Raw genomic sequence first — 57,671 nt, forward strand, 5'->3', positions numbered from 1 at the left:
TCCAGCTTCTGGACCGATATCAATAATCATATCGGCAGCTTTCATAATGTCTTCATCGTGTTCAACCACAATTACAGTATTACCAAGATCACGAAGAGAAAGCAGTACTTTGATTAATCTTTCAGAGTCTTTTGGATGCAGACCAATACTTGGCTCATCAAGAATGTACATTGATCCAACCAAACTGCTTCCAAGAGAAGTCGCAAGATTAATACGCTGAGATTCTCCTCCAGAAAGTGTAGCAGAATTTCTATTTAAAGTAAGATAATCTAAACCAACTTCCGTTAAAAAAGACAAACGATTATTGATTTCGACCATCAAACGTTTCGCAATCTGCTGTTCGTATTGGTTTAATTCGATGTTTTTGAAAAAAGTAACCAAATGTTTAATCGGTAAATCAACTAGATCAGAAACTGTTTTTCCGTTGATTTTTACATAAGATGCTTCTTCGCGCAAGCGTTTGCCTTTACAAGCATGACATTTTGTTTTGCCACGATAACGTGAAAGCATTACACGATTCTGAATCTTATAATTTTTTTCTTCTAATTCTCTAAAGAAATCATTAAGCCCTTGAAAATACTGATTTCCAGTCCAAATTAAATCTTTTTGTTCGTCAGTTAATTGGAAATAAGGTTTATGAATAGGAAAATCAAACTTGTAAGCATGTTTTATCAATTCATCTTTATACCAGCTCATGCTATCGCCACGCCACGGATAAATGGCGCTTTCGTAAATTGACAATGAAGTGTTTGGAACAACCAAATCGGCATCAATGCCAATAATATTTCCATAGCCCTCGCAAACAGGACAAGCCCCATATGGATTATTAAAACTGAATAAATGAACATTTGGCTCAAGGAAAGTTATTCCGTCAAGCTCAAAATTATTAGAGTAAGAAAATCTTTTTTCTGCATTTAATTCTTGAAGATAGCAAATTCCTTTTCCTTCAAAAAAAGCAGTTTGTACAGCATCGGCAAGACGATTGTAAAATTCTTCTTCCTCTTTTACAACAATACGGTCAATAATCAATAAAATGTCTTTATTGTCTAATTTGTGTAAATCTGAAGCAGAAAATTCATCCAAACGAACCATTTCGTTGTCAACCAGAATACGTGCAAAACCTTGCTGTAGAAGCACTTTCAGTTTGTCTTCCAATTGTCTTCCTTCTTCAAGATGAATAGGAGCAAGCAAAAGCCATCTGCTGTCTAGAGGTAGACTTTTAACATCAGAAATAACATCTGTAACGGTATTTTTTTTCACTTCCTGTCCAGAAATAGGAGAGTAGGTGCGTCCGATTCTCGCATACAAAAGCTTCATGTAGTCGTAAATTTCTGTAGAAGTTCCGACAGTCGAACGGGCATTGGTCGTATTTACTTTTTGCTCAATAGCAATCGCAGGAGCAATACCTTTAATATATTCTACTTTTGGTTTGTCTAAACGGCCCAAAAACTGACGCGCGTAAGACGATAAACTTTCTACGTAACGTCTTTGTCCTTCAGCGTATAAAGTATCAAAAGCTAAACTTGATTTTCCTGATCCTGAAAGACCTGTAATGACAACCAGTTTATTTCTAGGAATGACAACATCTACATTTTTTAAATTATGTACTTGTGCTCCTTTAATTATAATATTTGATTTTGGATCTATTTTAGAAAGGTCAATTTGCATAAAAAAGTCAATTTTTACAAAAGTAATCAATTTTGAATTGGATTTAGTTAAGGATTTAGTTCCAAATCTTAACTATTTTAAGCTAATTAAAATGCTTTTTTGACTCTGCTTGAAGGTGTAAAATGTGTTTTTATGAACCCTAATGGCCTAATTTTTATTCAAAAGAGAAAAAAATATCGTGTAATTGTCGTCTTGTTTCAAGGAAAAATTGTAATTTGAATTTATATTTAAAACAGAAGTAAATGTTATCTGATTAATTGTAAGGTATTTATGTTTAATTTTTAATGCTTTTACTGTTATTGGTTTTACGAATTTTTAGTTCTTTGTGCGTAAATTTTATGTTTATTGTACATTAATAAAAGTTTTACTAATAATTATTAATGATTTTATTTGCTTTTTAAAACTAAAATTTGTTAAATTTGGTCACAATATTAACATAATCAAAAAAAGACACGCCTATATAAAAAAACTACTTTTTAGAAAAAATACTCCAATTTTAAAAATAAAACTAAAAAAAGTAGTTATTATGGCTGATCTGCATACTCCAGACGCTCTATTAGTAAAAAATTATGTTGACGGCAGTGAAGCTGCACTTGCAACATTAATAAAAAGGCACGAATCTAAGATATATGGATTTATATATTCTAAGATTGCTGATAGAGATATTTCAAATGATATTTTTCAAGACACTTTTATTAAAGTAATCAAAACTTTAAAAAGCAATTCTTATAACGAAGAAGGTAAATTTTTGCCTTGGGTAATGCGTATTTCTCATAACCTAATTGTGGATCATTTTCGCAAAACGAAAAAAATGCCAATGTACAGAGAAACAGAAGAATTTTCTATTTTCTCTATAATGTCAGACGATGCGTTGACAATTGAAGGCAAAATGATCGTTGATCAAGTAGAAATTGATCTTAAAAAGTTAATAGGAGAACTTCCAGAAGACCAAAAAGAGGTATTGGTGATGCGTATGTACCAAGATATGAGTTTCAAAGAAATCTCAGAAGTAACAGGCGTTAGCATCAATACAGCGCTAGGAAGAATGCGTTATGCACTAATGAATTTAAGAAAAATAATTGATAAACATCAAATTATTTTAACCAACTAATACTATTTTGATAATAAGCCCGTTATATTAGTATAAAACATTCTGATAGTATGGGGAAAATTTACTCAAAAAAAGCATTAGCTTCTAAAAATCTTAAACCTAAAAAAGAAGTAGTTTCTTTTTTATTGAATTATTCTAAAGCCTTGACAGTAGTTAAGATTGACGATAAAAATTTTGAGATTATAGCTAACTAAACAGCCCACTGCTCCTGTCGGATGTTTATCAAAATAAACCAAATGGTCGTTTTGGTTTAAGAGCTCACTGTTTGTATATTTTAGTATACAAGTAGTGAGTTTTTTATTTGTTCTTTTTTCATAAATAAAAACATAAGGTTTTTACAGCATTTTTCTTCTGATTTGTTAAAATTTAATATTTTGGTCGGAATTTATGTGTTTATTTGGTTTTTAATTCTATTTTAGTTAAAAAACTAATTTTTTATTCGTTTAAAATGCTTTTATAAAGTGTTATTCGTATTAAAAGATTATTTTGATTTAATAATTAGAAAAATAATAAATTAAAAACTAAATATTTAACCCAAAATCAGATTGTTTATGAAGAAAAACTACCCTAATTTATTTTTTTAAGTTTTATGCTCATTTGATTTTTGAGACAATGTTTGGACCAGCAAATGTTGACTAAAAAATATAGTGATAAAGATATTAAACCTATTAATTATCTCTTTTACTGTGCCTCAAAAGAAACCAAGAAAATCATTTAATCACCAAAACTTAACCGAAAAATGAAAGAGAACATTAAAATGTTGTCCTGCTTATTGATGATAAGTGTTGGCGCATTTGCCCAAAAAGACAAAATTAAAGAAGCTCAATCTTTATTTGACAAAGGAAATAGCCAAGACGCTTTGGCAATTTTAACTAAAACTGAATACCTTATTCTTAATGCTCCCGATGAGGACAAATCTGATTATTACTTCTTAAAAGGGAATGTATTAAAGGATTTGGCTGTAAAAAACATAGATGCAGCAAATAATTTTACGCTGGCATCGCAATCCTACCAAGATGTATTTTTATACGAGAATGAGTCAGGAAAATTTAAATGGACCGTTAAGGCTAATATGGCTTTAAAAGACATGAAAGGAAGTCTCGTAAATGGCGCGATGGAAGATTTTAAAGCCGGAAAATTTAAAGAAAGTGCTGATAAAAGCTATAAAGTATATTTATTCGATAAAAAAGATACAATAAACTTATGCAATGCAGCTGCGTCATCTATAAACGGAAAAGATTATAGTGCTGCAGTTACGTATTACGAACTTTTGAAAAAGATTAATTTTTCTGGAAAAGGAGTTCGATATCTTGCAACAAACAAAAAAACAAAAGAAGAGGATTCTTTTATTTCTCCAAAAGCGAGAGAATCAGCTATACAGCAAGGTCTTTACGAAAAGCCAAGAACAGAATCTGTGCCTTCTAAAAAAATAGAAGTAAATAATAATCTAGCTTATGCATATCTTGAAAAAAAGGATTATCCTAAAGCAGAATCTATTTATAATTATGTTTTAGAATTAGATCCAAATTATGTAGATGCCTATGTTAATTTGGCTTATTTGAAATTACAGATGAAGAAAGATTTAACCGATGAAATTTCGTCATTAGGAACTACTCCATCTGAAATGAAGAAATACGATAAGCTGAATGCCGAAAAAGATGATATTGCTCGAAGTGCAATTCCATATCTGAAAAAAGTACTTACGCTTGAGCCAAAAAATCCAGATGCAACAAAAACATTATTAGGTGTTTATAGATCGCTTGATATGAATGCAGAATACAATGCTTTAAAAGCGGGAATGTAAATGAATTAGACAATGAGAAAATTTGATAATTAGAAAATTCCTTAATATTGCAAAAAAAAGCATTATCTAATTTTCTAATTGTTAAATTGGCACATTATAAAGGTGCAGAGGTTTTTTATCTGCGCCTTTTATTTTTTTGACGCTACTTGTGTTTTTTCCATCTCTTCAATAAGTGATTTTTTGCCAACCGTTTTTGTTATAATATCTTTCTCAAGATTCCAACCTCTAGCGGGTGAATATTCTCGGCCGTACCAAATAATTTGTAAGTGTAAATCGTTCCATAATTCTCTCGGAAATAATCTTTTAGCATCTTTTTCAGTCTGCGCCACATTTTTTCCGTTAGATAAATTCCATCTGTACATCAAACGGTGAATATGGGTGTCTACAGGAAAAGCTGGAACGCCAAAAGCTTGCGACATTACTACGCTCGCCGTTTTGTGTCCAACAGCCGGTAATGCTTCAAGAGCTTCAAAACTCTGAGGAACTTCTCCGTTGTGTTTTTCAATTAAAATTTCAGACAAACCATGAATACCTTTAGATTTCATTGGAGACAAACCGCACGGACGAATAATTTCCTTAATTTCCTCAACCGACATTTTAACCATATCATACGGATTATCAGCCTTTGCAAACAAAAGCGGTGTAATCTGGTTTACACGAACATCAGTACATTGCGCAGACAATAAAACGGCAATTAAAAGCGTATACGGATCTTTGTGATCAAGCGGAACAGGTATAGTAGGGTAGAGTTCTTTTAATTTATCAATAACAAATTGTACGCGAGCTTCTTTATTCATTTCGGTGATTTTAACGCCTGTAAAAATAAAGAATTATTAGTTATAAGTTATCTTTGTTAAATCTAAAATCCAAAATCAACAATCTAAAATAAAAAAGATATGACAACATTAAAAGCAGGAGATAAAGCGCCTAATTTTTCAGGAACAGATGAGGAAGGAAAAACACACAAACTGGCAGATTATGCTGGGAAAAAATTGGTTGTTTTCTTTTATCCAAAAGCAAGCACGCCAGGATGTACGGCTGAAGCTTGCGATTTAAGAGATAATTTTCACCGTTTTCAAGCCAATAATTATGAACTTCTTGGCGTTAGTGCCGACAGCGCGAAAGCGCAAATAAAATTCAAAGAAAAATATGAATTGCCTTTTCCTTTATTAGCTGATGAAGATAAATCAGTTATAAACGCATTTGGAGTTTGGGGACCAAAGAAATTCATGGGTAAAGAATACGACGGAATTCACAGAACAACTTTCGTAATCGACGAAAAAGGAATCATCGAAGAAGTAATTGAAAAAGTAAAAACAAAAGAACACGCAGCGCAGATTTTGAAATAGTATTCAGTCGCAGTCTCAGTTTTCAGAGCTTGTTGAGACTGTTAACTGTGACCGAAAACTGTGACTAATAAAAAAAAAGTCCCGAAAATATTTCGGGACTTTTTTTATTATGAATTTTGTTCTAATTCTTTCTGTGGATGATATCCAAAAAGGTGGTGTTCTTTTATAATTTCTGGAATTCCAGGAGGAAGCATTGGTTCCCATCCAGGTTGTCCTTGATTGATCATTTTTAAGATCTCTCTAGAGAAAACATCCAAGATATTCGGATCATAATCTTCAATATCAACCACTTTTCCGTTGAATTTAAAGAATTTGTACAATTCCTTCATTCTAGGATGAACTTTCAAGTTGTTTGAATTCATTAATGAACCATCTTCGTCTAACATCGGATATAAGAATACTTTCATATCGCGGTAGAATAATTTTCCGAAAGCTTCTAGAATTCCACCACTTAAATGACGGTAGTATTTCTCATCAAAAATATCAACAAGGTTATTTACACCCATTGCCAACCCCATACGAGCTTTGGTATAATTTGCGAAGTATTCTACAACTTTATAATATTCTTGGAAATTCGAAATCATAACCGTTTGACCAAGAGAACAAAGCAATTCGGCTCTATCCATAAAGTCACGTTCGTCAATTTCTCCATCAGAGCGTAAATTCGAAAGTGTGATTTCAAAAACGACAAGAGTATTGTTTTTTTCAACTTTATTTTCCTTAAGAAACATTTCTAATGACTTCTCATACATGTCCATATTTACCTTAGTAACAGGACGGAAACTTCCTCTTAAAGCTAAAAGGTTCTTTTTGTATAAAATAGCTGCTGGTAGAATGTTTTTCCCTTCAGGGTTAAACATTACGGCATCAGTCATTCCGTTTTTAACCAATTGCAAACTCATCAAACGATTGTCTACATCGGCAAAACGAGGTCCAGAAAAGTTAATGGTATCAATCTCTAATTGATCTTTGTCTAAGTGATCGTATAAATAACGAAGTAATCTTTTTGGATCGTTGTATTTGTAAAAAGCACCGTAAATTAAGTTAACTCCTAAAATACCAAGTGTTTCTTGTTGTAATCTTGCATCGGTTTCTTTAAAACGAATATGTAGAATAATTTCGTTATAAGCTTCGTCTGGTTCAATTTGGTATCTAATTCCAACCCAGCCATGACCTTTAAATTGTTTAGCAAAATCTATTGTGGCAACAGTATTTGCGTAACTGAAGAAAAGTTTTGTAGGGTGTTTTTCACGACTTAAACGCTCCTCGATGATTTGCCCTTCATGAGTAAGCATTTTTTTCAATCGTTCTTCAGTAACATATCTTCCGTCACTTTCCGTTCCATAAATGGCATCACTAAAATCTTTATCATAGGCAGACATCGCTTTTGCAATAGTTCCCGACGAACCTCCAGATCTGAAAAAGTGTCTAACTGTCTCTTGTCCAGCACCAATCTCAGCAAATGTTCCGTAAATATTTTCGTTTAAATTAATGCGTAACGCTTTGTCTTTTATAGAAGGAATCTGTTCGATGACCTTGTCACCTTTGAGTTTTATTTCTGTACCCATTTTATTTTAAATAGATTTGTTACAAAGTTAGTAAATTAGGCTTCTAATGAAAGAGAAATAATCCTATTTTTGTAAAAAAATTAAGTTCAATTGAAGGTTTATTTTTTAGGTACAGGTACTTCTCAAGGCATTCCAATTATCGGAATCGATCATCCCGTTTGCAAAAGCACTGATGCTAAGGATAAAAGGCTTCGTGTATCCATCTGGATAACATGGGGCGAGCATTCGTATGTAGTAGATTGCGGTCCCGATTTTAGACAGCAAATGCTTTCTTGCGGATGCAGAAAACTGGATGCAATTCTCTTTACGCACGAACATGCAGATCATACTGCTGGTTTGGATGATATACGACCGTTTAATTTTAGACAGGGCGAAATTCCAATTTACGGACATAAACGTGTTTTAGACAATTTAAGACGTCGTTTTGATTATGTTTTTGAAACAGTAAATAAATACCCAGGAGCTCCAAGCGTAAAAACAATCGAAGTAGAGAATAATGCTCCTTTTGCTGTTGGAGATAAAATGGCCATTCCAATTAATGCTATGCATGGTGATCTACAGGTTTTTGGTTATCGAATAGATGATTTTGCTTATCTAACAGATGTGAAAACAATTGAACAAGAAGAAGTTGAAAAACTTAAAGGAATAAAAGTTTTGGTTGTCAATGCTTTGCGTGTTGAACCTCACAATACTCATTTTAATCTGCAAGAAGCGCTTGATTTTATTAATCTTGTTAAGCCTGAAAGAGCTTATTTAACACATATTAGCCACGTTTTAGGTTTTCATGAAGAAGTGCAGCAGCAACTTCCTGAAAATGTTTTCTTGGCATACGATAATTTAGAAATTACAATTTAATTATACAACACAATGAAAAAATCCTTAATGCTTTATCTTTTTATTCTTGCCATTTTAATGAATGTGTTTACGTACGCATTTTACAGCGGTGAAGTGAAATTTGGCCAGCAGAGATACGATAAAACAACTAAGAAATTAAGAGACAGCATTAGTCTTATGAAAAATAAATTGGCAGAAGCTGATTATTTTTCTTTAGAACATAACGAAAATGCTCAGAATTACTTTGATAACAGTGCTTCTGGAGGAAAAGTAATTTTGTTCGAAAAACTAATTCCAGTTGTAACGGAGAAATTGTTAGACCTTAATGCTAATCCAAAAGGGAATCCGTATACAGGGCAAGACCAGATTGGACCCAACAAGTTTATCATCAATAAAGTTAAAATTTTAAACCACAGATGGATTATTGCAGATTATAGCAATGGAGAACTTTGGGGAGAAGTCTTGTTAAAATACTTTGTAGATAACGACGATAATATTACATTTGAAGTAAATCAAACTTGGTTATATCAAAAATAGGATTTTGTAATCCTATTTTTTTTGCTGTAAAATTTTAGGATTATGAAAAAAGTGATTTTGATTGCAATGATTGTAAGCACTATAGTATCATGTGCAAAGAAATCTTCGGTAGAAAAAGCTAATTCACAAGAACCGAAAAAAGATGGTGTCGAAGTATCTTTAAAAGACACTGTAAAAGAAGTTAAAGTAGGAGCAGATGCTGATTCACATGGCTGTAAAGCTTCGGCAGGTTATACTTGGTCAGAACTTAAAAAAGAATGTATTCGAGTTTTTGAAGGAACAAAACTGTCGCATTACGATGATGGAAAAACCTATACGACTGCATCTTACGTAATTTTTGACGGAAACAAAGCAGAGCTTTTCTTAGATACTCAAAAAGAATCTATCATTTTAGAAAGAAAATCTGAAGGTGATTCTTGGGTTAACGGTGATTGGCAGTTAATTCCGTGGAAAGGATATGTTTTGAAGAAAGGAAAAGATATTCTTTATACGGGACAATAATTAGTATTCAGTCGCAGTCGCAGTTTTCAATCTGTATTTGAAACTGAAAACAGCGACTGCGATTGAAAACTTAAAGGTTCTCTTTAATAAACTCAGAAGTTACTACTTGAGCAAATTCTTCGTTTAAACTTGCTAGAGCAGTTTGATGTATTATTTCAGCAGAGAAATTTTCTCCGTTTAAGCCTTTTTTATTGAAAGTTGCAGTTGCATCAGAAACTAGGGAAACATTATAACCAAAATTTCCTGCCATTCTTGTTGTGGTAGAAACGCAATGATCTGTCGTTAAACCAACAATTACAACATTCTTGATTTTAGCATTGTCTATTAGCTCTTTTAAGTTTGTTCCGATAAAAGCACTATTGACATTCTTTTTAATTATGTTTTCACCATCAAGAGGTTTTACGACATCCTGAAATTCATTTCCTGGATTTGTTTCGTTTAAAATCGAATTCGGATTTGAAGAACAATGCTGAATATGAAAAATAGGTAAATTTTTAGTTCTCCAAATTTCTAAAAGTTCTCCAGATTTTTGTTCTGCATCAATATTATTTCGATCTCCGCCCCAATAAGCAACATCATGAAAACCTTTTTGGATATCAATTAAAATTAAAGCGGGATTATCAAGTTTTGATGTGCTCATTTTATAAAAGATTTAGTGTAAACTGCGACCGAAAACTGCGACTGCGACTGAAAACTAGCTCAAAAGCCAATTTTTAAAATCAAAGAAATTTTGAGGAGCAACTCCATGTCCAACAGGATATTCTTTGTAAACTACAGGAATATTTAATTTCTCTAAAATTGCAGGAGTTTTTCTTGCCCATTCAATCGGAATAACTTGATCCACAGTTCCGTGTGAAGCGAATATTTTTAAGTTTTTGAAATCGTTGTTTTCAAATCCTTCTTTGATAATTTCCTCATTGAAATAACCGCTCATAGCAACTACTCTTTGAATTTTTTCTGGATAAGAAAGTGCTGTAGCATAACTTAAAATCGATCCTTGGCTGAATCCGATTAAAGTAATGTTATTAGCATCAATTGGATAATTTGAAACTAATTCATCAATAAATGAAGCGATTCTGTCTCTTGAAGTTTTAGCTTGTTCATTATCCGAAAATTTATTTTGATCTGCATCAAAGTTGATCGCGTACCAAGCGTAAGCACCGTATTGTAAATCGTAAGGAGCTCTTGCAGAAATGATATAATAATTATCTGGAAGTTCAGAAGCAAAAGAGAATAAATCTTCTTCATTACTTCCGTATCCGTGCAATAAAAGCAATAATGGATTTTTATCTAAAATTACTTTTGGTTCTCTTATTTTATATTCTAAAGATAGATTCATTTTTAATTGCAAATTGTGAGTTGTGAATTTTAGTCGCAGTCGCAGTCTCGGTTTTCAGATTTCAACTTTGACAGTAATTTAGTTTCAAGTTTCAGGTTCCAAGTTTGGAATTCTAAAATTTACCCAATCTTTTTAAACCATTTTTGAAACAATTCCCCAACTAAAGGAATTGGTCTCATTTGTCCTTGAATAGCATTAAAAATACCAAAAGTCCATAGAATTGAAATACAAATCCACATTGGGAAAGTGATGAAAAAACTATCGAAATTACTGATGATTGCTCCAAAGGAGATAAAAGTTAAAGACAAACCTAAAGCTTGACGGATATGAAAAGAGGCAAAACTGTTTTTGTTTTCAGAATTCATGCTCATGGCGATCAAAACGCCAATGATTAGAATGTAACTCGTAATTGCAATTGATTTTCCTTCTTCGACTGAATTATTATTCATTGTATTATTTTGTAACTAGTTGATTTTGATTTAAAATTCCGTAAACAGAACCTTTAAGTTCAGTTCCTAAGAAAGCAGAATTTTTAGATTTTGAAAGAATGTTTTCTTTCGTAAAAGTTGATTTTCCTTCCGTTGAAAATAAAGTGATATTCGCTTTTGCGCCTTCTTCAATTGTGTTGTTTTCTAATCCGAAAACACTTCTTGCAGCAGTTAATTTTGCTACAATTGTTTCTACAGGTAAAACCGTTAATAAAGCTCCGAAAGCACTTTCTAGACCGATAGTTCCGTTTTTAGCCGTATCAAATTCCATTTTTTTGAATTCGATATCAATTGGATTATGGTCAGAAGTAATCATGTCGATAGTTCCGTCGGCGATTCCATTCAATAAAGCTTGTCTGTCAACTTCTGTTCTTAATGGCGGTGTAACTTTAAAACGAGTGTCAAATCCGTCTAGTTTTTCATCCGTTAAAACTAAATGATGTACAGATGCACTACAAGTTACGTGCAAACCTTTCGCTTTAGCTTCTCTAATTAATTCAACCGATTTTGCTGTAGAAATAGTCGGAATGTGAAGTTTTCCACCTGTATATTCTAATAAAAATAAGTTTCTTGAAATTTGAAGTTCTTCAGCAAGATTCGGAATTCCTTTTAATCCTAATCTTGTTGAAACAATTCCTTCATTAGCAACGCCATTTCCTTTAATGTTTGGATCTTGCGAATAAGCAATTACCAATCCGTCAAAATCTTGAACGTATTGTAAAGCGATTTTCAAAATATTGGCGTTGTCAATACTTTTGTTGTAATCTCCAAAAGCAATCGCTCCAGAATTTTTCATATCAAAAAGTTCTGCCATATCTTTTCCTTCACTAGCTTTTGTCAAAGCGCCGATTGGGAAAATTTCTGTAGCAAAACCATTTGCTTTATTTTTTACAAAATTTACCTGAGATTGATTGTCAATAATTGGTAGAGAATTTGGTTGTAATGCAATTGCTGTAAAACCGCTTTTTGCTGCAACATTCAATCCGTTTGCGATAGTTTCTCTGTCTTCGTAACCTGGTTCTCCAAGAGAAACGCTGCTGTCAAACCAACCTTGAGAAACATGAAGATCGTCAAATCTCACAACCGTTTCGTTATTATCGTGAGGAAGAGAAACTCCTATTTTTTCTATTACACCATCTGCAATTAAAAGATCAACGGTCTGATTGTGAAACGGACTTTTTGAGTCGATAATTTTGGCGCTTTTGATGATTAGTTTCATATGTAGATTATTTTTTATCGTAAAAAGATATTTGCAAAATGTGAGATGTTTTAGAAATCACCATAGCTCTATTTTACAAATTTTATAATTGCCATTTCTAATGCTAAAAATAACAGTGCAAAGATAACAAACCATTTCCAAATTTGGCTGTCTGTTCGTTCTGTTTGTAACGTATTGAAAATGGTCGAAATTGTATCAGCGGTTTTAAAATCGGAAACAACATTTGTGTTTACCTGACTCAAATCGCTTTCGGTTCTTTTGTAATTAAAACTAATATTTTCAACCCATTCTTTTTTATCAAAAACACTATAATTTCCAGCAGTTTCAGGAAAATCATTGAATGTTAATTTGACTTTATTGTTTAAAATTTGTTGAATCGGAATAAACGAATCTTCGGTTCCTTTTACTTCTAAAATAGCATCTTTAGTCAATAAAACATCAACAAAATAAGGTTGATTGTTTCCAATTGTCAAAGCATTTACGCCAGTTTTCTGATTGTTCTGAGCAATTTTGTAAAATAAAGGAACAATTAAAGGCGATTGCTGGAAATTTGAATTAGCATTATTTATTGGTGTTGTAAAAACCGTTATTCCTGAAACTGGATTTTGAATAGAAGTCACAAAAGCCGTTTGATCTTCAAAAGAAAGAACTGAAGGATACGGACTCGAAACAGCAAATGAACTGTTTACTTTTGGATATTGGAAATTCGTTATTTTGTTTTCGAAAACGCCTGAAAATAAAGGATGATCGAAATTAATTTTAGTGATTAATTTACTATTGGTTTGTAGATTCCCGAATTGAATTTTTCCGAAATTCCCCAACAATGCATTTAAACTCGAAAGAGAAGTTTTCTCAGAAGGAATCACAACCAAATTTCCACCTTTAGAAACAAAAGCTTTCAAAGTCGTTTGCAATGCCTGCGGAATATCAATTAATTCGTTTAAAATAATTGTATTCTGTTTTTCTAAACTATTGTAATCTAAAGAACCAATTGGATAATTATTGTAATTGAATTCTGCTGAAGTATAAATTCTCGACAAGAAATTGCTTTTTTCAGGTTCGCCAATGCTAATTACGTTTGTCTTTTTGTTTTTAGAAATGCTGAAAAACAATTTGTTGTCGTAAGTCAGACCGTTGTCTTCAATTGCCGCATATCCATGAAACGCTTCTTTTGGAATCGTGAAATTGATTTTCTTTTTCTTTGCATCAAAATTGACAATCGTTTTGGCAATCAGTTTGTTTTGATTGTAAAGTGCAGTTGAAACAGGCTTAAAATCTTCGCCATACGCTGACAAATTAATTCCGATTTCGTAGAAGTTTTCTAAAGTTTGATTGATATAAACGCTATCAATCGAAACATTATTTTTCTGCTCTGCTTCTGGAACTATGAAGTATGGCTTTTCTTCAAAATTTATAGTCGCGATGTCTTTTTCTTTTAAACCAACCGCATCTGTAATAATTACAATATCTTTTTTGTGAGCCGATTTGTGTGCTTTTATTTTTGCTGTAATGGCAGAAAGATCAAATGAAGAAGCGCTGTATTTTAAGTTTTGTAAAGCGCTTTTAGAAGATTTAATATCAGTATTCCAGAAATTTTCAGTGTTCGTTAAAAGTGAAAATTGAGTGTTTTCTGGAGTGTTTTCAAGCAATTCCTGAACGGCTCTTTTTAATAATTCACCCTTTTTGCCTTTTGCCTGCATACTAAATGAATTGTCTAACACAATATACATTTCGTTTGATGCGTTTTTGCTATCAGCAGCTTCAAAAAAAGGTTGCGCAAACGCGATAATCGCACAAGTAAGCAATAATAAACGTGTCGCTAATAAAAGACGTTTTTTGATTTTAGAACTCTTACGAGTCTGAACAGCAAGCTCTTTTAAGAATCGAACATTGGTAAAATAGGAAGTTTTAAATCGTCTTAATTGGAATAAGTGAACCAAAATTGGAACGATCAATAAAAACAGAAAGTATAGAATTTCGGGATGTTTAAAATGCATTCTGGCTTCGATTTACTTCACTACGTTTTGTTTTTCGCGAAGATGCTGGTCAAAAATACAAATTAAAAACGTATTAAACGATATAAGTTTAAGAGAGTAAAATCAAAAGTCTAAAGTGATGGCTTATATAACTTACATGAACTTATCAAAGGTGAAAAAAATGTAACTTTTGTAATTTCTTGTAATGAAGAAGCTGTTTCAAATAGATATATTGTTTATTTTAGCTAATACAAAAAAACAAATTATGAGAAAAATATATCTAGTCTTGTTTTCTGCTTTATCGATAACTGCGGTTAAAGCTCAGAATAAATTCAATCTATTAGTTGGAACTTATACTAATACGTGCCAAAGCAATGGTATTTATGTGTATGAATTCGACGCTTCTACAGGCGAGTATAAACTAAAGAGTTCTTCTGAGAGTGTTGTAAGCCCAAGTTATTTGTCGGTTTCTGCAGATAATAAGTTTATTTATGCAGTAAACGAAAACGGAACGCAGAGTACTGTAAGTTCATTTTCGTATGATTCGCAATCTGGAAAAATCAATCTTTTAAATAAAAATGATGCTTTAGGAGCAGATCCGTGCCATTTGATAAATGATGATAAAAATGTAATTGCAGCTAATTATTCTGGCGGAAGCATCGCGGTTTTTAAGAAAAATACAGACGGAAGCATCACAGAAGTACAGCAGTTAATTCAGCACGAAGGGAAAGGGCCAAATGCAGCGCGTCAGGAAAAAGCGCACGTGCACATGGTTGTTTTTTCTCCAGATAAAAAGTTTGTGCTTTCGAACGATTTAGGTTTGGATAAAGTTTTTATTTACAAGTACAATCCAGTAGCTAAAAATGATATTTTGACGCTAAAAGGAAGTATTGACGTAAAACGAGGAAGTGGTCCAAGACATTTGACTTTTAGTAAAGATGGCAAATTTGTGTATTTGGTTCAAGAGTTGGACGGTACTTTGACGACTTTAAGCTGGGATAAAACAGGAAGCTTAAAAGTAGTTGCTGAAACAAGTATTCTTCCAAAAGATTTTAAAGGAGGAACAGGAGCAGCGGCAATCAAACTTTCGCCTGACGGAAACTTTTTATACGTTACCGATCGTGTAGATGCCAATGCAATTTCAGTTTATAAAATTCTTAAAACTGGTGCTTTAGAATTAGTTGAACAACAAAGCACTTTAGGAAAAGGCCCAAGAGATTTTGCGATTGACCCAACAGGAAATTACGTTTTAGTAGGTCATCAATATACTAACGATATAGTTATCTTTAAAAGAGATATCGCAACAGGAAAACTGACAGATACAGGAAGAAGAATACAAATGTGTTCGCCAGTAGGACTTTCGTTTACGAAAATTTAGTAAAAAGATGCTAAGGTTCTAAGTTGCTAAGATACTAAGTTAAAAAAAGTACTGAGATTCTAAGTTACTAAGCATTAAGCTTGGAAAATAAAAAGGGTAAAGATCAAAAATCTTTACCCTTTTTATTTTTTGTCTTATGTGAAAAAACTTAGAACCTTAGCATCTAAAAAAAAATCACTTGTTATTTTTTTTCTTTTTCTCGTTTCTTGTCTTCAACATATTTCTGTTGACAGAACCGTGAGTTTTCTTTTTGGTTTTTGAAGGACCACCAAGATTAACTTTTTTGTTCTTTTTAGATTTTTCATGAAAAGCGCCATCACCTTCTAGTTTTACTTTTTTCATTAAAAACTTTCTTGGCAACTTGTCTTTTTCAGCTTCAATTAACTTTTCTGAGATTTCAACTTCTTCAGGGAAATCAGCAATTTCAAGCTCTTGTTCCATTAAAAGTTCGGTTGCAATTTTGAATTCTTCCTCTCTTGGAGTAACAAAACTAATTGCTGTTCCCGTTGCGTCTGCACGACCTGTACGACCAATTCTGTGCATGTACAATTCTGGTTCTTCTGGAAGTTCAAAGTTGATTACGTGCGTAATATTCGAAATATCCAAACCTCTCGCCATAACGTCTGTCGTGATTAAACCGCGAAGATTTCCTTCTTGGAATTCAGCCATTGTGCTCAAACGGTAGTTTTGAGATTTGTTCGAGTGAATAACACCAAATTGTCCTTCAAAAAGCTCATCAATACGATTGAAAAGCATATCTGAAATCTTTTTGTTATTTACGAAAACCAAAATACGACTCATGCTTTCGTCGTTTTCCAATAAATGTTTTAAAAGATTTACTTTAGTATTGAAATTCGGAACGTTATAAGTAAGCTGTGTAATTTTTTCTAGTGGAGTTCCCGATGGAGCCAATGTAACTTCTTCAGGGAATTCAAAATAATCATTTAAAAGATCATCAACTTCATCTGTCATCGTTGCAGAGAACAGAATGTTTTGACGCTTAGTTTTCATCATTGCAAAAAGTGCAGTCAATTGAGGTCTGAAACCTAAATTCAGCATTTCGTCAAATTCGTCGATTACTAATTTTTGTGTTTCGTCAAAACGAACAACTGCGTCAAGCGCTAAATCCATTGTACGACCTGGCGTTCCAACTAAAATGTCAACACCTTCGTAAACGGCTTTTTTCTGTGTATTGATGTTTACACCACCATAAATACCTAAAGTTTTAACCGACATGTATGTAGTCAATTTTTCAACTTCTTCAACTACCTGAACCACTAATTCACGAGTTGGAACTAGGATTACGATTTTTGGCGTATTGGTGTGAGTAAATTTATAAAGTTTTAAAAGAGGCAGTAAATAAGCAAATGTTTTACCAGTTCCAGTTTGTGCAATTCCCATCATATCACGTCCAGACATGATTACAGAAAAAGATTTTTCTTGAATAGGAGTAGGCGTAACAAATCCTAATTCGTCAACTGCTTTTTGTAATGATTTTGGAAGATTAAATTTTTCGAAAGTGCTCATTTGCTTTAAATTTTGTGCAAATGTACATTAAATTCATGGTTAGAGCACTAATTTTTTCGAATCATCTAATAATTTTGAGATATAATTAATTGATTTTCAGTTTTTGTAGAGCTTCAGAATCTTGTTATTTGTGTTTTAAAAGTGTTTTGTAAAACGAAAAGCTATTTGGAAATTTTGAATATTTTTGAAGAGTAAAGAACAGATCATAAATAAGATGGGAACATTTTCACAAACGAGTATTAAGTGTAATGATATAGAAACTATAGTAAGTGAGTTAAAGAAATATTTGCCAATTGGTAGAGAGATATGGCTTGATACTGAAAAATGGTGGTTTTATAACGTACCGCACGAAGATAATTCTTTTGAAGGTGAAAATCTAACATTAATAGTTTCAAAAAACTTAAGTGTAGATTGGGTTGAAGTTGAGTTTGATTTTCAGGGTGGTTTATATTTTTTTGATGAGGTACTAAAACGAATTTCAAAAAATCTGAAAACTGAGGTTTTGTTAGTTTATTATCAGTCCACTGTTGGTGAAGGAAGATTGTCGAAATTTAAAAATGGACAACTAGAATTGTCTTACTACGAAAAATATTTTTATGAAGAAGTCATTGAAAATAATGTACTTATAAGGAAGTCTAATTATGTAGCCGACAATTTTGGAGTCTCTACTTCGACCATCGAAGAACTTATAAATTCGAAATTAGGAGACGAAACCCTATTGATTGATTACGATTTTATAAATAAATATTTAGAATCAGAAGGCTGGAAATGTGATTTAGGAACAGATTTTTTTGCGGAATGGAGCTATCTGCATTTAGAGCAATTGAAAAAATGATGGTCGTTTTAAAAAATTAAAACCCTTCAAAAACACCTAGCCCAAACAAAGCAAAATCATATTTTACAGGATCTAAAGCGTCCATTTTTCTTAATTTGGTATCTAATTCTAATAAAGCTTTGGCGTCATTTTGCTTTCGCGAAAGGATTCCAAGTTTGCGGGCTACATTTCCGGAATGAACGTCGAGCGGGCAAGATAAAACCGATGGTGAAATGCTTTTCCAGATTCCTAAATCGACTCCTTTTGCGTCTTGGCGCACCATCCAACGCAGGTACATGTTGATTCTTTTTGCTGCTGAATTATTTAACGGATCTGAAATGTGTTTTTGAGTTCGCGCCAAATGATCTGTTTCAAAGAATATCTTTTTGAATTCGCTAATGCTTTTCTGCAAACTGTCTTTTTCTTGATTTTTAGCAAAAACAGCTTCTAATCCGTTGTGGTTTTTGTAGATGTTGTTTAAGCCTTTTATGAAACCAGCAAAATCATGCCCGTTGAAAGTTCTGTGGACGAATGTTTCCAATTTTGCTAAATCTTCTTCAGAATGTGACATAACGAAATCGTAAGGCGTATTGCCCATTAATTCCATCATTTTATGCGAATTCTTGATAATCATTTTACGGTTTCCCCAAGCAATAGAAGCGCTTAAGAAACCAGCAATTTCAATATCTTCCTTTTGAGTAAAAAGATGCGGAATCTGTACAGGATCACTTTCTATAAAATCCTGATTGTTATATTGAATGACTTTTTCGTCTAGAAATTCTTTGAGTTCTTTTTGGTTCATTTTAAATGAAATCTTCTTATGAATTTGAGTGCCCTAGCCCTGATGGGAGCGGCATCCTTTTGTGGCGGGGTTCGCCACAAAAGATATAGAGGACAGCAGGAAATAGCTCCTGATTATCCTAATTGCTGATTTGCCCGTCGACCATCACTAATTTTCTGTCAGCCATGTTTGCCAGTTCTTCGTTGTGCGTTACGATGACAAAAGTTTGTCCGAACTCGTCTCGAAGTTGGAAAAATAATTGATGTAGGTTTTCAGCAGAATGTGTGTCTAAGTTTCCAGAAGGTTCATCGGCAAAAATGACATCTGGTTTATTGATTAAGGCTCTCGCAACGGCAACGCGCTGCTGTTCTCCGCCCGAAAGTTCGCTTGGTTTATGATTGATTCTGTGCGAAAGTCCAAGATAGCTTAAAAGTTTTTTTGCTTCTTCTTCTGTTTCAGCGGTTTTTTTGCCTGCAATATGTGCTGGAATACAAACGTTTTCTAGCGCTGTAAATTCGGGTAAAAGTTGGTGGAATTGAAAAATGAATCCCAAATTTAAGTTTCTAAAATCGGATAAAATTTTGTCTTGTTTGCTTTTCTTTTTGAAATAACGATTATAGTAAAAAAGTAAGAGAACAGTAGGTAAAAGTATTACCGACCATGTGCCGTAGCCGAAAATGTCGTTTTCTATTTTGCTTCTAAAAAACAAAACAAACACTGCCAATAAAATGAAATAAATAACTCCCAGCCAAGTAATAATTTTGAATGCTTTTTCTTGGTTTGAGCTGTCGTTTTTGATGTTTTGCAACTCCAAAACGTTTTTGCCATTTATGGTCAGAGATGAATCTGGATTATGATCAGGCTTGTCTAAAGTTCCTAAAATTTGTAGTAAAGTTGTTTTTCCAGCACCCGAAGCACCTACGATAGAAACAATTTCACCTTTTTTAATATGTAGATTGACTCCTTTTAAAACTTCAAGTTTGTCGTAGAATTTATGTATGTTTTTTGCGTGTATCATGTAATGAAACTGTTTTTACAAAGAAACGAAGATTATGTTCAAAATCAAATCACAATGTTTAAATTCCAAAAAATGAAATTCCAAATTCCAAATCGGTACGCAAATTGATATGGGAATATTGGAAATTAAATTTAGAAAAGAAATAATATAGTTTCGTGAATTATTTTTAATTTCGATTAACTTAAAAATGAATGTGTTATGCAAGATTTAGAAGTTGCTGAAGATAACAGAATGTCAAAATTAATTATCGGATTAGTTTTGGATGGAATAGGTATGATTTCGTTTTCGATACCTTTTCTTGGTGAATTTTCAGATGTGGTCTGGGCACCTATTGCGGCTATAATTATGGCAAGAATGTATAAAGGAAGAGTAGGGAAGGTTGCAGGTGTTCTGACTTTTCTGGAGGAAATACTGCCTTTTACAGATGTGATTCCGTCTTTTACCCTGACTTGGATTTACACTTATTTCTTTACGCGACAACCTAAAGAGTTTACTGAAAAATAAAGTAAAGGCAGCTAGAATTTAGCTGCCTTTTTATTTGAATCTTATTGTATGATTACTTTTTTAAGGTATAATATTTTTTTAGTGTCTGAATCTGTGACTTTTAAAATAAAAACACCTTTTTCAGTTATCGAGATATTTTCCTGTGTTTGTCCGCTGATTGTTCGTTTTTGAATTTCTCTTCCGAAAATATTATAAATTCTAAGTTCGGCTTTGTCTACATCAACATCTAGTAAAATTGAGAAGTTTCCAGTATTTGGTACAGGCCAAACTTTAAAATTATCAATTAAATCTTTGATCACCTCATTTATAGGCGAAGTGGAATAGCCGCTTAGGATATTTACTTTTCGAGTCATTGTTCCTCCTTCAGCATCTGTAACTGTAAATTTGAAAGAACATAAACCTTTTGCGTTTGGCTTGAATTCTACCGTGTTTCCAGATAATGTTGCGTTTCCATTTGTCACTTGAGATAATGAATAGGATACTCCGTTTGTAAAGCCTCTTGATAATTTTTGAATATCAATATAGATTTTGTTTCCTAGCACAGCATCATAATGAGGTTCAGACATCCATTGCAGATATTTGTCTAGATTGGTATAACCGTCTAAATCTGGATCGGCATTGGCATCTGAAAAATCTCCAACGGCAGAATTTAAATTAGTTCCGATAATAGTTTCCCACCAGTTTGGCAGCCCATCCTGATCGCTATCCCAATTTTGAGGTCTAACAACGCTTGGGTAACTTTCAAAACCTCCAACATCAGCTTCATTATCTGGGAATCCAGGTTTTCCTGTTACGCTTCCAACTGCAGAATAAGTGCCGTTTAAAGTTTCTGAAATAATGCGCTGATCGTGATCGTCAAATTCAGGTTGTGTGCACCCAACATCAGAAAGAACAATTTTATAAGCGTTTTTTGCAGATTGCGTGGTTACATAAGAAGGGAAAAATGGAGTGTCTACGAAGTTGTTGTAAGAAACAGTATTGCCAGAAGCTTTTCTTCCTAAAGTTTGATTGTTTTCGTCGAAATAGCCAGGCATTACATTTCCGTTAAAATAACATTGCTGCATTCCAGTTCCAACTCCTTCATTTTGCTGATTGAAAGCAACAAATATTTTCGATCCAGCACCTGGTTTGTAATAATTGTTTACGAAATTGACTTCTTTCGTTCCTCCGTCGGTAGTTCTTCCTCCCCAGTTGTAAACGACATTGTTGGTAATATCCATTTTTCCTGTGTAAGCGCCACTGCCATCCAATCCGCCGCCAAGACTCCAGTTTCGGCCGTAACAATGCGCTAATAAGTTGTGATGAAAACTTCCGATATCGCCGCCAATTGTAGCTGCATAACCATGTTCTGTTCCTGCTGGATAATTCTGGTGATTTGCTGCATTTAAAGCCTCAGAAATAAGTGTTCTCTGAAGTGTGATATTTTTTCCAGATCTTGAACTGAAAGATTCGTCAATAGTCCAACTGATAGAGCAGTGGTCAATAATACTGTTGTCAGCGCCAGTTAATCCCATTCCGTCATAAGTTGGTCCTGCGCCAATTCTGACTCTTAGATTTTGTACAATGGCATCGTTTCCAGTTACACCAAAAGGAGCAGAACGAATAACGATTCCTTTTCCAGGAGCGGTTTGTCCAGCAACTGTCACATAAGGCTGGCTTAAAACCAAACGAGATTGCAGTTGGATAACCCCAGAAGTATTGAAAACAATTGTTCTTGGGCCAATATCGTTTGTCACAGCTTCACGGAAACTTCCTGGACCGCTGTCGTTTAGATTGGTAACGGCAACTACTTTTCCGCCACGTCCTCCGCGCGCAAAACGTCCGTATCCTTCAGCATCTGGAAAAGCAAGCTGTGCGGGACGAAAACGCCAAACGTTTCCTTTTTCAACTCCGTTTGCTAAAACTTCGTCAACACGCCAATAGTATGTTTCTCCTGTGTATAATCCGCTTACTTGATAAGATGTATTTGCCAAAGCTTGATTTCCTTTAAATTCGGGAGAAGATGTTGCAGCGTTGTTAACCGCTGCTTGGTCTGTTCCAAAATAGATGTTGTGCGAAACAGCATTTGCCGCAGCGGTCCATTGCAGTAATTTTCCGCTCGAAGTTAATTCTACATGTTCGTCATTTTGCTTCGGATTTGGATTTGTTGCCTGATAGAAAATATTAGGCGTATTTAATTCAAAACCATTAAGAATAAAATTTTTGATGTTTTCTGTTTCTGAAGTTTCTGCAGCCATTAGAATCACAACATCGGTTCCTGCTGTAGCTTGAAATCTTAAATAAGTAGATTTTGCATCGGCAGTTTTTGTTGCTCTTACAGTTGGAATTAAATTATCAACGACTAAATTCCCATCGACAGAAATATCTACAGGGCTAAAAGTATTCGTCGTCGGGCTGTCTACGTTATTAAAGAAAGCTAATAATGTGTGTTCGCCTGTTGCTAGACCGCTTATTTTAAGTTCGATTTGGGCGCCTAGATTTGCAGTCGTGCCTTTTACGGTAAGTCCGTCACAGACCAATCTAGCGTAGAAAGGAGCTTGAATTCCTGCTTTGTACCAATTGGTTCCTAAGGCATCGCCATTGTTTCCAACGCGGGTCATGGTAAATGTAACGCCGTTTTCGGTGTAAGTGCTGGTGTTACCAGAAGCGATTACCCAAGCGGTGTAATCGGGGTCGTTTACTTCTGCTTTGGGTCTTGCAGCTTGATCAAAGTCAATTTTTACAATTGGATTTTGGGCAAAAATCTTGTTTGCGGGCGCAATGAGACAAATCATCGCCGCCATCACGGAGGATTTAAAGTAATTTTTCAGCATGTCAAATTGTGGTTTGGTTAGTAAGTAATGATTTTGTTTAAAATAATAATCGTCTGATTATCAGTTTTTAGGCTATTGTAAAGTTTGTTATTACTTAAAATAAAACTATCCTGCACCATCCTGTTCTGTATGTGTATTGATAAAAAATTGGCATAAAAAAAATGTATAACGTTTTTTTTATGCCAATTTTTTAAATAAGTAATGTCTTATAAATTCTGGGATTGATTAAAATGTAATTCAAGAATAGTAGAATAATCAAAAAATAAAAATTAAATGCAAAAATTAGGATTAAGAGTAAATCTTAACCAGAACGGTTTTAATTAAATGAGAATAAGAGAGAAGTTATTCTTTAAATAAAAATCCAAGTCCCATATTTTTAAGCATTTTCTTTTCGAAGTTCCAAAAGAATTTAAATTGCCCAAAAATAGTTCCGATAGCAACTAGTAAAACCTGATAAATAGGGAAGATAATGATAAGGCGAATGAGGGTAAACCAACCTCCGAAATCTTCTTTAGTAATGCCCAGCCAAACGCAGAATGGTTTAGACAGCCACGCAGATGCCGATCCTGTGATGGCAAAAACGATAAGTATAATTATGGCTTGTAAATTTGAGGTGATTCCCCAGCGTTTTTTTAATCTGTTCATTGCTATTTGTAATGATTACAAATATAGTATATTATCTTGAGGGAACATAGCCCCAAAGCTTTTGTTTGTAAGTATTTTGAAAATAAATCATGTAATTGTAAATTAAGTAATTTACTTCGTAGCCATAATGAATGTCTGGACGATAGTCAATCGACATTTCGTACAAATTGGGACTGTAACGCTGTGGCTGTAAAACACGACTATTCCATTCTGTTACATACAAATTGTTTTTGTTTTCAAGATATTGCAATGAATAATAGTTTCTAGGATAAGCTCGAGAAGCAAGCCAGGTAGAGAATCCGTTATCGATAATAATGACTTCGTATTCTAATGAATCGTTTGCAATTCTAACAGTATCGTTTGCCTTTTTATTTGATGCAGTATCGGTGCTAGCGACATTCTGTGAGGCTGAAGAACACGCGATAATGGTAAACAAAACTATCAATATGGAAATGCAATTTTTCATAAATTAAATTTACGAATAAATGACGAGAAGAGGATGGAGTTTAACATGATTCTAACGTGTTAAGGTTTAAAGGCGCAGAGGTTCAAAGGTTCAGAGGTTGGTATTGTGTTATAAAAAGAAAGCTATTTACCAATTAATTAGTAAACAGCTTTGAATATTTTTTGTCTTGCTCCTTTGAGCCTCTGTACCTCTGTACCTTTGTTGCTTAAAAATTACTTGCTTCCAAAAAGTTTCCCAATAAACCCAGCGATTCCTCCTTTGCTTTTGGTAACTACTAATACATCTGCAACATCAACTTTTCCGTCGTTGTTTTGGTCAAGTCCGAATTGCATTCCGTATTTAGAGATGGTGTCCATTATTCCAGAAGCTTGTCCGCTGTTTCCAGAAATGGAATTTATAATATCTGAAATTTGAAAACTGCTGTCGTTTGGATCTTTTGCTTTATTAACTAAAGAACCTAAAATCTGCGGAATCAAATTCGAAGCAACTCCATTTGAATCAGCGCTGCTTAATCCGAATTTTTCACCAAGATTTCCGCTTAATTGCTGTTGAATTTGCTGAACAACAGGATTTGAGCTATCAATAGCTGTACTTCCATTAAATAATCCGGCAATTTGATCGGTTCCGCCTTCGGAAACAATCTTCTTTAATCCTTCAAAAATAGAATTGCTTGTTTCGCTTATTACGGCTTCGTTATGTTCGTTTGGGACAGCGTTATTGTTTACAACAGCATCGCCTCCATATTGTTGTACTAGTTGGGTTAATTGTTCAAACATGATCTTTAGGGTTTAGATTATTCAATCAAATTTAAACAAAAAAAGAAAGGGATTTATTAATCTGTGTTAATAAATCCCTTCTAAGTAATTTAATTATAGTTAATTAGCTTAATAAAGTAATGATTTGTGATGCTAATTCAGTACCAATTCTGTCTTGTGCTTCTCCAGTTGCAGCTCCGATGTGCGGAGTCAAAGAGATTTTAGAATGCATTAAGATTGCCATTTCTGGTTTTGGTTCGCTTTCGAAAACGTCTAAACCTGCAAAAGCAACTTTTCCTGAGTCTAAAGCTTTTACTAAAGCTACTTCATCAATAACACCACCACGAGCACAGTTAACGATTCCAACACCGTCTTTCATGATTTCAAGTTCTTTTTCTCCGATGATGTAACCATCCTGAGCAGGAACGTGTAATGTGATGAAATCAGCTTCTTTAAATAAAGATTCTAAAGACTGAGAAACGATTGTAGTTGTGATTGATTGTCCGTCGAAAAATTCAACTTTCACATCAACTTGAGGGATAAAGCTATCAGCAGCGATAACTTTCATTCCTAAACCAAGAGCCATTTTTGCAGTAGCTTGTCCGATACGACCAATACCAACAATACCTAAAGTTTTACCTCTTAATTCTGTTCCGTTAGCGTAAGCTTTTTTCAAACCGTCAAAGTTTGAATCTCCTTCAAGAGGCATATTTCTGTTAGAATCATGTAAAAAACGCACACCAGAAAATAAGTGTCCGAATACTAATTCAGCAACAGATTCTGAAGATGAAGCAGGAGTGTTAATTACATGGATTCCTTTGCTTTTAGCATAATCCACATCAATGTTATCCATACCAACACCACCACGACCGATGATTTTGATGCCAGGACAAGAATCGATAATATCTTTACGAACTTTAGTTGCACTACGAACTAAAATTACGTCAACATTGTTTTCATTAATATAGTTAGCTACTTGTTCTTGAGCTACTTTTGTAGTGATAACTTCAAAACCACCTTTTTCTAAAGCTAGAATTCCACTTTTAGAAATTCCATCATTTGCTAATACTTTCATTGTGTGTATTTTGTTTTATTTGGTTAATCGTTAAATCGTTTATTTGTTTAATCGATAAACCAACTATTTGATTTTTCTTTTTTGTAAACTGTGACTGCGACTGAAAACTAAACTTTACTTTCTAAAGCTTTCATTACATCAACTAAAACCTGAACGCTTTCAATTGGCATAGCGTTGTAGATTGAAGCTCTGTAACCACCTACAGAACGGTGTCCTGGCAATCCAGAAATGTTTGCAGCTTTCCATAAAGCGTCAAAAGTTTCTGTGTGCTCTGGGTTGTTCAATAAGAAAGTTACGTTCATGTTAGAACGGTCTTCTACTGCAGCAGCACCTTTAAATAATGGGTTTCTGTCGATTTCAGCGTAAAGTAATTCCGCTTTAGCGTTGTTTAATTTTTCAACAGCAGCGATTCCGCCTTTTTCTTTAATCCATTGTAAAGTTAAAAGAGAAACGTAAACAGCAAATACAGGTGGAGTATTGTACATACTTTCTCCTTTGATGTGTTTAGCGTAATCTAGCATACTTGGAATTGTTTTTCCGTTTTTGCCTAAGATTTCTTCTTTTACTACCACTAAAGTAGTTCCAGCAGGTCCCATATTTTTTTGAGCTCCAGCATAGATTAAGTCGAATTTAGAAAAATCTAATTCACGAGAAAAAATATCAGAACTCATATCGCATACGACAGGAACATTTGTTGATGGGAATTCTTTCATTTGAGTTCCGAAAATAGTATTGTTACTTGTGCAGTGGAAATAATCAGCATCAGCTGGAATTTCGTAACCTTTTGGAACATAAGTATAATTTTCTTCTTTTGAAGATGCTACGACAACAGTTTCACCGAAAAGTTTAGCTTCTTTGATTGCCGCAGTTGCCCACGTTCCTGAATCTAAATAAGCTGCTTTTCCGTTTTCTTTCATTAAGTTGTATGGAGCCATCAAGAATGCTGTACTGGCACCGCCTTGTAAAAATAAAGCCTGATAACCTTTTCCTTGAAGTCCTAATAATTCTAAAGCAAGGGAACGAGCTTCCTCCATAACTGCAACGAAATCTTTGCTTCGGTGCGAGATTTCAAGGATAGATAACCCTGAATCATTAAAATTTAAAATTGCTTTTGATGCCTTCTCAAAAACTTCCTGAGGTAAAATACTTGGTCCTGCGCTGTAGTTGTGTTTTTTCATGGTTGTTGTTAATAGTCGAAAATTTTAAAGACGCAAATTTCGGTAATAAGAGCCGAAAAAGAGTTAAAATATTCGAAATAATTAAACAAATTATTACTTTGTTGTTAACAAAAACGTTATAGTATCGACATTATCTGCATAATCCCACAATTGAGGTTTTTGGGTTTCGCCAAATGCTATACTATTTGTAGTTAAATTAGTGCTAACAATACATTGAATTTGATCTGTGTCCTCCTGAAGACGTTTTTTAAGTTCTTCAAGATTTTCGTAGTATTCATAAAAAACACTCGAAATAGGAGAGGCGTAGCTCGAATCTTCTTTTAAAGTCAAAAATCCGTTATCTAATAATTTGAAATTGCTCATCAAAAATACAGCCTTGTTATAATCGTAATTATTAGCATATTTTTCGTAATGAATAACGTCTTGGTATTTAAATATAGCTTGGAAAAATGGTTCAAATGAATAATCTTTAGGAATAAAAAGTTTAGAAACATTTCGGCATCCTAAACCAAAATATCTGAAAATATCTTCTCCTAAAGCTTCCAATTCTTCGTTGGTTTCTTTTCCAGTTAAAACCGCTGCTGAATTTCTATTTTTACGAATAATTGATGGTTTGTCTTTGAAATAATATTCAAAATAACGGGAAGTATTATTGCTTCCAGTGGCAATTACTGCATCGAAGTTTTCTAATTTTCCTTCCACGAAAGTGATGCTATCTTTCAAATTTTCATCAACAGCAATTAAATATTTAGCCAAAAATGGCAATAAATGTTGATCGTTTGAAGAAGTTTTGATTAAAGCTTTATTTCCTGTAATTAAAACTGATAAAAAATCATGAAAACCTACCAACGGAATATTTCCAGCTAAAATCAAAGCAACGTTTTTTGGATTTTCGTTATTCTGATCCATTTTGTAAGCTGAAAGCCATTTGTCAATATTTTCTGCCGTTAAAGCTTCTGCCCATGATTGGATGGAGAAATAAACCTGCTCGGGAGTATACCATCCGTTATGGGATTGCGATAGGCGAATCAGATTCTCGAAATCTTCAAAAAAGATATCATTATATAAAACGTCAGATTTTTGCACAGAAGCGCCTTCAGAAAACTGACTTAAAAATTTTCCTAATTCAACAAAAACACTTTTTTTTGTTTCTAATGTCATAATGTTTGCTTATGAATTGTTTTGATTGTAATTTTGCACAAAAATAAGCATAATTAAGTCGAAAGTCAAAAGTCATAAAGTCAAAAGCGATGCTTGTCTTTATTTTGACTTTAGAACTTTAAGATTTTTAACTTTAAGACTAATAAACGATGGCAATAATTATAACTGACGAATGCATCAATTGTGGGGCTTGCGAACCAGAGTGCCCAAATACAGCAATATATGAAGGAGCAGATGATTGGAGATATAAAGACGGAACAAGTCTTTCTGGAAAAATTGTATTACCTGACGGAACTGAAGTAGACGCTGAAGACGCGCAAACTCCAATTTCTGACGAAATCTACTATATAGTACCAGGAAAATGTACAGAATGTAAAGGTTTCCATGATGAGCCGCAGTGTGCTGCTGTTTGTCCGGTTGACTGTTGTGTACCTGATGACAATCATGTTGAAGACGAAGAAACTTTGTTAGAAAGACAAGCGTTTTTACATGCTGAATAATTTTCTGAACATCTAAAAAAATGAATCCTGAGTTAAAAAACTCAGGATTTTTTTTTACCCTGATATCAGGTAATTTTAAAAGTTAGTTTGTTGGTGCTTAATGTTTTATTTTTTGACTGTTGCGTAATTGTTAAAAAAATAATACTTTAGTTAAAAAAATAACAACGCATATGAAGAAACTCCTACTTTTATTTGTCGTATTTTTTAATTTGAATGTTTTTGCACAAAGCGATGAGTATTCTGTTTATGTAAAAGACATTGAAACGTTGCAACCAATAGAAAATGCTACTGTACAAGTCCTAAAAACAAAACAGGTTTTAATGACTAATGAAGAGGGTAAAGTAACTTTTGTTTTGAGCGGAGGCTCAAATGTTGAAGTTTCTGAGATGAATTATGAAAATCTGACTCTTCGCTGGGCAGCTTTAAAAGAAAACGGATTTGTGGTTTACCTTAAAAATAAAAAGGAAAACTTAGATGAAGTTGTCGTTTCAAATGAGAATCCGCAAAAAATGCTTCAGAAAGTAGTTGCAAATTCGAAACAGAAAATTGGTGTTGCACATAGACTAAAGGTATATGTTCGTGAATTTTTCATGTTAGACAATCAATATTCTTATTATAACGACGGATTAGTCAACTTTCAATTCAATAAAAACAATACAACTACGTTATTAGTAGAACAGAATCGTTCTTATGGCTTAATAGAGACAGATGTAAGTACTGATTTGAAAGGTTATAATTTGAATGATATCATGGAGAATTATTCGAATTTTAAATACTTAGATCCGTTGCTAAGTCCTAATGCGAAAAAGGAATATGATTTTACAACTAAAGGTCATGCAAAAAATGCTGCTTATTATATAATGTCGGCTGTTCCTTTAGACAAAGCAAAAGAAGCAATTGATAATTTTGAAATCATTTACGATCCTGAGAAAAAAATTATTGTAGAATTTACAATTACGGTTACGCCAGCCACTCTTGATAAAGTGGAAGAAAAAACAAAAGAAGGCGATAAAAACATGACAAAATCGTTTGTAAAAGTAAATTACAGATGGGACGGAACCGACTATTATTTGTTGAGTTCAAATGAAGAAATTGCTTACGATGTCGTTTCAAAAGAAAAAACTAAAAATGTTCAAGTAAGAAATAGTTTTGTTACAACGGGTTTCAATAAACAGAATTTCACTTATAATGAAAGTGATGTTTTTAAGGAGAAATCGCTTTTTAATAAGAAAAACAAAATCCTGACCAATTATTGGGATATTTCAGGATTTACAGCAACCGATGAAGAAAAAGCTATCATCGCATCATTAGAGTTTAAATTGTAATTAATAAATAGAAAGAAAAATCCTGAACGCAAGTTCAGGATTTTTTTGTTCTTATATGTTTGTCAGGCTGAGCGTCCCGTCCTGACGTTTCGGGATTGGTAGAAGCCTCTTGTGATCATAATTAAAAATTGAATCCAAGTCTTGCGTAGTAGTAAGCACCGCTGAAGCCCATTTGTACGGCATCCCAATAACCTCCAGCTTCTGTGTTTCCTTGTTCGTCTTGTTTAGTCGGATATACATTAAACAAGTTATTGCTTCCGATAGTCAGTTTTAAACTTTTAGTAAATTGATAGCCAAGAGTTAAATCGGTCACCACTCTCGGGTTGTAAACATCATCTTCATCTGCATAATCGACCAAAACAACTTTGCTAAAACGAGTAAAAGCCAAACCAGCGTCAAATTTCTTTTTGGCATAATTAAGGTTTAAGCCAAATTTGTTGTCTGGAGCAGAAGCCAGTAAAAAGGCTTTTTCACGTTTTCCGAAGAAAGTAGCTTCATCGAGTGTACCGCTTTTAACTTTATCAATTTTCATATCATTGATGTTTCCAACCAAAGTTGCGCTAAGGTTTCCAAAATCAAATCCTTTTTTCCAAGATAAAACCACATCAAGACCATGCGTGCTTGTGTCTACACCATTGGCAAAAAATTGCGCTTCTGAAACGCCAAGATTTAAAGCACTTGCATCAAAATATCCTGTAAGAACAATACGGTCTTTTACTTGAATGTAATAACCATCAATTGTTGCAGTGAAATCTCCATAAGTTGCAGTAAAACCTAGAGAAGCATTGACTGCTTTTTCTTCATTTAATTTGCTGATTCCAAAAGCTCTAGTAACTTCGCTATCATTTGGCGCCAATAAAACTTCGGTTGCACCGCTTGCATTAAAGTTCGTAAAACGTAAATTGTAATAAACCTGAGCTAAAGAAGGAGCACGGAAACCTGTGCTTACAGAACCTCTTAAATTGAAATGATTGCCAAGTTTTAATCTTGAAGCTAATTTTCCATTTAAAGTGCTTCCAAAATCGCTGTAATTCTCAAAACGTAAAGCTCCACTAACCATCAAGGCTTCTGTAATATCCAATTCGCCATCGGCATATAAAGAGAAATTTGTACGGCTTTTGTTTACTTCATTTGCAGGGCTATAACCTGGGAAACCTTGAGAACTTCCCGGTCTTGGTATTGTCGGAGAAGAATCAGGATCAGTAGGATCGTAATCAGGATTAGGAATTGTTGGCGGACTTTGAGTTGTTGGATCAGTTATAGGCTGGCCGTTAGTATCATAAGTTGCATAAGAACCTTCTTCTCCTGCAAATATTTCAAATTTTTCAACTCTAAATTCAGTTCCAAAAGCAATATTAAAGCCTTTAAGAACAGTGTCGTAGTTTTTAGAAATATCAAAATTTGTGGTGTTTTGAAGCAAACTATGCCCTCCAGCATCAAATTCATGCGGAGATTTTTCTTCAAGAGAAGCATTTATCGTTCCTTTAATATCGTATTGGAATTTATTTTTTCCGAAAGTATTGCTCAAATCAAATTTCCATCCTCCAGAAGATTCTGTTTTAATTCCAGCAGCAACAGAATTATCATTGATTTTTGATGTGATTCTTGGCGTGTAACCTCCAGGATAAACTGATTCTACAACTCTTTCGCCATCATTTCTTGTAAATGCGTAAGCATCTGTATCTCTAAAATTACTTCCTCCAAAAGCATAAAACTCCGTTTTATCTGCAATAGGAATAGAAAAATTAGCAAATAAATTAACACCATGCATGCTCGCGTCTCCAAAACCTTTTCTGAAATCGTAAGCAGGTCTCAGCGTTTTATTTTTGTTTATAAATTCACCTGTAAAGTTTGCATAACCGCCTTTAGTTCCTAAAGCAACTCCATAATTGGCTGCAACTCTCACAGAACCTCCATCAAAATCTTGATCTTTTCCGTATGAATTTCCATTTCCATCTTGATCTAATCTGTATCCTTTTGTGTTAGGAGTTCCAGGAAGAAAATCGCCTTTCGCATGCGTGTCAAAAACACCGTAAGTTACAGATCCTGTTAATTCATTTACATTGTCATTTGTTATAATATTGATAACTCCTGCAATGGCATCAGAACCGTATTGTGCTGAAGCACCGTCGCGCAAAATTTCAATTCTTTTAATAGAAGCGGCAGGAATTGCATTCAAATCTGTTCCTGTATTTCCGCGTCCTCTTGTTCCGAATAAGTTAATTAAAGACGATTGATGTCTTCTTTTTCCATTAATTAAAACCAAAGTCTGGTCAGGCCCCATACCTCTTAACGAAGCTGGATCTACGTGATCGGCACCGTCAGACCCCGATTGTTTATTCGCATTGAAAGAAGGAGCAACATATTGAAGCAATTGATTGATTTCAATTTTACCACTCTGAGTTGTAACATCTTTAACGCTAATAACATCAATTGGAACAGCAGAATTTACCACAGTCCTCTTGGTGCTTCTAGATCCTGTAACCACAACGTCATTTAAAACTTGACCGTCACTATTTTCACCTAAAATAATATTTATTTTGTCGCCAGAAGCTGCTTTTTCAACTGTTGAGAATCCAACATAACTAAAGATTAAAGTTGCACCTTCTTTTACTTTTATTTTATAACTACCCTCAAAATCGGTAGAAACGCCATTTGTTGTCCCTTTCTCGACAATATTGACACCAGGAAGCGGTGCTCCGGCTTTGTCTTTAACGATCCCCGAGACTTCTTTTTGCGCGAAGAGAAACCCTGCATTCAGCAGAAATATTAATAATGCAATCTTTTTCATGGTAATTGGTTTTTTGGTTTGTTTTTTTGTTGATTAGTTTTATAAAATTAACTTTTTTTAACAAAAAATTAATGAAATGTTTAAAAATTTTTAAGATTAGCTCTAAAATTATATTATTGAACATTTTTACTTCGCGCAAGAGCTATTAAATCTTATATTTGCAAAATTTTAAAGCCGAAAAATATCATTTTGGCAGAAAAGAATAAAAGAGCATTTAAATCACAAAATATTAAAACACAATGTTTAATGTTTTAGACCTAATATAAAAAGGTCGTATAAATAATATAGAAACAAACAGATGAAAGCAGGAATTGTAGGATTACCAAATGTTGGAAAATCAACATTATTTAATTGTTTATCTAATGCAAAAGCGCAAAGTGCGAACTTTCCGTTTTGTACAATCGAACCTAATATTGGTGTTGTAAACGTTCCAGATCCAAGAATCAACAAATTGGAAGAATTGGTAAAACCAGAACGCGTTCAAATGGCAACTGTTGATATTGTAGATATTGCAGGTTTAGTAAAAGGAGCAAGTAAAGGTGAAGGTCTTGGAAACCAGTTTTTAGGAAACATTAGAGAATGTAATGCTATCATTCACGTTTTACGTTGTTTTGACAATGATAATATTGTACACGTTGACGGAAACGTAAATCCAATTCGCGATAAAGAAACTATCGATATCGAATTACAATTAAAAGATTTAGAAACTGTTGAAAAACGTTTAGAAAAAGTAAAACGTGCTGCAAAAACAGGAAATAAAGAAGCTCAAACAGAAGAAGCTTTATTAAATAGAATTAGAGAAGCTTTATTACAAGCGAAATCTGCAAGAACAATTGTTCCTCAAAGTAATGACGAAGAAGTTTTGATGGAAGGTTTCCAATTAATTACTGCAAAACCAGTTTTATACGTTTGTAACGTAGACGAAAGTTCAGCAGTAAACGGAAATAAGTATGTAGATCAAGTTCGTGAATTAGTAAAAGACGAAGAAGCTGAAGTTATTATCCTTTCAGTAGGAGCAGAAGCTGATATTACAGAATTAGAAAGTTACGAAGAGCGTCAGGTTTTCCTTGAAGATATGGGATTAACAGAGCCAGGAGCATCAGTTTTAATTCGTGCAGCTTACAAATTATTAAAACAACAAACTTACTTCACAGCTGGTGTAAAAGAAGTTCGTGCTTGGACAATCAATATTGGAGCAACTGCACCACAAGCAGCAGGAGTTATCCATACTGACTTTGAAAAAGGTTTCATCCGTGCAGAAGTTATTTCATACGAAGATTACGTTCAATACGGTTCTGAAGCAAAAGCAAAAGAAGCTGGAAAATTCAAAGTTGAAGGAAAAGAATACGTAGTAAAAGATGGTGATGTAATGCACTTCCGTTTTAACGTTTAATCTTTTTTTTGAAGAAAGAAACAAGAAGAAAGATATATAGAAAAAAACTGCTGGAGAGATTCAGCAGTTTTTTTGTTTTTAGAAAATAGAGAAAAGAAGAAAGAAAATAGATAAAAGCCATCGCTTGTCAGGCGGAGTGAAGTCGAAGCCCCGCAAAGATTGTCGATTCTGTTTGTGGAGTTTCTAGCGTGTCCTTCGACTTCGCTCAGGAAGACAAAAAATGAGAAGAAAAATCCCTTTAAATCCGCGCTTTCGCGAAAGCGAATCAGTAAAATCCGTGTGCTATTTTTAAGAAGCAAAATTTTTGGCTCAGTAATTGGTTACAGAAAAATTAACCAATTATTAATCTAAAACCAATCAATCAAAATGCTAAAAAAATCTTTCAAATTTTTGGGCTGGACACTTTTCGGAATTTTCGCTTCCCTTGCTCTTTACATTTCATCTGTTTTAATTATTTCAAAAATTACTGTGAATTCAGATATAGCGAAAGTCGAAGAACAAAATGCTATTCCTATTTACATTCTTTCTAACGGAGTCCATACCGATATTGTAGTTCCAGTTAAAAACGAAATTAAAGATTGGAGGAATGAAATTCAATTCAGTCAAACACAATCAAAAGATTCGTTAATGAATTATATAGGATTCGGTTGGGGAGATAAAGGATTTTATCTTGAAACTCCAGAATGGTCAGATTTAAAAGCAAGTACAGCTTTCAAAGCCGCATTTGGAATCAGTTCTTCAGCTGTTCATGCTACATTTTTCAAGCAATTAAGAGAAGGTGATGATTGCAAACGCATTTTAATTACAAAAGAAAATTATCAAAAACTGGTAACTTATATTTCAGAAAGTTTTAGTGATCCACTTCATCCGCAATGGATTGAAGGTCACAGCTACGGAAAAAAAGATGCTTTTTATGAAGCAAAAGGAAGCTACAGCCTTTTCTATACATGCAATACTTGGGCAAACAATGCATTAAAAGCGGCCAATCAAAAAGCAAGTTTGTGGACCGTTTATGATAAAGGGATTTTCTGCCATTATAAATAAACATGGTAAAAATGTAAAATCTGCCTAAAATCAAAGAAATAACGAAATTTCATTAATGCTTAAATTTGAGTAAATATCAAAAAATCAGCAAATGAAAAATCACAATATCTTTTCTAGAACTTGGTATTTATTAAAAACGACATTTTTAGAATTCAATGACGATAATGCCATAAAGCTCAGTGCGGCGTTATCTTACTATACCATTTTTGCTTTGCCTCCTTTGTTGATTATTATAATTACTATTTGTGGCTTCTTTTTTGGGGAAGAGGCAGTCACAGGTCAATTATACGGTCAAATAAATAGGTTGGTTGGAAATAATGCTGCGGTACAAATACAGGAGGCAATCAAAAATGTTCAATTATCAGACAGTAATGTATTTGTAACCGTTTTTGGGGTTGTGATGCTCTTGATCGGGGCTTCGGGAGTTTTTGCAGAAATTCAGAGTTCTATAAACTACATTTGGGGACTTCGTGCAAAACCCAATAAAGGACTCCGAAAATTTATCCAAAACAGAATCATGTCTTTTTCTATGATTGTTTCAGTTGGATTCCTGATGTTGGTCAGTTTAATGGTCAACGCTACATTAGATCTTCTCAATACCCGTTTAAAATTGTATTTTCCAGACACAACAGTTTACGTTTTTTATGTGGTTAATTTATTGATTGTTTTTGTCAGTATCACATTGCTTTTTGCTATTATATTCCGAACTTTACCAGATGGAATTATCAGATGGAAAGATGCTTTTATTGGAGCTTCGAGTACTGCAATTTTATTCATGATAGGTAAATTTGCAATTGGAGTTTATCTAGGAAATTCAACAGTTGCGAGTGTTTACGGTGCGGCGGGTTCTGTAATTATAATTTTGGTTTGGGTTTATTACTCGGCTATTATTTTATATTTTGGAGCAGAATTTACCAAAGTTTACGCTAAGGCTTTTGGGGGAAGTATTTCGCCAAATGATTATTCTGTAGAAATTCAAAAAGAGGTTTTTGAAATAGAACCGGAATAAAAAATAAACCAAATAGATGCTATCTTTTTTATTTAATTGAAAATGCATTGTAATTTTATGGCTTAATTTTTGAAAGCAAAAAAATATATAAATACCACGATATGAAAATTATAGCCTTTGGAGGAAGTAACAGCAAGCACTCAATCAACAAACATTTAGCGACTTACGCATCTAGTTTGTTTGAAAATGCCGATGTTGAGGTTTTAGATCTTAACGATTTTGCAATGCCAGTTTTTAGTGTCGATTTAGAGAAAGAAGTTGGCCAGCATGAAGTGGCTCAAGCCTTTTTAAATAAATTGAAAGAAGCTGATATTTTAGTAGTTTCAATGGCAGAAAATAACGGAAACTATTCTGTTGCTTTCAAAAATGTTTTCGATTGGAGTTCTCGTATCGAAAAAGATGTTTTTCAGAACAAACCAATGTTGTTATTAGCAACTTCTCCTGGGGGAAGAGGCGGTGCTTCAGTTTTAGGAATTGCTCAAAATCTTTTCCCGCGTTATGGAGCCGATATTAAAGGTGCTTTTTCTCTTCCTGCTTTCAATGCAAACTTTGATTTGCAAGAAAATAAAATCTCAAATCCAGAATTAGATCAAGAATTAAAAGATATTATCAAATCAAGTTTTTAAATACATGCCAATAAAAAAGATTGCTTTTCTAATTCTTTTTTTGAACGCTTTTTTCCTGAATTTTACCTTTGCACAAAAGATAAATGAAGTGGATAAGATTGTCGCAAAATACCCGAAAAGCTTTAATACCACCGAGCAATTAGCAGAAAGAATTGAAAAAGATTTTGATTCTGAAGCAGAACGAGCGAGAGCAATTTACAGCTGGATTGCTTTCAATATAAAATACGATTACAATGCATTTCTGAATCCGCCGAAAGTGCAGGGTTTCAGCTATTCTTCTGAAGCTGAAAAACAACGAAAAATTAAACAGCTGAATGATAATCTTATTCAAAAAGCTTTTAAATCTCAAAAAGCAGTTTGTGAAGGTTTTACAGCTTTGTATCAGAATTTGGCGGAACAAGTTGGTTTGAAATGCGAAATAGTAAAAGGAGATTCTAAAACAAGGCCAGCTGATATTGGAAGAAAAAATACTTCTTCAAACCACGCTTGGAATATGGTTTTGATTAACAAAAAGTGGCGTCTTATTGATGTGACTTGGGGGCAAGGCTATTATGACAGCAGCAAAGGAAGAATGGTCAATGATTTTAATCCAATTTATTTTGATACCGATCCTGATTATTTCTTTGCAAAGCATTATCCAGATTCTGGATCATTTTTAGGTGATCGATTAAGCAAAGAAGATTTCTTAAACGGTCCTTTGATTTATAATAAAACCATCGAAAACGATTATAAAATCAAAACTCCAAATTCAGGAATAGTCGAAGTGAAAAGTGGAGATAAAATTACTGTAGAAATTAAAAATGTTTCCAAATCCAATCAGGTTTTTTATTTAAATAAAAAGAATCAGCCTGTTAAAGTTCTTAATCCGAAAGAGAAAAGAGGAGGATTAGAATTTCAAATTCTTATTGACGGCAATATCGGAAATTACATTACCATTTTTGTTGATGGAGATAGTACTGTTTCTTTTAAAGTTGTCTAAAAAAATAAGAGTTCTTTCATCTATTATGTTTTCTGAAATTGCCGTATCTTAGCGGTAAATGAAAAGAATTTGATGCTATGGAAACTACTTTTTTGAAATCAATTTTAGATAATGATTTCTACAAATTTACAATGCAGCATGCTGTAATAAAGCTTTTTCCAAAAGCAAAAGTCCGTTACGGATTTATAAATCGTGGAAAACATATTTTTCCGCCAGGTTTTGCAGATTTGCTTCGTCATTCTGTAGATGCCATGGCGGATTTGCGTTTAACGAAAGACGAAAAAAGTTATCTAGCACATTATTGCCCTTATCTTGACCCAACTTATTTAGATTTTCTGCAAGGATATAGTTTTGATCCGTCTGAAGTTCAGATTAGTCAAGAAGGTTCAGAAATTTCGGTTACAGTTGAAGGATTTTGGTACAGAACTATTTTGTGGGAAGTGCCTTTGATGGCTTTGATTTCGGAACTATTTTATAAAGCGAGCCATTTAATTCGTTTAAATGATGAAGCCATAAAAAAGATTACTCAGGAAAAAATTGAAAATTACAATAAGCTAGGAGTTTCAGTTCTTGAATTTGGTACGAGACGTCGCCATTCGCATGAAGTTCATAATCTAGTCAACGAAACCTTAAGAACTTACGGCGGTCAAAGTTTCATCGGAACAAGCAATGTGCATTTTGCAATGATCAACAATAAACGTCCGTTAGGAACGCATGCACACGAATGGTTTATGTTTCATGCTGCGCAGTATGGTTTTAAAATGGCTAATTCGATAAGTCTTGAACATTGGACACAAGTATATAGCGGAGATCTCGGAATTGCATTAACAGACACTTATACAACCGATATATTTTTCAATCAATTTGATAAAAAATATTCAAAACTTTTTGATGGAGTTCGACATGATAGTGGTGACCCGATAGAATTTGCTCAAAAAGTAATTTCGCATTACATCAAAATGGGAATCGATCCTAAATCTAAAGCCATTGTTTTTTCTGATTCCTTAAATTTTGAAAAGGTAAAAAGAATAGTCGATTTCTGTCATGACAAAATAAAAATGTCTTTCGGAATTGGAACAAACTTCACAAACGACGTTGGACTTCCGGCAATGAATATGGTTATAAAATTAACCGATACAAAACCTGATAATACACATTGGCAAGGAGTTGTGAAATTGTCTGACGAAAAAAACAAAAATACGGGAACCCCCGAAATGATTGCCTTGGCGAAAGAAGTACTCGGAATTAAATAGTATTTTTTTGCTAAAAAAGCAGTTTTTTATAATTTAGTATCCGTTTAGTTTAAAATCAGTATAAAATAGATTTTAAAACTGTTATTATTCATAACAAAAAAGTAATACGCTTTTATTTTTTACCGATAAATGGTACATTAGCCAAAAATCCTAAATTCATTTATGCTAGAGCAAAATCAATACAACGAAGATAATATTCGTTCACTCGATTGGAAGGAACATATTCGTATGCGTCCGGGTATGTACATCGGGAAATTAGGGGACGGATCATCACCGGATGATGGTATTTACATTTTATTAAAAGAGGTTTTAGACAACTGTATCGATGAGTTCGTTATGGGTGCCGGAAAAACTATTGAAGTTTCTATTAAAGACAGGACGGTTTCGGTTCGTGATTACGGGCGTGGAATTCCGTTGGGTAAAGTAGTCGATGTAGTTTCGAAAATGAATACTGGAGGAAAGTACGATTCTAAAGCTTTCCAGAAATCAGTTGGTTTGAACGGGGTCGGAACAAAGGCGGTAAATGCGTTGTCTAATTATTTCCGTGTAGAATCTGTTCGTGATGATAAACAAAAAGGAGCGGAATTTTCTGCTGGAAACCTTGTTCTTGAAGAAGATGTTATCGATACAACAAAACGTAAAGGAACAAAAGTAGTTTTTACGCCAGACGAAACGATTTTCAAAAACTATAAATTCCGTTTAGAATATGTGATTAAAATGGTCAAAAACTATTGTTATTTGAACAATGGTTTGACGATTATTTTTAACGGAGAAAAATATTATTCAGAGAATGGACTTCGTGATTTATTAGAAGAAACCATTAACGAAGAAGACTTAGAATATCCAATTATTCACCTGAAAGATCATGATATTGAAGTTGCACTTACACACAGTAAAACCCAATATAGTGAAGAATATCACTCTTTTGTAAACGGTCAGAATACAACTCAAGGAGGAACGCACTTAGCGGCTTACCGTGAGGCAGTTGTAAAAACAATTCGTGAATTTTACAATAAGAATTTCGAAGCTTCAGACGTTCGTAAATCGATTGTAAGTGCGATTAGTATTAAAGTAATGGAACCAGTTTTCGAGTCTCAGACTAAAACAAAATTAGGTTCTACAGATATGGGTTCTGATGACGGAACTCCAGCAGTTTCTGTTCGTACTTTCGTTAATGATTTCATCAAAACGAAACTGGACAATTACCTGCATAAAAATCCAACAACTGCCGAAGCTTTATTGCGTAAAATTCTTCAGGCAGAACGTGAGCGTAAAGAATTATCTGGAATTAGAAAACTGGCGACAGATCGTGCTAAAAAGGCCAATCTTCACAATAAAAAATTAAGAGATTGTCGTGCGCACCTTCCAGATACTAAAAACCCAAGAAACCTAGAAAGTACGCTTTTTATTACCGAGGGAGATTCGGCTTCTGGATCGATTACAAAATCTCGTGATGTGAATACACAAGCGGTTTTCAGTTTGCGTGGTAAGCCTTTGAATTCATACGGGATGAGTAAAAAAATCGTGTATGAAAACGAAGAATTTAACTTATTGCAAGCGGCATTAGATATCGAAGACGGATTAGAAAAATTACGTTACAACAACATCGTAATCGCAACCGATGCCGATGTCGACGGAATGCACATTCGTTTGCTTTTGATTACGTTTTTTTTACAATTCTTTCCAGAATTAATCAAAGAAGGGCATTTGTATATTTTACAGACACCACTTTTCAGGGTTCGTAACAAGAAAGAAACGATTTATTGTTATTCTGAAGAAGAAAGAAAAGACGCGATTGAAAAACTGAAACCAAAACCAGAGATCACGCGATTTAAAGGTTTGGGAGAGATTTCGCCAGATGAGTTCAAAAACTTTATTGGAGATACAATTCGACTAGATCCAATTATGATGGATAAAAATACTTCTATCGAACAGTTATTGTCTTTCTATATGGGGAAAAACACGCCTGATAGACAAGAGTTTATTATCAAGAATTTGAAGGTTGAGATTGATGAGCTTGAGGAAGCTTAAAATTAAAGAAGAAGAATTTTTAGTATTTATACTGAACAAAATATATGAAAGACGAAGAAGACGATAACATAATTCCAAGCGACGACGAGAATAATCAGGATGAAAACCAGATTGATGACAATCAAAATGGTGATGACGATGAGATTATCGACGTAGATGCTAAACATTTTGAAGGACAGCATTTTTACGAAAATCAGGAAGAAGAAGGCGAAGACGTTATTACGAAAGTAACCGGAATGTACAAAGACTGGTTCTTGGATTACGCTTCGTACGTAATTCTGGAGCGTGCAGTTCCTGCTATCGAAGACGGATTCAAGCCTGTTCAGCGTCGTATTATGCACTCTTTAAAAGAGTTGGATGATGGTCGTTATAATAAAGTTGCCAATGTAGTAGGGCACACCATGCAGTATCACCCTCACGGAGATGCGAGTATTGGTGATGCAATGGTGCAAATTGGTCAAAAAGATTTATTGATTGACTGCCAAGGAAACTGGGGAAATATCTTAACTGGCGACGGTGCGGCAGCTTCCCGTTATATTGAGGCACGTTTATCTAAATTTGCTTTGGAGGTTTTGTATTCTCCAAAAATTACCGATTGGGGTGTTTCGTACGATGGACGTCGTGCAGAACCAAACAATCTTCCAGTTAAATTCCCATTGCTTTTAGCACAAGGAGCAGAAGGTATTGCAGTTGGTTTATCAACGAAAGTTTTGCCTCATAACTTCAACGAATTAATAGACGCTTCGATTAAAATCTTAAAGGGAAAACCATTTACGCTTTATCCTGATTTTATGACGCAAGGTATTGCCGACGTTTCGAATTACAACGACGGAATGCGTGGCGGTCGTGTGCGTGTGCGTGCTAAGATTTCGCAATTAGACAAAAATACTTTGGTGATTACGCAGATTCCGTTTTCGACCAATACATCGAGTTTGATTGATAGTATTTTGAAAGCCAATGAAAAAGGTAAAATCAAAATCAAGAAAATTGAAGACAATACCGCGGCTGATGTTGAGATTTTAATTCACCTTTTCCCAGGAGTTTCGCCAGATAAAACAATCGATGCTTTATTTGCTTTTACTGCTTGCGAAACATCTGTAGCGCCTTTAGGATGCGTTATCGAAGATAACAAGCCTTTGTTTATTGGTGTTTCTCAAATGTTGAAAATTTCGACAGAAAGAACAGTTGATTTACTTCGTCAGGAATTAGAAATTCAGTTAGAAGAATTAAAGAATAAATGGCATTTTTCTACTTTAGAAAAAATCTTCATCCGTGAAGAAATGTACATTGACTTCAAATTATATGGAGACAGAGAATCATTATACAAATACTTGTATGATAGATTCGAGCCTTTCAAAAAGTCATTCGTTAGAGAAATCAACGATGAAGATTTGCAGCGTTTGACTCAAATTCCGATGATTCGTATTACTCGTTTTGATTCTGATAAAGCAGACGAGTTGATTTCGAAATTAGAGGAAGAAATGAAAGAGGTAGAATACAATTTGGAACATCTTACCGATTTTGCTATTGCCTATTTTACAAAATTAAAAGAGAAATACGGAAAAGGCCGTCAACGTCAGACAGAACTTCGTGTTTTTGATAATGTTGAGGCAACAAAAGTAGTTTTAAGAAATACAAAACTATATGTAAACCGTGAAGAAGGTTTTGTTGGGACAAGTTTAAAGAAAGATGAATATGTAGGCGATTGTTCTGATATTGATGATGTTATCGTGTTTTTGCGTGATGGAACTTTGATGATTACAAAAGTAGATTCAAAAACTTTTATCGGAAAAGATATTATACATGCGGCCGTTTTTGATAAAAATGATAAGCGAACTATTTATAACATGATGTATCGTGATGGTAAATCGGGCCCATCATACATAAAACGTTTTAATGTTACCGGAGTAACACGTGATAAAGCTTACGATTTAACAAATGGAACAAATGGTTCTCAGGTAGTTTATTTTTCACATAATCCAAACGGAGAAGCTGAAGTTGTGACTATTTTACTGCGTCAGGTTGGAACGATTAAAAAACTGAAATTCGATATTGATTTTGCTAATTTAGCAATTAAAGGACGTGGTTCTAAAGGAAACTTGGTAACCAAATATCCAATCAAGAAAATCGAATTAAAAGAAAAAGGAATCTCGACTTTACTTCCAAGAAAAGTTTGGTTTGATGATACTGTAAAACGTTTAAATGTTGATGCAAGAGGAGAACTTTTGGGTGAATTTAAACCAACAGATAAAATCTTAGTAATAAGTCAGTCAGGTAAATTAAAGGTAATTATTCCAGAATTATCGACTCACTTTGAAGAAGATATGATTGTTTTGGAGAAGTGGAAACCTAAAAAACCAATTTCTGCAATTTATTATGATGGAGAAAAAGAACGTTATTTCTTAAAACGTTTCCTTGTAGAAAACGAAGGCAAAGAAGAAAGTTTCATTACAGATCACCCAAATTCGCAGTTAGAGATTGTATCTACAGATTATCGTCCTGTAGCGCAATTGATTTTTGCAAAAGTAAAAGGAGTTCAAAAAGACGATCTTCATATCGATGTGGAAGACTTTATAGCCGTAAAAGGTTTTAAAGCTTTAGGAAATCAATTGACGACAGATAAATTAAGACAAGTTAATTTATTAGAACCGCTTCCATATGAAGAACCAGTTGAAGAAGTTCCTGAAAGACCAGAAATTTCAGAAGACGATCCGGTTGAAACAGAATTAGACGACGATGGCCAAATAGGTTTAGTTTTAGAATAAAAATAAAAAACGCTAAGAAATTAATCTTAGCGTTTTTTTTTATGATTGATGTTTTAATTAATTTTCAACTGAAACAACTTCTTCTTTAATCCATTTGACTTCGTTGTTCTCAATAATTACCGTAACGATATCGCCATCTTTAACTTCTCCAGAAATTAATTTCTTTGCCAAAGGTCTTCTTAAATGACTTCTAATAATGCTTTTAATTGGTCTTGCACCATATTTAGCATTAAATCCGTTTTCGGCAAGGTAAGTTTTAGTCTCAATCGGAATTTCTACTTCTATATTGATGTTTTTCAATAAGTCTGTAAATTCTTTTTTAAGATGAATTTCGAATATTTTAAGGGCATTTTGGATATTAAGTGGAGCAAAAGGTACTATTTCGGTTAACCTTCCTAAAAACTCAGGTCTGAAATAATTTGCCATAATTTCCATTAAAGAAGTGGAACTCGGAATTTGACCGCTGTTAAAGGTTTCCACAATATGATCTGCACCAATATTTGATGTAAAAAGTATAATTGCATTCGAAAAATCACCTTCTTTTCCTAAACGATCGTGAAGTTTACCTTCGTCCATAACTTGCAAGAAAACATCAAAAACGGATGGGTGCGCTTTTTCAATTTCATCAAATAAAACAATAGAGTAGGGCTTTTGCCTTATTTTATTGACTAACAAACCGCCTTCTTCGTAGCCCACATATCCTGGAGGCGCACCATAAAGTAAAGCTGCAGAATGTTCTTCTTTAAATTCAGACATATCAAATCTGATGATTGCATTTTCATCTTGAAAAAGAAATTCTGCCAAACTTTTGGCTAATTCTGTTTTTCCAGTTCCAGTTGGACCAAGGAAGAAAAATGACGCAATTGGCTGACCTGCTTTGCTTAAACCTGATCGTGATTCTAAAATAGAACCTGCAACCGTTGCAATACAATGATCTTGTCCGATAACTCTTTTACCTAAAACATCTTCAATTGTATTAAGTTTGTTTTTTTCTTCTTCATTTAACTTACCTGCTGGAATTCCCGTTTTTTGAGCAATTATAAGAGATAAATCAAATGCTTCAATATGAACACGTTTGTCCAAAGCTCTTTTTTCGATTATTTCTAAAAGATTTTCAATATGATTAATGATAGAGTCAGAAGATTCAAATGTTTTTTGATTGTTATCTTCGTCAGCAATCATTAAAAAAGTGGTTTTGTTTGCTAAATCAGTTAAAAACCAATTGCATTCTTTGATTAATTGTTCTTCTGATAAACCTGCTTCGTTTTGTTTTAATACTTCAAGTTTATTAATAAGCGCAGGTTTTTCTTTTAAAAAAGTTTCACCAGAAGTTTTTAGAACAGACATCGTATGATCTATCAGATTGATAGCAGATTCTGGCAGACTTTTTTCTTTTAAATATCTTTTAGATAAACGAATAGATTCAGAAATCGTTTCATCATCAATTTGTATTTTATGATGTTCTTGATATGTTTTTATTGATTCGCGGATCATTCGAAACAACGTTTCATCATCAGATTCTTCTAGTTTCACAATTTCGAACATGCCAGAAAGTCCTTGCTCTTTTTCAATCCTTTTTGAATATTCGTCAATTGTTGAAGTTGCAATAATGTTTAAACCTTTTGCTAGTTCACCTTTTAAAACATTTGAAACTCCAGAATCGCCACCATTTTTATCTAAAAGCGTATGTATTTCTTCGATAATCAAAATAGCTTTTGGGAACTGTTTTAACTCCTGAATACAGTTTTTTAAGCGATCTTCAATTTCTCCTTTATACGAAGCGCCAGCAATTAAAGAAGATAAATCAAGCTCAAATAATTGCACTTTGTTTAATACATCTGGAATTTTATTACTAATGACATTTTCAACCAGAGCATCAATTAAAATAGTTTTTCCAATACCGCGATCACCAATTAGCAATACATTAGGTTTAGAGAAACGGCATAAAATTTCCTTTATGGTATTCAATTCCGCTTCACGACCTATCGCTGGGATTCTTTTTTTATTCTTTTCAAGATTTTTATGAATGCAGTATTTGCCTAAAAAGCCTTTTTTTACTTCTTGCTTAACCGCGCCATCATTTTGAGGTATAACAACTTGATCTTCCAGTAATTCATTTCTGGAAATAGGGTAAGATTTCATTTGGTCGAAATTGAAACCTACTCCTGGCGAACTAATGGCAATTATAACCGCATAAAGGCTAATTTCATCCTCATTTAATGCTATTCGAACAGATTCAGCTTCTTTTATAATTTCGTCGATGAGATCGCTTGGTTCAGCATCAAGGACATTGTTGGTTTTTGGTTCTTCTTCAATTCGCACTTCTGCCCATTCATCAAGATAATATACATCTTTCCCCATAGCTTCAAGTCGTTTCAAAAGAGACAAATCTCTGTTCAAAATCGCTTTTAGCAAATGAGGCGCTGAGTAATATTTGTTTGAATTGGTTTTAGCAATTTTCTTAGCAATTTCTAATGCGCTTAACAGTTCTATACTGAAAATATTTTTTTCTTCTTCCATACCCAATTTAATCTTTAGACCATATCAGATACTTTTTTACTTTATAGCTGATATTTAATCCTTTAATGCAGTTAGTTTGTTTGTCTTTGTTTAAGCGTATTGATTCAATTTTAATTTTCTTTCCTTTTACAGAGGCGCATAGTTGAGAAAAAGTCACTAAATCTTCATCGTTTTTTACGACAGGAATATCAAGATCATCACACATAAACTCGGCAAAATCATCTTTTACCTTACTACCTTCTGCAACTTTTTTAAATAAAATTTCAAACTGATCTTCAGACATTTTAGGTGCTTTTTTGATAGTTGCGATGCTGTCTTTTGTCGTTTTTGTTTTAGGAGCAACTGGCACATACTGAAGCATTTCTTCCAAAGGATCTTTTTTTACAGGACCGCGCGGAAGAGCAAAAGCTTCTGCTTTCTTTTCAAACTCGTAAGAGCTGACATCCAACGGATTAGTTTTCTTAATAACTCTTGGATGTACATAAATAATCTTTTTTGCTACGCGACTGAAATCCCCATTTATAACCAGTGTAATGGTCTTTTCACCTGGAGTGATAAAGTTGTAAACAGGGTTTGAAGAAGTCTCATCTATGCCCTTATTTTCTCCAAATGCCCATTCCCAAGTCTTGGCATCTTCTGAGATTGATTTAAAATATGCGGGCTGTCCAACAGTTATGGTTTTAGGTACAATAATTTTTGGCGTGCCTCTTTTATCAGCAGCATATTTATCCTTTATGACGATTTCTTTAGTATGCGTGCAACCTCCGTTTATTGTTAATGTAACATAGTATTTGCCAGGTTTTTTATAAATATGAAAAGTGTGTTTTCTGACATCTTTTTCTGATCCGTCTCCAAAGTCCCAAACCCATGATTTAGCATTAGGAGTTTTATCATAAAACTCTATAGATTCTTCGGATTGCGAATAATCTGAAAAGATATAAAATTTTGCATCTTCACAATCCACATGATTAAAAAATTGAACTATAAAAGCAATGATTCCAGCTAATAACAGAATGGCGAAAAAAAACACAATCCTGATATCGATATTTTTTTGATTCATTTTTAAAATTTGAATATTTTACTATGTAAGATAATTTTAACAAAAAACGGAAGCAAATGTAGTTTTAATTATTTTAAAAAACTTATATTTTATACTATAAATTTTACAAAAAAGTTTTGTATTCTTACAAAATATTTTGTTAGGTTTGTACGCACCTCGTTTGGAAATGTAAATAAATTCATAATAAACGAGTTATGCTCAAAAATGAGAATTTTCTCAAGCTTAAAAAAAGAAAAATGAGGAGAAAGTTTGTTTTTTGATGTTGCTAAAATTTAAAAAAAAGACCCATTTTGGGAAAAAATTAATTTTTTATTATTTAAAAAGAGTACTAATTGTTATTTTTTATGAGGCAGATTGTTATAATGATTCTTATGATGCATTTATTTACAGAATGCCATGCTCAAAAATATATTTCTCAGATTCCTTTCAAATACGATTATTCTTTGGATTTGTTAAAGAAGCAGTCTCAGATGAAAGAAACAGGTTTAAAGAACAAAACTGTTGTCAATGATAATTCAGAGAATTTAAGCGACGAAGTACTTGCTCTCAAAGAAAAATATTCTATTATTCTGGCTGTAATGCCAAATAAAATAACCAACTACAAATTATATTCATACATAGATCCGTGGCTTAACACACCGTATAAAGAGAAAAGTTTCTCCAAAAAAGGAATTGATTGTTCATATTTCTTGCAGTCTCTATACAGTGATGTTTATAAAGTTACCCTTCCTAAAGATCCTGCTGGAATGTGGAAATCTAAATCAATCCAGATTTTTACAGGAAGAAGTTTTCTTGCAGAAGGCGATCTGGTTTTCTTTAGATACGACAAAGATCATCCAATATCTGATGTTGGCTTGTATCTGCATAATGACCGAATTCTGGCTTGCACAGATAAAGGTTTGGCAATATATAATTTCAATGATGAATACTTTCAGTTACGATATATAGGCGCAGGACGAATCAACGAAGATGGAAAGAAAAAGTAAAAAAAGTCTTGAGGATCTTGCATACGAAATAGAAAGTATTTCCTATGATATAAGAGCAGAAGTTATTGCTAATGAACTTCTTGAAAATAAAGCTGTGGCGCAAGATGAAATCACGATTTCTAACCATGGGCAGTTTTCACGAGCGTACAGAAGCGATATTCTTGGAGCTGGAATTCAAGATGATAATTACGACAAGCAGGAATATCTTAATATAAGACTTTCGAGAGATAGTATGTATGATGCTCTTCCTGAGGGTTTTGTTCATAGTTTGACTGAAAATAACGCTGATAAATCTGTAAAACAGATGATTAGGGAGCATAAACACCAGAAAAAGCAAGAAGCGGAAGCACGTGTGTTTTTTACTCCTTTTGAAAATGAGATTTTTCATTATCGTACAAAGATTGAAAGCGTTGAAAGAAATTTTTTATATCAGCTGAACGGAACTAAGCCATTAGATTTTTTCTATGATTTTTGGGGACTATCACACATTTACCCAGAAATTTTAGTTTCAAAGTTTATTCAGCTTTTGCCATACGCTTATAAAATAGTGGGAGATATAGATCTAGCTTGTCATTGTTTGTCGAGTATTATTGAAGAAAAAGTTACTTATACAATAACAACTTCAAAGGAATACAGTGAAGAGACAGAACAGATTAAGTTAGGTGAAAACAGATTAGGAGTTGATTTTATTACTGGAAAAAATTACATGGATTATTCTATGAATTTGACCATAAAAATAGGGCCAATAGTTAATAAACCCTATCAGCATTATCTTAAAAACGGTGACATAAAAATATTTATAGATTGTTTTTGCGAACATTTTTTTCCAATGGAAGTAGAAGTAAAAACAGTTTTATTGATTAATGAAGAAACGGAAGAGTTTAATTTTAGTAAAGAACCTGTGTTAGGGTACACAACACGAATTTAGTAATGGTAAAAAAGCATTTATTAGCCCTTATTGACATTAGGCTTATCGTATTTTTAGTAGTGATTATAGCAGTAAGTTTTATACTTACAATGGTATTCAGAGATAAAATAAAAGAATTTGCTGTACAGTATAAAAGAAAATTTTACATCTATGTTTTTTCATTTGTATTGATATATGCCCTTGTTGGTTTTTTAGGGTATAACAAATTATTTACAGAGTTATCAGACGAATTTCGATTCTATCAAATAGCCTCGCTTTTATTTGGAATCCTTAATGTTTACCTCTATAGATGGTACTTTAACGAATTCAATAAAAAAGGATCTGTTGGCATAGAATTGTTGTTTTCTTTATTGGTAACACTTTATTCAAGTGTACTCTTTGTAATTATTTACACAGCATTAAACGGAATCGCATTAACTTTTTTAATGTGCTCTCATTTCTTGGTATTTATTGTGCCACCAGGAGTTTATGCAGTATTTAATTATATGATGCAAATTCCTCCTAAAGAGTATGTTACTTGGAAAATACCAGAAAGAAAAAATCCTTTTCCTGAAATAGAAAACGTTCAAATGAAGGATTTATTGTTGATAACATTATTAATTCAGAAAAAAGAAAGTGACACAAAATATACCTCGATAAGATCAAAAGGTCCAGTTAGAATTGATTTTGGCGCTCTTTTTTATCATACTGTTAAAGGATACAACGAACATAATGCTGACAGTAAAATTGATTTAAAGCATAATGGAGAAAACTGTAATTGGGTATTCTTTTTACAGCCTAAATGGTACCAGACTGCAAAATATGTAGACGCAAAATATACTTTAGGGATGAATGGTATTACTGAAAACTCAGTAATTATCTGTAAAAGACAAAAGGTAAGAGAAGTTGCTCAAACCAAAAAAGAAGAGAAAGATCAAGGTTTTATGTTTGAACCTAAGGTTGAAAAGAAAGAAAAAGAGGTTGAAGCTTAATGTTGCTGAGATAATATGTATTACGAAGACAAACCTGAAGAATCGCCATACAATAAGTTCCGTACTTATAAGATCCAAAAAGGAGACACACTTATAAGTGTAGCTCAAGATCTTGGCGTAGAGGCTGACGAGCTTAGATGGTATCATAATATGTATTGTGAGATTCCAGATTTAATAGAAGCAGATTTCAAAAGCTATTCTAAGTTTTTGATTCTGGCACCAGAAAAATATATTGAAGAACGAAAAGAAAAAGAAGAGAAAAAGGCTCAAAAAGTAAGCTTAGCGAGTAATCATATATTGCCTTTTGTTGCAGACAGAATTAATAAAGATTATAAAGTTCAATATGCAACTGTCTTTGGAGATCAAGTTGATACTTTAGAAATGGAAGCTAGCGTAAAATGGCTAGCAACGGATAAAAATAGTTTTCATCTGTTTGAGATAAATAGAGATGCTATTAAGGTAAACAATGAAGTGCCAGATACTATGATGGATGAATTGGCTGCAAAAACTGCGGAAGTGCTGTATCCATTAAAAATTGTGGTTGATGACACGGGAAAATGGATTGCTGTTTACAATTTTGATGAAATTGAAAATCGTTGGAAAGATACTAAGGAGGCGATTCTAGATTATTATGAAGGAGAGGTTGTCGAAAATTATATTGAGCATACAGATTATGCATTAGAAAGTTCAGATTCATTATTTAAGCTTTTGGCTTCAGATTATTTTTTAAGAACTTTTTTTAACGGAATTCATGTTGGTTATACAGCCAATTTTTCATTCAAGAATGAGGTTTTCTTTCCATTAGAAAAAGATGAAGAATCCAAGTTTGAAGTGGAGCAGAAGATTAATCCTCTTTTGGATGAATCTAATCTTATAAAGGTGGAGCAAATAGGTCATTTTGTAGATGACGGAACTGAAGCAAGTTTTGGATTTGATCCTTGGGAAGGAAATTATAAAGCTTCTTATTTTTTAGATGAAGATACTTATTGTATTGAAAAAGTGAATTTAGAATGCAATATAGAGTATGATGAAGCAATAAAAGTGATTATACAAATTGAATCTATTAAAAAAGAAGAGAACTAGATTTCAAAAATAGAACGGAGTAGTAAAGAGATTGTAGTATTCAAAAATGATAAGGCAATGAGTGAGAAACATATAGTAGTTCAAGGAGCTACGCTAAAATGTAAATTTAGTGTAGAACCTAAAACAGATGTATTAAAAGTAAAATCGCAGGAGAAGCATTATGCTAATGATAAAGATGCTGAAAAAAAACTCATTGCTACCGACAAAGAAATTGGACAGACATTAGAAAAAAACACATTTGGCAAATGTAAAATGCAACCTAACGGAAGTGGTGATTATTTGCCATGTCAGGCTACAATTACAAAGTGGAGCGCCTTTTATGAAAAAGTAACATTAAGTAATCAAGGGAAGATTTTAGTAGAAGATAGTAAAGGAACCTGTCCTATTGGAGGTCCAGATTGTATAGAAGTGGATAAACATGGCCAGAAAGCAGAACCAGGAAAACAAAATGCCAAGAACGCCAAACCGCAAGTAAGCAATCAGTTGAATCCTTTGGTAGATATGGGGCAATTTCAAGCAAGTTTGGATGATAACGATGTTATTTGATAATTAATATATAGAATATGTCAAATTTTAAAATAATTGGAACACCAAATCCAGAGATAGGAAAAGAAGTAATTTATAAAATAGGTACTTCAAATTTACCAGTAGGTGTATTGCCTGGGCAAACAAATCCTTTTGGAAGCAACCCTTTTATGGAAGAGGTTAAATGGTCTATATATATATTAGAATCTGGAAAATGGATTCTAAAAGAAAAAAATAACAAAACAGGACCTACAGCCAACTATACTTTTACCGAAATAAGTTTAAAAAGAAGAGGAATTCGTATAGTTGCTCGTCTAGGTGAAGAAAAAGCGACACTAGATATTAAACCTCATGATACTATTGAGCGTAAAATAGTAAAAGTAGAACTGTGTGATGCATTAGGAAATTTACAGACTAAACCTTTTGGTTACAGCCAAACGGTATTAGCAAAAGTGCATTGTTTAAATCTTGACAATTGTACTGTGCATGTTACTTTATGGGAAGATGATGCTCCAGGTAAAGGACATAATGAAATAAATAAAAGCAATAAAGCAATAACAAAAACAGAACGAGTATCTAATGGTATTGCTGAAGTTAAGTTTAGACTTGCACCAGATTTTGCAAAAATAGCAGATGCAAAACTTGCTGCAGGAGATAAAAGTGAAGGTAAAACACATGAATATTATGTTACTGCAGAGGTTTTTAGACAGGAAACCAAAAGCAGTAACAACATTAATGTAATTAATCCTAACGATAATAAAACGGCAGCTAACAAAGCTTTACCAGCGCCAGTTTCTCAGCAGAAACCAGCACCAAAATCTACTGCACCTGCTGCTAAAAAAGGACCATCCAAAAAAGAAGAAAAGAAAGTAAATGAAACTTCAAGTGGTTCATTATTTGATTGGGGGGAATCTCTGCTTAAAGCCGTGCCTGATATATTGCCAAGCCCAAGTGAAATGCTAAATAGTGTTGTGAAACTTTTTACACCTGATGGAAAAGATGATGAAAAAGAAACTTGTAGTTGTAAAGAGTATGATTTGATTTGGGGAAGTAAAGTTAGTTGTGATTTCAGACATAAAGTAGTTGAAATTGCAAAAAACCTTGGTTTACCTCAAGAAAAATACGAAGGAGCAAATTGGTTAATGGCTGTAATGGCACTCGAAACCATTAATAAATTTAGTGCTAAAATAGGCACTTTTAAAGGTAGTCAACATGAGAGTCACAAATACAAATATGTTGGTTTAATTCAATTTGGTAAAGCAGCAGCTAGTAGTGTTGGGACAACAAGAACTCATTTAATGTCTCTTTCTCCAGAAAAACAATTGTTTTATGTTCAAAAGTATTTCGAACAAAAACAGTTCAAGAATTTGTTAAAGAGCAAGGTGGCACTTTATTTAGCAGTTAATTATCCTGAAGCAACAAAACATGCCTCTGAAAAACAATATGTTGTTTATGATAGTTCCACAAGCGCCTATGATAATAATCCTTTATTTAAAAGAGAAAAAGACGAATTTTGGATTGATAGAAATGGTAAACGTTGTTATTATGAAGGAAGAGAAGGAGCTTCTCATATTTGGGAATTTGATGAAGCAATAACTGAAGTTTATAATGAAGGTAAAAAATACAAAGAAAAAGAATTTAATTGTAATGGAACAAAATCTCAAAAAGAGAATAACAATAAAAGCAAGATTGTATTTTTTGATTCTGGATTGACAGAGGAAAGAAAAAAAGTTGTCAGCGAATTTACTATAAAATTGTTAGAAAAAGCAGCAACCAATTCTTCAAATGATGAAGTAATCATCACTAGTACAATAAGGTCAACTAGAAAACAAGCTGAAATTATGTATGAAAATGAAAACAATGGAAAACATATTAGATATGCAAGTGCGGGGAGAGAAGTTGTTAAAGTATTTAATGATGGAAAAAAAGATGATAAATCGAAAGAATCTATTATTACCCTTATGGACGATAAGATAAAAGAACTTGCGAAAAACGATTCTAGAGTATCGAGACATTGCGTACCAATTGAAGTTTATAATAAAAATAATATTATCGATATATCTTTTACCAGAGGAGTTAAAAATCCAAGAGATTTAATTAGAGAATTGATTAAAGATGATGCGGTAACGAAAATTATTCATCCTTTAAATAATGTTACAGCAAACCCTAAAATAAGTTATGATTCAAATGAGCCCGCTATTCACGTAGAAATTAAAATAACATAAAATCAAAAATGAAAACGAAATACATTGTAATGTTGTTGGTTACTATTTCATTACTAACATCATGTAAAGATAGTCACAGCGCAGATACTATAATATCCACAGATAATAATGTGGCAAGTGAACAAGATTCCAAGAACAGCGACATTAATGCTTACATTGAAAATGTTGATGGTTTTGAGTATACCAAATTAGGATTGAATTGTAAAAATAACAATCTTAAAAAAGTTGAAGATTTAATCTCTAATGGGGCAGATATTCGTATAGCAAAAAAAAATGATATATATGAATATGATGCTTTGTATGTAGCAATTGAAAATAAGAATTTAAAAATTGTCAAATTATTATTAAATAAAAAATCTGAGATTAATCAAGTTTATGACGAGGAAGGTTTAACTCCCTTAGTTTTAGCTTGTAAATTAAATGATATTGAAACTGTCAAAGAGTTATTAAGAAACGGTGCTGATGTTAATGGGGTAAAACTTGCAGAAACAGATTATTCATTGACACCTCTTCTCGTTGCTACAGAAAATGGAAATTTAAATTTAGTTAAATTATTGTTGGATGGTGGAGCTGATAAAAATTTGACAGATCGAAGGGGTAATTCCTTAAAAGATGTTGCTTCTAAAAAAGGTGAAGAATGGAAAAAAATATTTGAAAGTGATGATGTTTCTCTAGACAAGTCTTTCATAGGAAGCTACCATTTTGAAGCAGTTAACAGGGATAATGCAAAAACTAGCTTCGATATTAACATTAAATCAATTGATAATATAGCAATAAATATCAATGATGATGGTAGTAAGGAAAACTACTTAAATGTGAGAGGGGAAAAAATAAGTGATAATAAAATTAAGGTAGTATACAATAAGACATATGAAGATGAAATGGGTATAATATTTTTAGAAAAGAGAGGCGATTATTTTTATATTTCTGGAAACCCTATATATTTTATTAATCCTGGAAATAAGGAATACGAGATTAAAAAAAATAAATAATAAAAATCAAATTATAAAAGGTTCCTTGACATATTGAAAAGAAAAGCCCCAGCTAGCAAGAGTTTTTTGCTTTTGTTAGCTGAGGGAATTAAAACAAAAATTATGATTCGAAACATTAATGGTTTTTTGCTTTTATTTTTAGTTAGTTTTTTTATTAGTTGTAAAAAAAACGAAACTTTAAACGAAACTTCTGAAAAGAAAAAAAGTACAGTAGAAAATATTGGTAGTAAAGAAAATTCACAATACAAAACTTGGTTTTTTTCTTCTCAAAATAATAATAGTACATATAAAGATATTCGAATTTCTATTAGTAAGGATTCTATTAAAGTTAGTAATGGGGATAAACTAATTTGTAGTGGAGAAATATTACAAAGAAAAAGCACATTTGCCGAATATTTTAAAAGTGTAAAAAATGGTGATCTGAATAAAGAGCAGCTTGCAAAAGATTATAATTTTAATTTCAGAAATGATATAATTGAGATAGCTAATATTTACGGTGATCTTGCAGATAAAGGATGCCTATTCCCATTTAATAATATGTTTATTGTGGATAATCATTTGTTTTTTTATGATAAAGGCTATTACTGTTTCACTCCAAATGAAGATCGTAAGAATGTGTCTGAAACAATTAATATTGATATTAAAACAACGAATATACAATTGCCTTATAATGAGAAAATTGACATTAAAAAAGTATCATATAAGGAAATGGAAATAAGTAAAGTTAGAGGGCTTGAGGATTTTTCTTGTGATGGTAAAACATTGAGATTTATTGTTTTGCCTCAATTTAAAAGTGTTAATCTTATAATGGTTCCTCTCGATTGTGGAGATAATTCATACAGATTTTTCTTATTGACGATAAAAGATAATAGTGTTGTTTCAAACTTATATGTTGAAGGTGAATTATATGATCCTGAAAATCCTGAAAATGTAGAATTGACCAATTTTAGTATTGACAGAAATTATATCATTCAAGTGAAAACAATAGAGCAGGTAAAAGGAAAAGTTAAATCAGAGACGGTGATTGATTACAAAATAAATGAATTAGGAAAAATATTAAAAAATTAAATTATAAATGTTTTAAGCTCCTTGACATATTGAAAAGAAAAGCCCCAGCTAGCAAGAGTTTTTTGCTTTTGTTAGCTGAGGGAATTTTAAAATAAAAAATCATGAAAATTTTACAAATGCTATTTGTAACTGTTTTTTATTGTAAAGCTTTAGTGTATACAATTCTCAAGCAAAAGAAATGAAATTAGAAGTTAATGAATCAATAAAAAAATGAAAATAAATAAAAATCTGGTATTGGGTGCCTTAGCGATCTTAATTATAGGATGCAGAGAGAATACTTCAAAACAAGATTCTAGGAATTTGAAGAATACTCTTAAGGTTGACAACTCTAAAATTCCATCTGCCACAGAGGAAACAAAGAATACCATGAATAAGTCTTTTGTTATAAGTTGTGGATCAGGATGTGCGATGACTTATACAGCAGAAAGTATTCAGTCAGATGCTCCTACAATAAAAGTCAAGTTCAAGGTTGAGATGTATTTAAATGAAAAAGTATCTGACACATATTATGAAGTTTATATTTTTAAATATGATACTTCAAATAATATAATAAAAATACAACCTGAAGGCAAAAATGAAAATGTTTTAGAGAATCTTTTGCCCGATGCACAAGAATCTTTTAAAAAATTCAGTATTGATTTAATTAAGGATAAACATTTAGAGATAAAGTCTTCCGATACATGTATTGAAGAAAGTAAAATAAAATTACGATATGATTCTGTAAGAATAAGTAAAAAGGTAAAGGAAATTGATTCTTGGAATTTTAGTCCGACCCCAACGGAAAAACTGAAAATAGTTTTATATGATCCAATTATTTCTAATGAAGAAGAGGGTTATTTTAATTATGGTTTTTTAGTCATAGCTGGAGGACAATATAAAGTTGAGACACAAAATATAGTAAGACTATCTAAAAAGAACTCTCCATATTCTGCATTTGAAAAGATAGTCTTTAAAAATAATTTTTTTACAATAGAGCAACACGGGAACAATAGCGATTATTCTACGTATGAATATTTAACCTTTAAATATGAAAATAAAGTATTTTATCTTCATCAATATAGTATTGAGTATACAAGTAAAAATAATCC

At 33.1% G+C, this 57,671-nt stretch carries 49 protein-coding genes and 2 pseudogenes (2 of these 51 cut by a window edge); 29 read left to right on the forward strand and 22 right to left on the reverse strand.

Features of this window, described 5'->3' with window-relative positions; translation table 11 throughout:
• Positions 1 to 1,668: the 5' portion of an excinuclease ABC subunit UvrA gene (gene uvrA, locus ACE01P_RS07720; RefSeq protein ID WP_379695920.1), read on the reverse strand. It extends 1,128 nt beyond the left edge of the window; only the first 1,668 of its 2,796 coding nucleotides appear in the window; the start codon lies at positions 1,666 to 1,668; its stop codon lies off the left edge, out of view.
• Positions 1,669 to 2,194: 526 nt separating this feature from the next.
• Between uvrA and ACE01P_RS07725 the strand changes: the two genes are divergently transcribed.
• The 3 genes from ACE01P_RS07725 (at position 2,195) to ACE01P_RS07735 (ending at position 4,583) form a co-directional block, all read left to right on the forward strand.
• Complete coding sequence (locus tag ACE01P_RS07725) at positions 2,195 to 2,779, forward strand: RNA polymerase sigma factor (RefSeq protein ID WP_379695922.1); 585 nt, start codon at positions 2,195 to 2,197, stop codon at positions 2,777 to 2,779.
• 50 nt (positions 2,780 to 2,829) lie between these two features.
• Positions 2,830 to 2,973, forward strand: coding sequence for a hypothetical protein (locus tag ACE01P_RS07730; RefSeq protein WP_008462533.1), 144 nt, complete (start codon positions 2,830 to 2,832; stop codon positions 2,971 to 2,973).
• Between the two features lie 545 nt (positions 2,974 to 3,518).
• A complete protein-coding gene (locus tag ACE01P_RS07735) occupies positions 3,519 to 4,583 on the forward strand; it encodes a tetratricopeptide repeat protein (RefSeq protein WP_379695924.1) in 1,065 nt (354 codons plus the stop codon).
• 128 nt (positions 4,584 to 4,711) lie between these two features.
• On the opposite strand, the gene nth is transcribed toward ACE01P_RS07735, so the two are convergent.
• Positions 4,712 to 5,380, reverse strand: coding sequence for an endonuclease III domain-containing protein (gene nth / locus ACE01P_RS07740; protein WP_379695926.1), 669 nt, complete (start codon positions 5,378 to 5,380; stop codon positions 4,712 to 4,714).
• A 99-nt stretch (positions 5,381 to 5,479) separates the two neighbouring features.
• Here nth and bcp point away from each other — a divergent pair, with 99 nt between their 5' ends.
• Positions 5,480 to 5,932, forward strand: a complete 453-nt coding sequence (gene bcp / locus ACE01P_RS07745) for a thioredoxin-dependent thiol peroxidase (RefSeq protein WP_379695928.1) — start codon at positions 5,480 to 5,482, stop codon at positions 5,930 to 5,932.
• A 107-nt stretch (positions 5,933 to 6,039) separates the two neighbouring features.
• Here bcp and ACE01P_RS07750 read toward each other — a convergent pair whose 3' ends face one another.
• Positions 6,040 to 7,500, reverse strand: a complete 1,461-nt coding sequence (locus ACE01P_RS07750) for a TonB-dependent receptor (RefSeq protein WP_379695930.1) — start codon at positions 7,498 to 7,500, stop codon at positions 6,040 to 6,042.
• A 90-nt stretch (positions 7,501 to 7,590) separates the two neighbouring features.
• Between ACE01P_RS07750 and ACE01P_RS07755 the strand changes: the two genes are divergently transcribed.
• The 3 genes from ACE01P_RS07755 to ACE01P_RS07765 are packed head-to-tail and all read left to right on the forward strand — an operon-like array spanning position 7,591 to position 9,372.
• Positions 7,591 to 8,355, forward strand: coding sequence for an MBL fold metallo-hydrolase (locus ACE01P_RS07755; RefSeq protein ID WP_379695932.1), 765 nt, complete (start codon positions 7,591 to 7,593; stop codon positions 8,353 to 8,355).
• Between the two features lie 12 nt (positions 8,356 to 8,367).
• The gene (locus ACE01P_RS07760; RefSeq protein WP_379695934.1) at positions 8,368 to 8,871 is read left to right on the forward strand and encodes a hypothetical protein; all 504 of its coding nucleotides are present in this window, start codon (positions 8,368 to 8,370) and stop codon (positions 8,869 to 8,871) included.
• A gap of 42 nt (positions 8,872 to 8,913) precedes the next feature.
• The gene (locus ACE01P_RS07765) at positions 8,914 to 9,372 is read left to right on the forward strand and encodes a hypothetical protein (RefSeq protein WP_379695936.1); all 459 of its coding nucleotides are present in this window, start codon (positions 8,914 to 8,916) and stop codon (positions 9,370 to 9,372) included.
• Between the two features lie 70 nt (positions 9,373 to 9,442).
• Here the strand turns inward: ACE01P_RS07765 and ACE01P_RS07770 are convergent, their stop codons facing one another.
• From ACE01P_RS07770 to ACE01P_RS07790, 5 genes are all read right to left on the reverse strand, one after another.
• Entirely contained in the window at positions 9,443 to 10,012 is a 570-nt protein-coding gene (locus ACE01P_RS07770; RefSeq protein WP_379695938.1) for a cysteine hydrolase family protein, read from the reverse strand.
• A 54-nt stretch (positions 10,013 to 10,066) separates the two neighbouring features.
• On the reverse strand, positions 10,067 to 10,711 hold the full coding sequence (locus ACE01P_RS07775) for an alpha/beta hydrolase (protein ID WP_379695940.1): 645 nt from the start codon (positions 10,709 to 10,711) through the stop codon (positions 10,067 to 10,069).
• A gap of 119 nt (positions 10,712 to 10,830) precedes the next feature.
• Complete coding sequence (locus ACE01P_RS07780) at positions 10,831 to 11,160, reverse strand: hypothetical protein (RefSeq protein WP_379695942.1); 330 nt, start codon at positions 11,158 to 11,160, stop codon at positions 10,831 to 10,833.
• A 4-nt stretch (positions 11,161 to 11,164) separates the two neighbouring features.
• A complete protein-coding gene (locus ACE01P_RS07785; RefSeq protein WP_379695944.1) occupies positions 11,165 to 12,418 on the reverse strand; it encodes a dihydroorotase family protein in 1,254 nt (417 codons plus the stop codon).
• Positions 12,419 to 12,486: 68 nt separating this feature from the next.
• On the reverse strand, positions 12,487 to 14,415 hold the full coding sequence (locus ACE01P_RS07790) for a BatA domain-containing protein (RefSeq protein WP_379695946.1): 1,929 nt from the start codon (positions 14,413 to 14,415) through the stop codon (positions 12,487 to 12,489).
• Between the two features lie 244 nt (positions 14,416 to 14,659).
• Between ACE01P_RS07790 and ACE01P_RS07795 the strand changes: the two genes are divergently transcribed.
• Positions 14,660 to 15,772 carry a lactonase family protein gene (locus ACE01P_RS07795; protein WP_379695948.1) on the forward strand — a complete coding sequence of 371 codons (1,113 nt, stop codon included), beginning with the start codon at positions 14,660 to 14,662 and terminating at the stop codon, positions 15,770 to 15,772.
• Between the two features lie 174 nt (positions 15,773 to 15,946).
• Here ACE01P_RS07795 and ACE01P_RS07800 read toward each other — a convergent pair whose 3' ends face one another.
• Entirely contained in the window at positions 15,947 to 17,299 is a 1,353-nt protein-coding gene (locus ACE01P_RS07800; protein WP_379695950.1) for a DEAD/DEAH box helicase, read from the reverse strand.
• Positions 17,300 to 17,513: 214 nt separating this feature from the next.
• Between ACE01P_RS07800 and ACE01P_RS07805 the strand changes: the two genes are divergently transcribed.
• The gene (locus tag ACE01P_RS07805) at positions 17,514 to 18,134 is read left to right on the forward strand and encodes a hypothetical protein (RefSeq protein WP_379695952.1); all 621 of its coding nucleotides are present in this window, start codon (positions 17,514 to 17,516) and stop codon (positions 18,132 to 18,134) included.
• Positions 18,135 to 18,150: 16 nt separating this feature from the next.
• Here the strand turns inward: ACE01P_RS07805 and ACE01P_RS07810 are convergent, their stop codons facing one another.
• The 3 genes and pseudogenes from ACE01P_RS07810 to ACE01P_RS07820 all read right to left on the reverse strand — a co-directional run.
• Positions 18,151 to 18,915: a TIGR02757 family protein gene (locus ACE01P_RS07810; protein ID WP_379695954.1), complete on the reverse strand. Its 765-nt coding sequence runs from the start codon at positions 18,913 to 18,915 to the stop codon at positions 18,151 to 18,153.
• 118 nt (positions 18,916 to 19,033) lie between these two features.
• A pseudogene (locus tag ACE01P_RS07815) lies at positions 19,034 to 19,483 on the reverse strand (ABC transporter ATP-binding protein); the annotation flags it as partial.
• Between the two features lie 216 nt (positions 19,484 to 19,699).
• Positions 19,700 to 19,912, reverse strand: a pseudogene (locus tag ACE01P_RS07820) (ATP-binding cassette domain-containing protein); the annotation flags it as partial.
• Between the two features lie 198 nt (positions 19,913 to 20,110).
• Here ACE01P_RS07820 and ACE01P_RS07825 point away from each other — a divergent pair.
• Positions 20,111 to 20,416 carry a hypothetical protein gene (locus tag ACE01P_RS07825; protein ID WP_379695956.1) on the forward strand — a complete coding sequence of 102 codons (306 nt, stop codon included), beginning with the start codon at positions 20,111 to 20,113 and terminating at the stop codon, positions 20,414 to 20,416.
• 41 nt (positions 20,417 to 20,457) lie between these two features.
• Here ACE01P_RS07825 and ACE01P_RS07830 read toward each other — a convergent pair whose 3' ends face one another.
• From ACE01P_RS07830 to ACE01P_RS07860, 7 genes are all read right to left on the reverse strand, one after another.
• On the reverse strand, positions 20,458 to 23,229 hold the full coding sequence (locus ACE01P_RS07830) for a T9SS type A sorting domain-containing protein (RefSeq protein ID WP_379695958.1): 2,772 nt from the start codon (positions 23,227 to 23,229) through the stop codon (positions 20,458 to 20,460).
• A 342-nt stretch (positions 23,230 to 23,571) separates the two neighbouring features.
• Positions 23,572 to 23,874, reverse strand: a complete 303-nt coding sequence (locus ACE01P_RS07835) for a DUF6787 family protein (RefSeq protein WP_379695960.1) — start codon at positions 23,872 to 23,874, stop codon at positions 23,572 to 23,574.
• Positions 23,875 to 23,905: 31 nt separating this feature from the next.
• Positions 23,906 to 24,340, reverse strand: a complete 435-nt coding sequence (locus ACE01P_RS07840) for a DUF6146 family protein (protein WP_379695962.1) — start codon at positions 24,338 to 24,340, stop codon at positions 23,906 to 23,908.
• Between the two features lie 212 nt (positions 24,341 to 24,552).
• Positions 24,553 to 25,116, reverse strand: coding sequence for a DUF937 domain-containing protein (locus ACE01P_RS07845; protein WP_379695964.1), 564 nt, complete (start codon positions 25,114 to 25,116; stop codon positions 24,553 to 24,555).
• A 103-nt stretch (positions 25,117 to 25,219) separates the two neighbouring features.
• Positions 25,220 to 26,170: a D-2-hydroxyacid dehydrogenase gene (locus ACE01P_RS07850; protein WP_379695966.1), complete on the reverse strand. Its 951-nt coding sequence runs from the start codon at positions 26,168 to 26,170 to the stop codon at positions 25,220 to 25,222.
• A gap of 107 nt (positions 26,171 to 26,277) precedes the next feature.
• Entirely contained in the window at positions 26,278 to 27,348 is a 1,071-nt protein-coding gene (gene serC, locus ACE01P_RS07855) for a 3-phosphoserine/phosphohydroxythreonine transaminase (protein WP_379695968.1), read from the reverse strand.
• A gap of 93 nt (positions 27,349 to 27,441) precedes the next feature.
• The gene (locus ACE01P_RS07860; RefSeq protein WP_379695970.1) at positions 27,442 to 28,509 is read right to left on the reverse strand and encodes an acyl-CoA reductase; all 1,068 of its coding nucleotides are present in this window, start codon (positions 28,507 to 28,509) and stop codon (positions 27,442 to 27,444) included.
• A 149-nt stretch (positions 28,510 to 28,658) separates the two neighbouring features.
• On the opposite strand from ACE01P_RS07860, the gene ACE01P_RS07865 reads away from it, so the two are divergent.
• Both ACE01P_RS07865 and ACE01P_RS07870 read left to right on the forward strand, forming a co-directional pair.
• Positions 28,659 to 29,009, forward strand: a complete 351-nt coding sequence (locus ACE01P_RS07865) for a 4Fe-4S dicluster domain-containing protein (RefSeq protein WP_379695972.1) — start codon at positions 28,659 to 28,661, stop codon at positions 29,007 to 29,009.
• A 170-nt stretch (positions 29,010 to 29,179) separates the two neighbouring features.
• Positions 29,180 to 30,334, forward strand: a complete 1,155-nt coding sequence (locus ACE01P_RS07870) for a hypothetical protein (RefSeq protein WP_379695974.1) — start codon at positions 29,180 to 29,182, stop codon at positions 30,332 to 30,334.
• Positions 30,335 to 30,455: 121 nt separating this feature from the next.
• Here the strand turns inward: ACE01P_RS07870 and ACE01P_RS07875 are convergent, their stop codons facing one another.
• Positions 30,456 to 33,125: a TonB-dependent receptor domain-containing protein gene (locus tag ACE01P_RS07875; protein WP_379695976.1), complete on the reverse strand. Its 2,670-nt coding sequence runs from the start codon at positions 33,123 to 33,125 to the stop codon at positions 30,456 to 30,458.
• A gap of 298 nt (positions 33,126 to 33,423) precedes the next feature.
• Here ACE01P_RS07875 and ychF point away from each other — a divergent pair, with 298 nt between their 5' ends.
• The 8 genes from ychF to ACE01P_RS07915 all read left to right on the forward strand — a co-directional run bounded on the left by ychF (position 33,424) and on the right by ACE01P_RS07915 (position 44,225).
• Positions 33,424 to 34,518 carry a redox-regulated ATPase YchF gene (gene ychF, locus ACE01P_RS07880; protein WP_379695978.1) on the forward strand — a complete coding sequence of 365 codons (1,095 nt, stop codon included), beginning with the start codon at positions 33,424 to 33,426 and terminating at the stop codon, positions 34,516 to 34,518.
• Positions 34,519 to 34,884: 366 nt separating this feature from the next.
• A complete protein-coding gene (locus ACE01P_RS07885) occupies positions 34,885 to 35,562 on the forward strand; it encodes a TIGR02117 family protein (protein ID WP_379695980.1) in 678 nt (225 codons plus the stop codon).
• A gap of 91 nt (positions 35,563 to 35,653) precedes the next feature.
• Positions 35,654 to 36,571: a YihY/virulence factor BrkB family protein gene (locus ACE01P_RS07890; protein ID WP_379695982.1), complete on the forward strand. Its 918-nt coding sequence runs from the start codon at positions 35,654 to 35,656 to the stop codon at positions 36,569 to 36,571.
• Between the two features lie 101 nt (positions 36,572 to 36,672).
• Complete coding sequence (locus tag ACE01P_RS07895; protein WP_379695984.1) at positions 36,673 to 37,197, forward strand: NADPH-dependent FMN reductase; 525 nt, start codon at positions 36,673 to 36,675, stop codon at positions 37,195 to 37,197.
• 88 nt (positions 37,198 to 37,285) lie between these two features.
• Positions 37,286 to 38,176, forward strand: a complete 891-nt coding sequence (locus ACE01P_RS07900) for a transglutaminase domain-containing protein (protein ID WP_379695986.1) — start codon at positions 37,286 to 37,288, stop codon at positions 38,174 to 38,176.
• A 77-nt stretch (positions 38,177 to 38,253) separates the two neighbouring features.
• Positions 38,254 to 39,429, forward strand: a complete 1,176-nt coding sequence (pncB, locus tag ACE01P_RS07905) for a nicotinate phosphoribosyltransferase (RefSeq protein ID WP_379695988.1) — start codon at positions 38,254 to 38,256, stop codon at positions 39,427 to 39,429.
• Positions 39,430 to 39,591: 162 nt separating this feature from the next.
• Positions 39,592 to 41,460, forward strand: coding sequence for a DNA topoisomerase IV subunit B (locus ACE01P_RS07910; RefSeq protein WP_379695990.1), 1,869 nt, complete (start codon positions 39,592 to 39,594; stop codon positions 41,458 to 41,460).
• A gap of 44 nt (positions 41,461 to 41,504) precedes the next feature.
• Positions 41,505 to 44,225, forward strand: a complete 2,721-nt coding sequence (locus tag ACE01P_RS07915; protein WP_379695992.1) for a DNA gyrase/topoisomerase IV subunit A — start codon at positions 41,505 to 41,507, stop codon at positions 44,223 to 44,225.
• Positions 44,226 to 44,282: 57 nt separating this feature from the next.
• Here ACE01P_RS07915 and ACE01P_RS07920 read toward each other — a convergent pair whose 3' ends face one another.
• Both ACE01P_RS07920 and ACE01P_RS07925 read right to left on the reverse strand, forming a co-directional pair.
• Positions 44,283 to 46,745, reverse strand: a complete 2,463-nt coding sequence (locus ACE01P_RS07920) for an AAA family ATPase (RefSeq protein WP_379695994.1) — start codon at positions 46,743 to 46,745, stop codon at positions 44,283 to 44,285.
• Between the two features lie 7 nt (positions 46,746 to 46,752).
• Complete coding sequence (locus ACE01P_RS07925) at positions 46,753 to 47,805, reverse strand: PKD domain-containing protein (protein WP_379695996.1); 1,053 nt, start codon at positions 47,803 to 47,805, stop codon at positions 46,753 to 46,755.
• A gap of 344 nt (positions 47,806 to 48,149) precedes the next feature.
• On the opposite strand from ACE01P_RS07925, the gene ACE01P_RS07930 reads away from it, so the two are divergent.
• From ACE01P_RS07930 to ACE01P_RS07970, 9 genes are all read left to right on the forward strand, one after another.
• Entirely contained in the window at positions 48,150 to 48,791 is a 642-nt protein-coding gene (locus ACE01P_RS07930; protein ID WP_379695998.1) for a C40 family peptidase, read from the forward strand.
• Positions 48,775 to 49,719 carry a type VI secretion system baseplate subunit TssG gene (locus tag ACE01P_RS07935; RefSeq protein WP_379696000.1) on the forward strand — a complete coding sequence of 315 codons (945 nt, stop codon included), beginning with the start codon at positions 48,775 to 48,777 and terminating at the stop codon, positions 49,717 to 49,719. The genes ACE01P_RS07930 and ACE01P_RS07935 overlap by 17 nt, the downstream gene beginning before the upstream one ends.
• Positions 49,720 to 49,721: 2 nt before the next feature.
• Positions 49,722 to 50,690, forward strand: a complete 969-nt coding sequence (locus ACE01P_RS07940; protein WP_379696002.1) for a TssN family type VI secretion system protein — start codon at positions 49,722 to 49,724, stop codon at positions 50,688 to 50,690.
• A 15-nt stretch (positions 50,691 to 50,705) separates the two neighbouring features.
• The gene (locus tag ACE01P_RS07945; RefSeq protein ID WP_379696004.1) at positions 50,706 to 51,773 is read left to right on the forward strand and encodes a peptidoglycan-binding protein LysM; all 1,068 of its coding nucleotides are present in this window, start codon (positions 50,706 to 50,708) and stop codon (positions 51,771 to 51,773) included.
• A gap of 57 nt (positions 51,774 to 51,830) precedes the next feature.
• Positions 51,831 to 52,319 carry a DUF4280 domain-containing protein gene (locus ACE01P_RS07950; protein ID WP_379696006.1) on the forward strand — a complete coding sequence of 163 codons (489 nt, stop codon included), beginning with the start codon at positions 51,831 to 51,833 and terminating at the stop codon, positions 52,317 to 52,319.
• Between the two features lie 17 nt (positions 52,320 to 52,336).
• Complete coding sequence (locus ACE01P_RS07955; RefSeq protein ID WP_379696008.1) at positions 52,337 to 54,523, forward strand: hypothetical protein; 2,187 nt, start codon at positions 52,337 to 52,339, stop codon at positions 54,521 to 54,523.
• Positions 54,524 to 54,531: 8 nt separating this feature from the next.
• Positions 54,532 to 55,515, forward strand: coding sequence for an ankyrin repeat domain-containing protein (locus tag ACE01P_RS07960; protein WP_379696010.1), 984 nt, complete (start codon positions 54,532 to 54,534; stop codon positions 55,513 to 55,515).
• A 33-nt stretch (positions 55,516 to 55,548) separates the two neighbouring features.
• The gene (locus ACE01P_RS07965) at positions 55,549 to 56,583 is read left to right on the forward strand and encodes a hypothetical protein (protein ID WP_379696012.1); all 1,035 of its coding nucleotides are present in this window, start codon (positions 55,549 to 55,551) and stop codon (positions 56,581 to 56,583) included.
• 210 nt (positions 56,584 to 56,793) lie between these two features.
• A protein-coding gene (locus tag ACE01P_RS07970; RefSeq protein WP_379696014.1) for a hypothetical protein crosses the window boundary here: on the forward strand, positions 56,794 to 57,671 show its 5' portion. 103 nt of this gene lie beyond the right edge of the window; 878 of the gene's 981 nt are visible here — the first part of the coding sequence; its start codon is at positions 56,794 to 56,796; its stop codon lies beyond the right edge, outside the window.

Origin of the sequence: Flavobacterium sp. HJSW_4 (genome assembly GCF_042436695.1) — a bacterium.
Lineage (GTDB): Bacteria > Bacteroidota > Bacteroidia > Flavobacteriales > Flavobacteriaceae > Flavobacterium.

Coding starts and splice junctions, on each gene's coding strand:
- ACE01P_RS07725 (WP_379695922.1), top strand. CDS start 2,195: ATGGCTGATCTGCATACTCCAGACGCTCTATTAGTAAAAAATTATGTT.
- ACE01P_RS07730 (WP_008462533.1), top strand. CDS start 2,830: ATGGGGAAAATTTACTCAAAAAAAGCATTAGCTTCTAAAAATCTTAAA.
- ACE01P_RS07735 (WP_379695924.1), top strand. CDS start 3,519: ATGAAAGAGAACATTAAAATGTTGTCCTGCTTATTGATGATAAGTGTT.
- nth (WP_379695926.1), bottom strand. CDS start 5,380: ATGAATAAAGAAGCTCGCGTACAATTTGTTATTGATAAATTAAAAGAA.
- bcp (WP_379695928.1), top strand. CDS start 5,480: ATGACAACATTAAAAGCAGGAGATAAAGCGCCTAATTTTTCAGGAACA.
- ACE01P_RS07750 (WP_379695930.1), bottom strand. CDS start 7,500: ATGGGTACAGAAATAAAACTCAAAGGTGACAAGGTCATCGAACAGATT.
- ACE01P_RS07760 (WP_379695934.1), top strand. CDS start 8,368: ATGAAAAAATCCTTAATGCTTTATCTTTTTATTCTTGCCATTTTAATG.
- ACE01P_RS07765 (WP_379695936.1), top strand. CDS start 8,914: ATGAAAAAAGTGATTTTGATTGCAATGATTGTAAGCACTATAGTATCA.
- ACE01P_RS07770 (WP_379695938.1), bottom strand. CDS start 10,012: ATGAGCACATCAAAACTTGATAATCCCGCTTTAATTTTAATTGATATC.
- ACE01P_RS07775 (WP_379695940.1), bottom strand. CDS start 10,711: ATGAATCTATCTTTAGAATATAAAATAAGAGAACCAAAAGTAATTTTA.
- ACE01P_RS07780 (WP_379695942.1), bottom strand. CDS start 11,160: ATGAATAATAATTCAGTCGAAGAAGGAAAATCAATTGCAATTACGAGT.
- ACE01P_RS07785 (WP_379695944.1), bottom strand. CDS start 12,418: ATGAAACTAATCATCAAAAGCGCCAAAATTATCGACTCAAAAAGTCCG.
- ACE01P_RS07790 (WP_379695946.1), bottom strand. CDS start 14,415: ATGCATTTTAAACATCCCGAAATTCTATACTTTCTGTTTTTATTGATC.
- ACE01P_RS07795 (WP_379695948.1), top strand. CDS start 14,660: ATGAGAAAAATATATCTAGTCTTGTTTTCTGCTTTATCGATAACTGCG.
- ACE01P_RS07800 (WP_379695950.1), bottom strand. CDS start 17,299: ATGAGCACTTTCGAAAAATTTAATCTTCCAAAATCATTACAAAAAGCA.
- ACE01P_RS07805 (WP_379695952.1), top strand. CDS start 17,514: ATGGGAACATTTTCACAAACGAGTATTAAGTGTAATGATATAGAAACT.
- ACE01P_RS07810 (WP_379695954.1), bottom strand. CDS start 18,915: ATGAACCAAAAAGAACTCAAAGAATTTCTAGACGAAAAAGTCATTCAA.
- ACE01P_RS07825 (WP_379695956.1), top strand. CDS start 20,111: ATGCAAGATTTAGAAGTTGCTGAAGATAACAGAATGTCAAAATTAATT.
- ACE01P_RS07830 (WP_379695958.1), bottom strand. CDS start 23,229: ATGCTGAAAAATTACTTTAAATCCTCCGTGATGGCGGCGATGATTTGT.
- ACE01P_RS07835 (WP_379695960.1), bottom strand. CDS start 23,874: ATGAACAGATTAAAAAAACGCTGGGGAATCACCTCAAATTTACAAGCC.
- ACE01P_RS07840 (WP_379695962.1), bottom strand. CDS start 24,340: ATGAAAAATTGCATTTCCATATTGATAGTTTTGTTTACCATTATCGCG.
- ACE01P_RS07845 (WP_379695964.1), bottom strand. CDS start 25,116: ATGTTTGAACAATTAACCCAACTAGTACAACAATATGGAGGCGATGCT.
- ACE01P_RS07850 (WP_379695966.1), bottom strand. CDS start 26,170: ATGAAAGTATTAGCAAATGATGGAATTTCTAAAAGTGGAATTCTAGCT.
- serC (WP_379695968.1), bottom strand. CDS start 27,348: ATGAAAAAACACAACTACAGCGCAGGACCAAGTATTTTACCTCAGGAA.
- ACE01P_RS07860 (WP_379695970.1), bottom strand. CDS start 28,509: ATGACATTAGAAACAAAAAAAAGTGTTTTTGTTGAATTAGGAAAATTT.
- ACE01P_RS07865 (WP_379695972.1), top strand. CDS start 28,659: ATGGCAATAATTATAACTGACGAATGCATCAATTGTGGGGCTTGCGAA.
- ACE01P_RS07870 (WP_379695974.1), top strand. CDS start 29,180: ATGAAGAAACTCCTACTTTTATTTGTCGTATTTTTTAATTTGAATGTT.
- ACE01P_RS07875 (WP_379695976.1), bottom strand. CDS start 33,125: ATGAAAAAGATTGCATTATTAATATTTCTGCTGAATGCAGGGTTTCTC.
- ychF (WP_379695978.1), top strand. CDS start 33,424: ATGAAAGCAGGAATTGTAGGATTACCAAATGTTGGAAAATCAACATTA.
- ACE01P_RS07885 (WP_379695980.1), top strand. CDS start 34,885: ATGCTAAAAAAATCTTTCAAATTTTTGGGCTGGACACTTTTCGGAATT.
- ACE01P_RS07890 (WP_379695982.1), top strand. CDS start 35,654: ATGAAAAATCACAATATCTTTTCTAGAACTTGGTATTTATTAAAAACG.
- ACE01P_RS07895 (WP_379695984.1), top strand. CDS start 36,673: ATGAAAATTATAGCCTTTGGAGGAAGTAACAGCAAGCACTCAATCAAC.
- pncB (WP_379695988.1), top strand. CDS start 38,254: ATGGAAACTACTTTTTTGAAATCAATTTTAGATAATGATTTCTACAAA.
- ACE01P_RS07910 (WP_379695990.1), top strand. CDS start 39,592: ATGCTAGAGCAAAATCAATACAACGAAGATAATATTCGTTCACTCGAT.
- ACE01P_RS07915 (WP_379695992.1), top strand. CDS start 41,505: ATGAAAGACGAAGAAGACGATAACATAATTCCAAGCGACGACGAGAAT.
- ACE01P_RS07920 (WP_379695994.1), bottom strand. CDS start 46,745: ATGGAAGAAGAAAAAAATATTTTCAGTATAGAACTGTTAAGCGCATTA.
- ACE01P_RS07925 (WP_379695996.1), bottom strand. CDS start 47,805: ATGAATCAAAAAAATATCGATATCAGGATTGTGTTTTTTTTCGCCATT.
- ACE01P_RS07930 (WP_379695998.1), top strand. CDS start 48,150: ATGAGGCAGATTGTTATAATGATTCTTATGATGCATTTATTTACAGAA.
- ACE01P_RS07935 (WP_379696000.1), top strand. CDS start 48,775: ATGGAAAGAAAAAGTAAAAAAAGTCTTGAGGATCTTGCATACGAAATA.
- ACE01P_RS07940 (WP_379696002.1), top strand. CDS start 49,722: ATGGTAAAAAAGCATTTATTAGCCCTTATTGACATTAGGCTTATCGTA.
- ACE01P_RS07945 (WP_379696004.1), top strand. CDS start 50,706: ATGTATTACGAAGACAAACCTGAAGAATCGCCATACAATAAGTTCCGT.
- ACE01P_RS07950 (WP_379696006.1), top strand. CDS start 51,831: ATGAGTGAGAAACATATAGTAGTTCAAGGAGCTACGCTAAAATGTAAA.
- ACE01P_RS07955 (WP_379696008.1), top strand. CDS start 52,337: ATGTCAAATTTTAAAATAATTGGAACACCAAATCCAGAGATAGGAAAA.
- ACE01P_RS07960 (WP_379696010.1), top strand. CDS start 54,532: ATGAAAACGAAATACATTGTAATGTTGTTGGTTACTATTTCATTACTA.